The 41724-nt window shown below is 72.1% G+C and carries 37 protein-coding genes and 1 pseudogene (1 of these 38 only partly in view); 19 read left to right on the top strand and 19 right to left on the bottom strand.

All coding sequences use genetic code 11. The features are described from left to right. Both AB0K28_RS44820 and AB0K28_RS44815 read left to right on the top strand, forming a co-directional pair. Positions 1-4855, top strand: a 4855-nt coding sequence (locus tag AB0K28_RS44820) for an NUDIX hydrolase (RefSeq protein WP_364382843.1), incomplete at its 5' end; no start/stop codon positions are given. After that, on the top strand, positions 4852-5364 hold the full coding sequence (locus AB0K28_RS44815; RefSeq protein ID WP_364382840.1) for a hypothetical protein: 513 nt from the start codon (positions 4852-4854) through the stop codon (positions 5362-5364). The genes AB0K28_RS44820 and AB0K28_RS44815, both read left to right, overlap by 4 nt. 65 nt (positions 5365-5429) lie before the next feature. Here AB0K28_RS44815 and AB0K28_RS44810 read toward each other — a convergent pair whose 3' ends face one another. Continuing rightward, positions 5430-5774 (bottom strand): STAS domain-containing protein, encoded by a 345-nt coding sequence (locus AB0K28_RS44810; protein WP_345385240.1) that lies wholly within the window; start codon positions 5772-5774, stop codon positions 5430-5432. Between the two features lie 436 nt (positions 5775-6210). Between AB0K28_RS44810 and AB0K28_RS44805 the strand changes: the two genes are divergently transcribed. Next, complete coding sequence (locus tag AB0K28_RS44805) at positions 6211-7773, top strand: pectate lyase (RefSeq protein WP_364382837.1); 1563 nt, start codon at positions 6211-6213, stop codon at positions 7771-7773. A gap of 26 nt (positions 7774-7799) precedes the next feature. On the opposite strand, the gene AB0K28_RS44800 is transcribed toward AB0K28_RS44805, so the two are convergent. Next, positions 7800-8843, bottom strand: a complete 1044-nt coding sequence (locus tag AB0K28_RS44800; RefSeq protein WP_364382834.1) for an aldo/keto reductase — start codon at positions 8841-8843, stop codon at positions 7800-7802. Between the two features lie 138 nt (positions 8844-8981). On the opposite strand from AB0K28_RS44800, the gene AB0K28_RS44795 reads away from it, so the two are divergent. Further along, positions 8982-9545 carry a TetR family transcriptional regulator gene (locus tag AB0K28_RS44795; protein ID WP_364382831.1) on the top strand — a complete coding sequence of 188 codons (564 nt, stop codon included), beginning with the start codon at positions 8982-8984 and terminating at the stop codon, positions 9543-9545. On the opposite strand, the gene AB0K28_RS44790 is transcribed toward AB0K28_RS44795, so the two are convergent. Continuing rightward, positions 9463-10710, bottom strand: coding sequence for an acyltransferase (locus tag AB0K28_RS44790; RefSeq protein ID WP_364382828.1), 1248 nt, complete (start codon positions 10708-10710; stop codon positions 9463-9465). The genes AB0K28_RS44795 and AB0K28_RS44790 overlap by 83 nt on opposite strands. Positions 10711-10801: 91 nt before the next feature. On the opposite strand from AB0K28_RS44790, the gene AB0K28_RS44785 reads away from it, so the two are divergent. The 3 genes from AB0K28_RS44785 (at position 10802) to AB0K28_RS44775 (ending at position 12926) form a co-directional block, all read left to right on the top strand. Then, entirely contained in the window at positions 10802-11140 is a 339-nt protein-coding gene (locus AB0K28_RS44785) for a YciI family protein (RefSeq protein ID WP_345385246.1), read from the top strand. Next, positions 11137-12360, top strand: coding sequence for a DUF6596 domain-containing protein (locus tag AB0K28_RS44780; RefSeq protein ID WP_345385247.1), 1224 nt, complete (start codon positions 11137-11139; stop codon positions 12358-12360). Before AB0K28_RS44785 ends, AB0K28_RS44780 begins: the two co-directional genes overlap by 4 nt. Before the next feature lie 344 nt (positions 12361-12704). Next, positions 12705-12926 carry a hypothetical protein gene (locus tag AB0K28_RS44775; RefSeq protein ID WP_364382825.1) on the top strand — a complete coding sequence of 74 codons (222 nt, stop codon included), beginning with the start codon at positions 12705-12707 and terminating at the stop codon, positions 12924-12926. On the opposite strand, the gene AB0K28_RS44770 is transcribed toward AB0K28_RS44775, so the two are convergent. After that, positions 12923-13957 carry a LacI family DNA-binding transcriptional regulator gene (locus AB0K28_RS44770; RefSeq protein WP_364382822.1) on the bottom strand — a complete coding sequence of 345 codons (1035 nt, stop codon included), beginning with the start codon at positions 13955-13957 and terminating at the stop codon, positions 12923-12925. The two genes, AB0K28_RS44775 and AB0K28_RS44770, sit on opposite strands and share 4 nt — an antisense overlap. A gap of 179 nt (positions 13958-14136) precedes the next feature. Here AB0K28_RS44770 and AB0K28_RS44765 point away from each other — a divergent pair, with 179 nt between their 5' ends. After that, the gene (locus AB0K28_RS44765) at positions 14137-15348 is read left to right on the top strand and encodes a PP2C family protein-serine/threonine phosphatase (RefSeq protein WP_364382819.1); all 1212 of its coding nucleotides are present in this window, start codon (positions 14137-14139) and stop codon (positions 15346-15348) included. Between the two features lie 42 nt (positions 15349-15390). On the opposite strand, the gene AB0K28_RS44760 is transcribed toward AB0K28_RS44765, so the two are convergent. From AB0K28_RS44760 to AB0K28_RS44740, 5 genes and pseudogenes are all read right to left on the bottom strand, one after another. Then, positions 15391-15699, bottom strand: a complete 309-nt coding sequence (locus AB0K28_RS44760) for a MiAMP1 family antimicrobial peptide (RefSeq protein ID WP_345385250.1) — start codon at positions 15697-15699, stop codon at positions 15391-15393. 39 nt (positions 15700-15738) lie between these two features. Next, positions 15739-16035, bottom strand: coding sequence for a DUF3040 domain-containing protein (locus AB0K28_RS44755; RefSeq protein ID WP_364382816.1), 297 nt, complete (start codon positions 16033-16035; stop codon positions 15739-15741). A gap of 22 nt (positions 16036-16057) precedes the next feature. Further along, positions 16058-16648, bottom strand: a pseudogene (locus AB0K28_RS44750) (cbb3-type cytochrome c oxidase subunit I); the annotation flags it as partial. Positions 16649-16841: 193 nt separating this feature from the next. Further along, complete coding sequence (locus AB0K28_RS44745) at positions 16842-18647, bottom strand: HAMP domain-containing sensor histidine kinase (protein ID WP_364382813.1); 1806 nt, start codon at positions 18645-18647, stop codon at positions 16842-16844. Further along, complete coding sequence (locus tag AB0K28_RS44740) at positions 18637-19350, bottom strand: response regulator transcription factor (RefSeq protein WP_345385253.1); 714 nt, start codon at positions 19348-19350, stop codon at positions 18637-18639. The genes AB0K28_RS44745 and AB0K28_RS44740 overlap by 11 nt, the downstream gene beginning before the upstream one ends. Before the next feature lie 115 nt (positions 19351-19465). Between AB0K28_RS44740 and AB0K28_RS44735 the strand changes: the two genes are divergently transcribed. Further along, positions 19466-20059, top strand: a complete 594-nt coding sequence (locus tag AB0K28_RS44735; RefSeq protein WP_364382810.1) for a hypothetical protein — start codon at positions 19466-19468, stop codon at positions 20057-20059. Between the two features lie 76 nt (positions 20060-20135). Here AB0K28_RS44735 and AB0K28_RS44730 read toward each other — a convergent pair whose 3' ends face one another. Further along, complete coding sequence (locus tag AB0K28_RS44730; protein WP_364382807.1) at positions 20136-20630, bottom strand: nitroreductase family deazaflavin-dependent oxidoreductase; 495 nt, start codon at positions 20628-20630, stop codon at positions 20136-20138. Continuing rightward, complete coding sequence (locus AB0K28_RS44725; protein ID WP_364382804.1) at positions 20627-21055, bottom strand: hypothetical protein; 429 nt, start codon at positions 21053-21055, stop codon at positions 20627-20629. Before AB0K28_RS44725 ends, AB0K28_RS44730 begins: the two co-directional genes overlap by 4 nt. Positions 21056-21162: 107 nt before the next feature. Between AB0K28_RS44725 and AB0K28_RS44720 the strand changes: the two genes are divergently transcribed. Both AB0K28_RS44720 and AB0K28_RS44715 read left to right on the top strand, forming a co-directional pair. Then, the gene (locus AB0K28_RS44720; RefSeq protein WP_345385255.1) at positions 21163-21774 is read left to right on the top strand and encodes a helix-turn-helix domain-containing protein; all 612 of its coding nucleotides are present in this window, start codon (positions 21163-21165) and stop codon (positions 21772-21774) included. Positions 21775-21986: 212 nt separating this feature from the next. Further along, on the top strand, positions 21987-22313 hold the full coding sequence (locus tag AB0K28_RS44715) for a hypothetical protein (protein ID WP_364382800.1): 327 nt from the start codon (positions 21987-21989) through the stop codon (positions 22311-22313). Positions 22314-22322: 9 nt separating this feature from the next. On the opposite strand, the gene AB0K28_RS44710 is transcribed toward AB0K28_RS44715, so the two are convergent. From AB0K28_RS44710 to AB0K28_RS44700, 3 genes are all read right to left on the bottom strand, one after another. Continuing rightward, complete coding sequence (locus AB0K28_RS44710) at positions 22323-23177, bottom strand: universal stress protein (RefSeq protein WP_364382797.1); 855 nt, start codon at positions 23175-23177, stop codon at positions 22323-22325. Between the two features lie 81 nt (positions 23178-23258). Next, positions 23259-24692, bottom strand: a complete 1434-nt coding sequence (locus tag AB0K28_RS44705) for a cellulase family glycosylhydrolase (protein ID WP_364382794.1) — start codon at positions 24690-24692, stop codon at positions 23259-23261. A 235-nt stretch (positions 24693-24927) separates the two neighbouring features. Continuing rightward, entirely contained in the window at positions 24928-25932 is a 1005-nt protein-coding gene (locus AB0K28_RS44700; RefSeq protein WP_364382791.1) for a LacI family DNA-binding transcriptional regulator, read from the bottom strand. Positions 25933-26074: 142 nt separating this feature from the next. Between AB0K28_RS44700 and AB0K28_RS44695 the strand changes: the two genes are divergently transcribed. From AB0K28_RS44695 to AB0K28_RS44680, 4 genes are read left to right on the top strand one after another with little or no spacing between them, the layout of a single operon-like run. Further along, complete coding sequence (locus AB0K28_RS44695; protein WP_364382788.1) at positions 26075-27412, top strand: extracellular solute-binding protein; 1338 nt, start codon at positions 26075-26077, stop codon at positions 27410-27412. A gap of 14 nt (positions 27413-27426) precedes the next feature. Continuing rightward, positions 27427-28290, top strand: coding sequence for a sugar ABC transporter permease (locus tag AB0K28_RS44690; protein WP_364382785.1), 864 nt, complete (start codon positions 27427-27429; stop codon positions 28288-28290). Continuing rightward, entirely contained in the window at positions 28287-29123 is an 837-nt protein-coding gene (locus AB0K28_RS44685; RefSeq protein ID WP_364382782.1) for a carbohydrate ABC transporter permease, read from the top strand. Before AB0K28_RS44690 ends, AB0K28_RS44685 begins: the two co-directional genes overlap by 4 nt. A gap of 13 nt (positions 29124-29136) precedes the next feature. Then, entirely contained in the window at positions 29137-30303 is a 1167-nt protein-coding gene (locus AB0K28_RS44680) for an acetate kinase (RefSeq protein WP_364382779.1), read from the top strand. A gap of 39 nt (positions 30304-30342) precedes the next feature. Here AB0K28_RS44680 and pta read toward each other — a convergent pair whose 3' ends face one another. Next, positions 30343-32469: a phosphate acetyltransferase gene (gene pta / locus AB0K28_RS44675; RefSeq protein ID WP_364382776.1), complete on the bottom strand. Its 2127-nt coding sequence runs from the start codon at positions 32467-32469 to the stop codon at positions 30343-30345. Between the two features lie 94 nt (positions 32470-32563). Between pta and AB0K28_RS44670 the strand changes: the two genes are divergently transcribed. Then, a complete protein-coding gene (locus AB0K28_RS44670; RefSeq protein WP_364382773.1) occupies positions 32564-33397 on the top strand; it encodes an alpha/beta hydrolase in 834 nt (277 codons plus the stop codon). A gap of 10 nt (positions 33398-33407) precedes the next feature. On the opposite strand, the gene AB0K28_RS44665 is transcribed toward AB0K28_RS44670, so the two are convergent. Together AB0K28_RS44665 and AB0K28_RS44660 are read right to left on the bottom strand one after the other, a co-directional pair. Beyond that, positions 33408-34412 (bottom strand): LacI family DNA-binding transcriptional regulator, encoded by a 1005-nt coding sequence (locus AB0K28_RS44665; RefSeq protein ID WP_364382770.1) that lies wholly within the window; start codon positions 34410-34412, stop codon positions 33408-33410. Positions 34413-34548: 136 nt separating this feature from the next. Beyond that, the gene (locus tag AB0K28_RS44660) at positions 34549-34893 is read right to left on the bottom strand and encodes an STAS domain-containing protein (RefSeq protein ID WP_345385268.1); all 345 of its coding nucleotides are present in this window, start codon (positions 34891-34893) and stop codon (positions 34549-34551) included. Between the two features lie 248 nt (positions 34894-35141). Here AB0K28_RS44660 and AB0K28_RS44655 point away from each other — a divergent pair, with 248 nt between their 5' ends. The 3 genes from AB0K28_RS44655 (at position 35142) to AB0K28_RS44645 (ending at position 39862) form a co-directional block, all read left to right on the top strand. Then, positions 35142-35453, top strand: coding sequence for a helix-turn-helix domain-containing protein (locus AB0K28_RS44655; protein WP_364382767.1), 312 nt, complete (start codon positions 35142-35144; stop codon positions 35451-35453). A gap of 476 nt (positions 35454-35929) precedes the next feature. Beyond that, positions 35930-39256 carry a family 16 glycoside hydrolase gene (locus AB0K28_RS44650; protein WP_364382764.1) on the top strand — a complete coding sequence of 1109 codons (3327 nt, stop codon included), beginning with the start codon at positions 35930-35932 and terminating at the stop codon, positions 39254-39256. Between the two features lie 372 nt (positions 39257-39628). After that, the gene (locus tag AB0K28_RS44645) at positions 39629-39862 is read left to right on the top strand and encodes a DUF6289 family protein (RefSeq protein ID WP_364382761.1); all 234 of its coding nucleotides are present in this window, start codon (positions 39629-39631) and stop codon (positions 39860-39862) included. Positions 39863-40162: 300 nt separating this feature from the next. Here AB0K28_RS44645 and AB0K28_RS44640 read toward each other — a convergent pair whose 3' ends face one another. After that, positions 40163-41170 (bottom strand): histidine kinase, encoded by a 1008-nt coding sequence (locus AB0K28_RS44640; RefSeq protein ID WP_364382758.1) that lies wholly within the window; start codon positions 41168-41170, stop codon positions 40163-40165. Then, positions 41167-41724: the 3' portion of a CPBP family intramembrane glutamic endopeptidase gene (locus tag AB0K28_RS44635; RefSeq protein ID WP_364382755.1), read on the bottom strand. Its footprint extends 3 nt past the window's final position; the window shows 558 of its 561 coding nt (coding positions 4-561); the start codon falls outside the window, past its right edge; its stop codon occupies positions 41167-41169. Before AB0K28_RS44635 ends, AB0K28_RS44640 begins: the two co-directional genes overlap by 4 nt.

The raw sequence follows: 41724 nt of genomic DNA, 5'->3' as shown, positions 1-41724 counted from the left end.
CGCGGTCGCCAGCACGCGCGACACCGCCGCCACCCCCGGCGCCCTGCCCGCCAGTTCGGCGCTGCCCGCCACCGTCCCGGCCGTCGCCGCGGCCGTCCACCCCGTGGAACCGGCCGAACAGGTCACCGCCGAGCAGCGCGCGGCCGAGGCCCGCACCGACCAGGCCGACGCGACCCCTGCCCAGCGCCCCACCGGACGCGACATCACGCCGGACGGCATCGTCCGTGAGACCACAGCTGACACCACAGCCGACACCACAGCCGACTCCGCGCCGAACCCCCGGCGGAACACCGCCCCCGACACCCCGCACCCGGCGCCGAAGATCCAGCAGGACCCGAACGCCCCCACGACCACCGAGCAGACGGTCGCCGCCCCGCCCCGTACGGACACGACCGCGACACCCCCGCCACCCGCCCGCCAGGCCAACGGCGACCGCCCGGCCGACGTGGTCGTCCCGCCTGCCCGGCCGCACGACCTGCCGGGCCTCCCCGCTCAGGACCACGCGCCCGCGCCGAGGACCGAGAGCCCCCGCACGCAGACTCCGGACGCCCACCTGCCCGCGCAACCCGAGCGCGTCCCCGCCCAGAACGGGCACGCACCCCGGCAGGACACGGCCGCGCGGGTGCGGCCGGTGCCGGCCGGGCCTGAGCTGGGTGTGGCGGGGCCGTCCGAGCGGGTGACGAACCTGCTCAGCCAGGACGGCGCGTACGAGCCGATCAGCGTCCATGCCTGGTCGAGCGCCGATCAGGCGGTCGTGCGCCGGCTGGCGGACACGATGACCACGCCGACGAAGGACCTGCTGGCCGCGGCCCGCAAGCAGCATCTGGCGGAGGGGCTCGGCGACCCCCAGATGGTCCTGGTGCACTACGAGTTCCACATTCCAGGCAGGAAGGGACGGAGCTGGGACGTCCTCCCCGGCGACGACCTGCCGGCGTTCACGCGGGGCTCGGGCGAGGTGACCGGGCGCCGGATCCTGCGCGAGGTGCCGGCCGCGTCGCCTGAGGCGGTCGCCATCGTACGCGGGCTGAGCGTCGAGGAGCTGATGAGGTCCTGGGGCCGCGGCGGGGGCCAGCTGCTCCCGGCGCGGCTGGCGATGAACCTGGCCGCGGTGGACGCGTTCGGCCTGCAAGGGGTCCTCGACCTCGAGGCGTACGGCGGGGCCTCCAGGAGCCAGACGGGCGCCAGGGACTACGCCCGCCACGGCGAGGCGCTGCGCGACTTCCTGCGCACCCAGTACGAGCAGACCCAGGCCGAGCTGAGCCGGCACGGCATCGAGGAGCTCGTGCTCTATCGTGGCGTGGCCTTCGACGAGGTGCACCGCATGCCGACCTTGGCGGCGGCCTCGACCGGGGACGTGGTGCCGGTTCCGCCCGGCCTGCAGCTGCAGTCGTGGTCGGCGCTGCCGGGCGTGGCCAAGCGGTACACGGGCTTGGGCGACGGCGCCGTCATGGCGGCCGTGGTCCCGGCGTCCCGGGTGCTGGCGACCCCGTGGACGGGGCTGGGCCAGCTGCCGCTGCACGAGTTCGTGGTGATGGCGGGGCCGGGCGACGTCACGGTGCTGCGGCCGGCGCACGTCGTCCCGCCCGACCCGGCGCTCGCCGGCCTGCCGCGCGGCCTGGGTACGAGGCGGGCGGGCGACGCGTACACGGAGTGCGCCCAGGGGCACCGGCACTGGAGCACCGAGCGGGAGGCCGGGCTGCTGCCGTACCACCGCGGGCCAGGCGGCGAGGTGCACGTGCTCGTGCAGCTGCGCTCGCTGGATACGCACCACGGCGGGCTGTGGGGGCCGGTCGGCGGGGCGCGCGACAGCGGTGAGGCGCCCGTCGCCGCGGCGTTGCGCGAGGCGGGCGGGGAGGTGCGGCTGAACCTGGACGACGTCCGGGTGCGCTCGGTCCACCACGACGACCACGGCGGCTGGGCGTACGACACGGTGATCGCCGAGCTGCCCCACAGGGCCGAGGCGTGGCCGGCCTCCCCCGAGTCCATCGACGTACGGTGGGTGCCGTTGCGCGAGGTGGCGCAGCTGAACCTGCACCCGGACTTCGCCGCGTCCTGGCCGGAGGTCCGTACGGCGCTGGAACGCGTCGCCGCCGAGGACGCCCCGGACTCCACGGCCACCGCACCGGCGGCGAGCAGGCCGCAGCCGGGGCCCGTGCCCGCGCCGCCGCACGGCGCCTGGGCACCGGAGCTCAGCGACGGGTTCTCACCGATCGCCGCCCCGCGCCCGCGCAACTTCGCCGAGGCGGCGGCCATCGTCCACCGCTGGAACCCGGACGGCACGCGCGGCGTCCCCGACGACCCGCGCGGCACCGACAGGACCGGCTCCGACCCCACCCCCGGCGACCCGCTCGACGCCCCTTCGCGCGTCGAGCGGCTGCTCAACGGCCAGGCCGATGACGTCCCCGCCCCGCTGGATCCCGCCCTGGTCGCAAGCGGCCGAGAGCTCATGCGGCGCATGTACGTGGAGAACCAGGACGACGCGACGGCGGCGGCCGTAGGGGCGATGGGGAGGATTCTCAGAACGGACGAGCCGAACCGGGCCATCCAGGGCCTGGCTGAACAGTTCTTCGACAGTATCCTGGCCGTCGATCCGCTGGTCGCGCTCTACCGGGACGCCCAGCGGCAGGGCATGGCGCCCGAGACGGCCCGCGACGAGACCGAGCTGGCCGACGTGCTCGAGCGCGCCTACCCCGCCGACCGTCACCGCTGGCTCGGGCACGAGTACGACTACCTGATGCCGTCCGCGACGCCGGAGCAGGCACGCGCGGCCGGGCTCCTGGCCGACATGATGGGAACGCCCGAGAACGCAGCCGTCAACGGGGCGTTCATCGACCCCGTGCGCCAGAGATACAGCATGAGCAGTCTCGAGGAGCTGTATCCGATCGTGCGGGCCGCACAGGCCGAGGGCCTCCTGCCGCCGGCGACGCCCGGGCCCGGGGGCTTCCACGAAGCTCTCAGCCGGTTCCACCAGGACGACCCTGCGCGGTGGTATGGCCTGCAGGGCCAGGTGAGGTATGACCTGCCGCACTTGGACGGCCCGGCGAGCCGCATGCTCGGCACCCTGATCGGTCTCGTCCCGCACGCGCCCCATGGATCGCGAGCCGAAACGATGCCGCTGCGGGAGCTGGCCCGCCAGACCGACCAGGCGGGCTCGGTCGAGCATCTGCTCCGCCTGGCTCTGGACGCGCAGGAGCACGGCGCTGACGTGGCCGGTATGTCGGACGTCACCGGCCTGACCGAGATGCTGACAACGCATCGGCAGCGCGACCCCTACCTTTGGGACGGCCTGCGGCTCGTTACCGAACTCGGCCTGCCGCTCACGCGGGACGGCGAGGTACGCGCCGCGGCCAGGCTCGCGGAACTCGCGGGCCCGCACCCGACGACGCCGATCTGGCGCTTCGACCCGCTGCGCCGGCTGGCCGACGAGACCGGTTCCGGATACGACGTGGCGGACCTGGCGGCACGCGCGGTTGAGGCCGCGCGAAACGGGTTCGACCTGTTCGGACCGGTCGACCGCCATGACGTGGTCGACACGCTGAGCCGGCCGGAGCCGCTCGCGCCGCCCGACCCCCGTGCGGACGCGCCCGGCCTGCACGGCATGTCACCCGCGGACGTACGGGAGGCCAGGAACGCCGCGGCCGCCCAGCACGCTCGGGCCTATGAGGATTACCTCGGCGATCACGGGATGCGCGGCTACGTCGAGCCGGGCTCCGACCTGGATCGGGCGCTCACTCCGACGGTCCGGGAATACGTCGACTCGTTGCAGGCCCGGGTCGAGGCGTGGCGGCGCTGGCCGGATGCGCCGGAGGTGTCGTTCACCCAGGATTTTCCCGCTTACGTGCGGGCGTACGAGGCGGCGGTGCGGCGCGCGGGCAGCGACGAAGCTGCGATCCCCTTCATGTACGACGACGCCACCGCAGGGCTGGGTGCCCGCGGCGGCGGGCGCGGGTTCGGCTTGGAGATCGAGTTCGAGCTGCCCGGCTTCAGCAGCCGGGCCGTTCTGAAGAACATCGCCCGGGATCTGCACGCCGCCGGCCTGACCGTTGACGGCGATGTGCACCCATATCACGCGTCCTCCCGGGCCGGATACCACTCGGGTGAGAAGGGCGGGCGCGGTCTGTGGCGGCTGGAGCTGGACAGGTCGGTATCCGGCGAGTTGGTCTCACCGATCCTGTACGACGAGCCCGCGACGTGGATGAACATCCTCCTGGCCTGCGAGATCATCCGCGGCTGGGGCGGCAGCGCCACGGTCAACACCGGCGGGCACGTGCACGTGAGCACCCGTGATTACGATCACCACCTGGCGAACTACGTCAGCGTGGCCGAATACATCAAGCACCACGGCGACACGCTCTACCGGCTCGGGCACAACCCGGCGATGGAGAGCCACCGGGGACAGGCGTTCTGCCAGTTCGAGTCACTGCCTGCCCGCGGCTACACCTCGATCGGCGCGGTGCGCCAGAATCACCTCCACCGCTCGGCCGTGAACATGGGCGGGATGACCGAGGACACGAAGGGCCATATCGAGTTCCGCATGTGGGACGGCTCGCTCGACCCGGCCGTCATCCAGGCGCAGGTGAAGGTGTCGCTGGCCGTGGTGGAGGCCGCGTTCCGCACGGCGGCGCTGGACCTGCCGCCGAACGCGGGCGTGCGCGAAGAGCCCGGAACCCACGCCGGGCTGCGCTCCTTGGGCTCCGCACCCGACCTCACCGAGGCGGGCAGCCTGTCCTTCCGCATGCTGATGGACGAGATCTTCTGGCGGGCCGCCGACAAGGAGCAGCTCGCCGCCCTGTTCGCGGCGACGCGCTGGCCCGAGCGCTGGGAGCCGCCACCGCCCCCGGAGGTCCGGGTATGAACGTGATCGTCCGCAACGTCCCCGCCGCGCGGCAGCCGCCGGCCGCGCCGCGCCACGCCGACGGCAGGCCGTACCTCTACGAGATGATCCACGCCGCCGGCGCCCTGCGCGGTTACGCCGACGAGCCGGCCGAGCTGGTCGCGATGCTCATCCCCGGCTACGGCGAGCTGGGCGATGACAGCGGGCGGGCGGTGGCGCGGATCCGTCTCGCGCTGGACGTGCAGGTGCGGTTGCAGGCGGAGCTGGCGGCAGGACGGCTGGGCGAGTGCGGGCCGGAGGAACGCGCGGTGCTGCTGGGCGGCCGGCACGAGCCGCCGGCGCCCGCGGAGTGGAGGGCGCCGGTGCCGCTGGTGCTTGTGACGTCCTTCTACTTGCCGGAGGGGACGTTGCCGCGGCCGTCGGGGCCTGAGGAACTGCAGATCTGGCTCGACCCGGCCGACGACTGGACGCTGCTCACCAGCCTGCACGCGGCGGGCGTGATCACGGTGGGGGCGCGCTCGGCGGCCTGACCAAGGGCGGGGTCAGCGCTGAGCGTCGGCGATCAAGGCGGAACAGGCGCGGCCGGCCCGAGAGGTCAGGCGGTGTTCGGCGGGGTGCCGCCCACCATGGGCAGGGCCCGGTCGAGGCCGGTGATGCGCAGCAGCCGCGACATGAACGGCCGGGGCGACGCCAGGGCCAGGGTGATGCCCATGGGGCGGGCGCGCTGCTGCACGTCGACCAGGACGGCCAGCCCGGCGGCGTCGCAGAACGACACCTCGGACAGGTCGAGCACGAGCAGGCTGGTGCTGTAGTGCAGCGCGCTCAGCAGTTGCTCGCGCAGGTCCGCACTGGTGAACAGGTCGATCTCGCCGTAGAGGCGCAGGACGGTCGGCTGCCCGGGGCCCGCCACTCCGAGCGGGGCGGTGTCGATGACCTTCATGAGAACTCCCCCCTCGGCCGGCCGGGACGTGGGCGTCGCCCCTGGTCAGCGCCACCGTTGAGTCGGACTGGGGCGACGCCGGCGGGAGGCGCCGGCGCCCGAAAGTCCTCGGTCATCCCAATGTATCCCGCTGCTTTCCCAATGCCGTTCCAGCCAAGGAATCGAGGCGGATGGCATGCAGGAAATTTGACGAAAGGGCTGGCCGGAACGGGTGTGACGCCGCTCGTACCGGCTGGATGAAAGTTTCACGGCGCATTGACACGGGGAAAGCGCTTTCCTACGGTGGCGCTACTCACGGACACGGACGTGGTCACTCATGTGAGCGGTGCGCACTCGCTGGGGGGAATCCGGCGTGCGGGTCATCCCGTACGCGCCGGACCAGCAAGGACCCGGCTGCCGACAGCAGCCCGGCATCGACGACGAAGATGGGACGAGCATGAGACGAGCAGTCGTGTTACGCGTCGGCGCGGCACTCGCCGCGGCGGTCACGGCCGCGGCGGCCGGGGCGGCCGTGCCGATGTTGCAGGCGTCGGCCGCACCGGCCGCCGCACTCGCCGCGGCCGGCAACGCCACCGGCTTCGCCTCCGCCAACGGCGGGACCACCGGCGGCGCGGGCGGCCAGACCGTACGCGCCACCACGGGCACCGCGATCCACCAGGCCCTCTGCAGCCGGGCCAGCAGCAGCACCCCGATCACCATCCAGGTCGAGGGCACGATCAACCACGGCAACACCAGCAAGGTGTCCGGCAGCAGCTGCAACACCGCGGCCGGCGTGATCGAGCTCAAGCAGATCAGCAACGTCACGATCATCGGGGTCGGCAACGGCGCCGTCTTCGACCAGCTCGGCATCCACATCCGCGAGGCGAGCAACATCATCATCCAGAACGTCACGGTCAGGAACGTCAAGAAGTCGGGCTCGCCCACCTCCAACGGCGGCGACGCGATCGGCATGGAGAGCGACGTCCGCAACGTGTGGGTCGACCACGTCACGCTGGAGGCGTCGGGCGGCGAGTCGGAGGGCTTCGACGGCCTGTTCGACATGAAGAACAACACGCAGTACGTGACGCTGTCGTACAGCATCCTGCGCAACTCCGGCCGCGGCGGGCTGATCGGCTCCAGCGAGAGCGACCGCTCCAACGGGAACGTCACCTTCCACCACAACCTGTACAGCAACATCGACTCGCGTACGCCCCTGCTGCGCGGCGGCATCGCCCACATGTACAACAACCACTACAGGAGCCTGCACGAGTCCGGCATCAACTCGCGGGCCGGCGCCCGGGCGAAGGTGGACAACAACTACTTCGAGGACTCCAAGGACGTCCTCGGCACCTTCTACACCGACGAGGCCGGCTACTGGCAGGTCAGCGGCAACATCTTCGACAACGTGACCTGGGGCGCCCGCGACGACGAGCACAACCCGGCCGGCCCGAACCCGCAGTCCAACACCAGCGTGAGCGTCCCCTACTCCTACGCCCTCGACGGCGCGAGCTGCGTGCCCGACATCGTGAACAGGACGGCGGGCGCCAACAAGGGCCTGCAGGTGTCGAACGGCAACTGCACCCCGACCAATCCGCCGACGGACCCGACCGACCCGCCCACCGACCCCACGGACCCGCCCACGGACCCGCCCAGCGGCACGAACCTCAGCCTCGGCGCGGGCTCCGACGGCTCCAGCAAGGGCAGCGGCACGAGCTACGGCAACGTGCGTGACGGGAACATGAGCACGTACTGGTCTCCGTCTGGCTCGACCGGCGACATCTCGATCAAGTGGGGCTCGCCGACGACGGTCGGCCGGGTCGTGATCCGCGAGGCGTCCGGCGCGACGGGCGCGATCGGGTCGTGGCAGCTGCTCAACGCCGACAACGGGGCCGTGCTGAAGTCCGGCACCGGGGCGGGCACGATCAGCTTCACGCCGACGTCGCTGAAGAAGGTGACGTTCCGGATCACCGGCTCGAACGGCACCCCCAGGGTCGCCGAGTACGAGACCTACGCCTCCTGACCGGAAGCCGCCGCGCCGCCCCTTGGTCAGGCGGCGCGGCGGCGACGCCGGGGATCGGCGAGGACGGCGGCGCCGTAGCTCGCGTCGTGCGGGTTGACGTCGGTGCCGGGCGCCACGACCTGGTCGATCCGGTCGAGCACGTCGGACGTCAGCACGACGTCCGCGGCCTGGAGCTGGTCGTGCAGATGCGCCGCGGTACGCGGGCCGATGATCGCCGCGGTGACCGCCGGGTGCGTGGTGACGAACGCCAGGGCGAGCTGGATCAGCGTCAGGCCGGCCTCGTCGGCGATGCCGGCCAGCGAGGTGGCGGCGTCGAGCTTGGCCTGGTTGGCGGGTACGGACAGGTCGTAGTGGGCCAGGGTGTGACCGAACGGCATCGTCCGGGTGCGGTGGCTGGACGCCTGCGCCGCGTCCCGCCGCCACCGCCCGGTCAGCCAGCCTCCGGCCAGCGGGCTCCACGCGAGCACCCCCATCCGGTACGTCTCGCAGGTCGGCAGCACGTCGGCCTCGACGCCGCGGACGAGCAGTGAGTACGGCGGCTGCTCGCAGACGAACCGCTCACGGCCCCGCCGCTCGGCCGTCCACTGCGCCTCGACGACGGCCGAGGGCCTGAACGTCGACGATCCGGCGTAGCGGATCTTGCCGGCGCGGACGAGGTCGGTGAGCGCGCCGAGCGTCTCGTCGATGTCGGTGGCCGGGTCGGGCCGGTGCACCTGGTAGAGGTCGATGTGGTCGGTGCCGAGACGGCGCAGGCTCTCCTCGCAGGCCCGGATGATCCAGCGCCGGGACGCGCCGCGCTCGTTGCGTCCCGGGCCCATGGGGCTGGACACCTTGGTCGCCAGGACGACGTCGTCGCGCCGCCCGGCGATCGCCTTGCCGACGATGACCTCGGACTCGCCGTCGGAGTAGACGTCGGCGGTGTCGATGAGGTTGACGCCGGCGTCGAGTGCCGTCCGGATGACGCCGATCGAGGCGTCGTGGTCGGGGTTGCCCCAGCGGCCGAACATCATCGCGCCCAGGCACAACGTACTGACCTGGACTCCTGTGCTTCCGAGCGTGCGGTAGCGCATGGCGGGACCGCCCTTCTTGGTCGAGTGATGGCACCGCGGGGCGTCTGCTACCGTCGCGGATAAGCGGAGTCGGGTCCGCTTATCCGGAGACTAAGCGGACCCGGCTCCACATAGCAACTCGGAAGACAGGACGACTCCATGCCTGAGTCCGGCCGGCCGATGCGGGCCGACGCGCGGGCCAACGAGGACAAGCTGCTCGCCGCGGCGGCCTCGGCCTTCGCACGCGACGGCGCCGCCGCCACCCTGAAGCAGATCGCGAGGGACGCCGGCGTCGGGATCGCCACCCTCTACCGGCGCTTCCCCACCCGCGAACTGCTGGTCGACGCCACCTACCGCTATGAGACGGCCAGGCTGGCCGACCGCCCCGCCGCCCTGCTCGCCGAGCTGCCGGCCGACCGCGCCCTGCGGGCGTGGATGTCGGAGGTCCTCGACCACCTGGTCACCAAGCAGGGCATGGCCGACACGCTCAAGACGCTGCTGCGCGGCGACGCGGAGCTCGGCTCGCAGACCCGCGAGCAGCTCACGGCCGCGGTCGAGGAGTTGCGCCGCGCCGGTTCCGATCAGGGGGTGCTGCGGGAGGACGTACCGGCGGGCGACATCCTCATGGCGCTGGCCGGCGTCACCCTCGCGGCCGGCGACCCCCGCCAGCGGGAGCAGGCGGAGCGCCTGCTCGACCTGCTGATGGACGGTCTCGCCTCTTGACCAGGCGGCGGCCGACGAGCTGCATGGGGAGCTCGATGCAGCGGTGGCTGAGCCAGCTGAGCGGCAGCAGCAGCGCCAGGAAGAGCACGCCCGCGCCGAGCTGGGCCGCCGCCGGCGCGCCGCGCAGCTCCCCCACCACCCGCATGAGGATCAGCAGCAGCGGCAGGTGCACGAGGTAGAGGGAGTAGCTGATCGTGCCGAGCCAGGTGAGCGCGGCGGGCAGCGTACGGGACCGGCAGGCCATGGCGGCGGCGAACGTGAGCACGGCCAGCAGGATCGTCAGGCCCCACACCTTCGGCTGCACCCACCACCAGCCGGCGTTGCGCGCCCACAGCGGCAGCGCGGCCACCAGCAGGCCGGTGGCGGCGACCGGCCAGAGCGGGCCAGCGCCGCGTTCCCACCGGTGCACGGCCGTGCCGGCGAACATCACCGCCAGGATCGCCGCACCGAACCAGGGGACGCGGCTGCTCAGCAGCACCAGCGCGAGCGCCATCACCCCCAGCGCGCAGGCCGCCACCGTACGGCCCCACCCCGACACCACGCACGCGAGCCCGACCGCGAACAGCCCGAACGTCACCCAGGACAGCCACCCGCCCGACAGCGGCGGCGCGATCATGGCCAGCCCCGCGACCAGCCCGAGCACCGCGAACAGGCCGGGCAGCAGCCCCCACCTGTCCCGCACGCCCGCCATGAACAGCGCGGCGGCCAGCAGGTAGAACACCATCTCGTACGACAGCGTCCACATCGTGTTCAGCACGCCCGCGGTGCCCACGGCGTCCATGAGCATGGTGGCGTGCGCGGCCACGGAGGACAGGTCGCGCGGCACCTCGGCCCGTACGGGGATCCACCAGGCGAGCACGAGCACCAGCACGATCATCGCCAGATAGAGCGGATAGAGCCGGAAGAACCGCCCGATCCAGAAGGCCCGCACGTCACCGTGCCGCTCCAACGAGGCTGGGATGATGTAGCCGCTGACCAGGAAGAACACCAGCACGCCGTAGACGCCGAGATTGAACGCGGTGGGCCGCAGCCACGGCATGGCCCAGGTGCACAGGTGCTCCCCCACCACCGCGAGGGCGCCGAGCCCGCGCAGGGCGTCCAGCCAGGCGAGCCGGGCGGGGGCCGCTGACGCGGTGCGAGAGGTGACGGATAAAGCAGGGGACATGAGGATCAAAGTATCGGAACCGCCGCTCTGTCGTATGGGGCGTCGTCCCGATCGTCTTGTTGGTGAGTTCCGAACGACAGGAGGGTGGATCGTGAAGTATGTGCTGATGTTCGTGGAGACCGAGGAGTTCGCCAAGGAATTGGAGGCCATGGGCGAGCTGGAGCAGCGGGCCGCGTACGAGGCGGTGGGGCGGTGGTTCGCCGAGCACGCCGACAAGATCACCCACCACGCGCACCTGGCGCCCGCCCACACGGCGACCACCGTACGGGTGGACCGCCCCGAGCCCGTGATCACGGACGGGCCGTTCGTGGAGGGCAAGGAGGTCGTGAGCGGGTTCGCGGAGGTCGAGGTGGCGGACTTGGACGAGGCGCTGGCGCTGGCCCGCGCGTGGCCCGCCTGCCCGATCGTGGAGATCCGCCCCCTCACATGAACCCGCACCACTGTGAGCCGGGTGCCGAGGCGAGTCGGGAGGTGCTGGCCGCCGTCGTGCGTGAGCATGCCGGCCGGCTGGCCGCCTCGCTGGTGTCGCTGCTCGGCGACTTCTCCGCCGCCGAAGACCTGGTGCAGGACGCGGTGGAGACCGCGCTGCGCCGCTGGCCCGAGGAGGGCGTACCGGAACGGCCGGAGGCGTGGCTGTTCACGGTCGCCCGGCGACGCGGCCTGGACGTGCTGCGCCGCGAGTCGAACCTGCGGTCCAAGCTGGCCCGCCTCACCTGGCCCGGCCCCGCCCCGGGCGACGACCGGCTACGGCTGATCTTCACCTGCTGCCACCCTGCCCTGTCGCGGGCCGCGCAGATCGCGCTGACGCTGCGGGTGGTGTGCGGGCTGTCGATGGCGCAGATCGCGGCGGCGTTCCTGGTGCCGGAGCCCACGGTGGCGCAGCGCGTCACCCGTGCCAAGCGCAAGATCGGCGAGGCCGGCATCCCGTACCGGATGCCCACGGCAGAAGAGCTGCCCCAGCGCCTCGACGACGTGCTGGCGGTGATCTACCTGCTGTTCAACGAGGGCTACCTGACCAGCACCGCTGACCGGGCGCAGGCGGCCGACCTGGTGGCGGAGGCCGAGTGGCTGGCGGCGCTGCTGGTGGGCCTGATGCCGAAGGAGCCGGAGGCGGCCGGCCTGCTGGCACTGATCCGCCTGCACCGGGCGCGCGGCGCGGCCAGGTTCGACGACCGGGGCAACCTGGTCCTGCTCCCCGACCAGGACCGCTCGCTCTGGGACCACACCGCCATCGCCGAGGCCACCACCCTCCTGACGCGGGCGGCCCGCGCACACCGGCGGCCGGGCCCGTACCAGGTGCAGGCCGCGATCGTGGCCTGCCACGCCGAGGCCGCGACCTTCGCCGACACCGACTGGCCCCAGATCCTCGTCCTCTACGACCTGCTCCTGCACCTGTCCCCCTCCCCCGTCACCCGCCTGCACCGGGCAGTCGCCGTACGCCACGTCCACGGCCCGCGAGCAGCGCTTGAGGAGCTGAAGAACCTGGCCGGCCCCCTGGACCGCTACCCGCTCTTCCACGCGACACGGGCGGAACTCCTCCGCGCCACCGGCCACCGCACCGAGGCCAGGGACGCCGACGAGCGGGCCCTGCAGCTGACCACCAACCCCGCCCAGCAGGCCCTCCTGGAACAGCGGCTCACCTGGGACTGACGGCGTCGCGCACCCCGGTCATCAATGCTTTCCCGGAGAATCCTTGGGCTTGGAGCGTGCTCTTCCTCTGGGGAACCGGAAAAGCGCCCCGAGGGATGACCATGGAGGAATTTGAGGAGCATATAGCATCCTCCGAACGAGGACACGTTCTCGATTTGGCGTGGCCTGGTGGACCACGCGTCACAGTTCGAACCCGATCCGTTCTTCCTGGTGACCCATCGAGGCCCAGGGCAGCACGCAATGGGACATCCGCATCAAAGAAGAGGTCGACGGTTCCGAGGAGATAGTACGGCGGCTGAACGACCTGACCGGAGGCAGTGAGCATGGAGCCTACTCGAGATGAGATGCGGACTGCACTCATAGACCTGATCGAAGGACGTCGGTCCCGTGAGGAGGTCGCATCCTGGGCGGCGTGCACGATGCTGGCGTTGGAGGATGCACAGTTCAGCGACGAAATCGTTTGGGATTTCTTGATGGCCATGACCGGAGCAGATATCAGAACCGCTCCGGAAGCATATCTTTATGACGATGATGATTTTCGATCGTGGCTTGCTGAGCTTGTTTAGGGCCTTTCCTGCCTAGGTGTGCCGCTCGCACGGCGGCGTCGCAGGGTGGAGCCTTCGATCAGGTCGCAGGGCAAGAGCTCCTGAGGGGTGGTGCCGGTTTCTAGCACCTTGGTCAGGAGTTCGACGGCTTTGCGGCCCATTTCGCGGCGGGGGATGCGGAAGCCGGTGAAGTCGGTGTCCGTGTGGACGGGGCGGGTGGCTGAGCCGAGGGTGATCACGGATAGGTCGTCGGGGATGGCGAGGTCTCCTTCGGCCGCTGCTTGGAGGAACGATACGGCGTCGGCCTGTTCTTCGAAGAAAGCGGCGGTGGCCCCGGTGGCGCGTACGGCGCCCAAGAGGTCAGGGTGATCCGGGGGCAGGCGAGAGAATGTGACGCCCAGGTCGGTGGTCGCCTGGACGAAGCCGGTGAAGCGGTCGGCGGTCGATTCGGCGCCCTCGCCCGTGCCGACGTAGACCAATCTGCGGTGGCCGAGGTGGGCGGCCCTTTGCACCAGGGCGCGGGTGGCCGCCGGGTAGTCGGCGCCGACGTACGGCACCGGCCCGCCCGCGTCGTCGCGGCGGCCGACGGACACGAACGGGATCTGGTCGGCGATGAGCCTGGCCAGGTCATCGCTGTCGACCGTCCGCCCGAGCAGCACGCACCCGTCGGCGAGCCGGACCCGGCTGTCCTCATGGAAGATGCGCCGCCGGCCGGAGACCCGGGCGCTGGTGAAGAGCAGCAGGTCGCAGCCGGCCTCCTCGGCGCGCTCCTCGATGCCGACGAGGAACGGATGGTAGAAGTCGGCGCTGGTGGCGGGGAAGACCGCCTCGTAGGTGAAGACGCCGAGGATGCGGTTGCGTCCTTCGGCGAGCCGGCGGGCGGCGGGGTCGGCGATGTAGCCGGTCTTCCTGATCACCCGCAGCACCCGCTCGCGGGTCTCGGGCGAGATGCGCACCCCGTTGCCCGCGCGGTTGTTGAGCACCAGTGACACGGTGGTCTGGCTCACGCCCGCCATGCGGGCGATGTCCTGCTGGGTCAGGCGGCGGGCCACGGTCGTACTCCTCGGGTCATGCCGATGAGCGCCGAGTCTGGGACCTCACTGATCACCACGTCAAGAGGTGATATCCCAGTAATAATCCGTATTAGCGGATTTCCGGCAGGCGAGCCGATCCCTTGTGGGTGCTCATCCCGTGGGCGGGGAAGGACGGTGTACAGATCAAGGAGGCATGCATGGCGCAGGTGTCGCTCCCCCTGGCGGAGGTCCTCACGGCGGCGGAGAACGCCGCTCCCGTCGAGTCGATCGCCGTGGTGGCCGCGGACCTGCGTGAGCGGTTCATGGCGTCGAGCGTGTCGTTCCTCTTCCTCGACCTGGTGGGCCGGCAGGTGGTGCGCATCACCGAGACCACCACCGCGCGCCGCGGCCGCGGCGCCGAGCACATCCCTCTCGCGGGCAGCCCGTACGAGGAGGCGCTGCGCACCCAGCGGCCGACGCTGATCCCTGGAGACGACGCGTACCAGGTGATCGCGCCCGTCACCAACCGCGGCGACGCCATCGGCCTGCTGGAGCTGACCCTGCCCGAGGCAGGGCCCGAGGTCCTGGAGCAGGTCAGCCAGGCCGCCCACGCGCTGGCCTACATCGTCGTCACCGACCGCCGCTTCACCGACCTCTACCTCTGGGGCCAGCGCACCAGGGCGGTCAACCTGGCCGCGGAGATCCAGCAGCAGCTCCTGCCGTCCTCCCCCACCTGCGAGGCGGCGCAGTTCGTGCTGGCGGCCGTGCTGGTGCCGGCTGACAGCGTGGGCGGCGACAGCTACGACTACACGCTCGACCACGACACGCTGCACCTGTCGATCACCGACGCCATGGGCCACGAGGTGGACTCGGCGCTCATGGCCACGCTGGTCGTCAGCGCGTCCCGCAAGGCGCGCCGCGCCTCCCTCGGCCTGGCCGAGCAGGCCCGCCACACGCACGAGGCCCTGCTGGAGCACATGCCGGGCGCGCTGACCACCGGCCAGATGCTGCGGCTGTCGCTGGACGGCGGCCGGCTGCAGCTGGTCAACGCCGGCCATCCGTGGCCGCTGCTGCTGCGCGACGGCGAGGTGGAGGAGGTGACGCTGGAGATCGACCCGCCGTTCGGCTTCCCCTTTCCCGTCGAGCATCGCGTTCAGGACCTCGCGCTGCGTCCAGGCGACCGCCTGGTGCTGCACACCGACGGCATGCAGGAAGGCGCGGCGGAGAAGCTGGACCTGTCCGCGCTCATCCGCGCCACGGCCGGCGACCATCCGCGCGACGTGGTGCGGACGCTGGCCGCCACGGTGTCCGACCTCTGCGGCGGGCATCTGCAGGACGACGCGAGCGTCATGTGCCTCGACTGGCACGGCTCTGACGACCTGACCCGGCACACGCACGCCGGCGCCGACGTCCGTCCGGAACGCCGATGAGCCCGGCCGGAGCAGGCCGGGCTCATCGCGGGGAGCAGGACGTCAGCAGACGATGAAGATGCTCTTCCAGCCCACCGGGGTGCGCTGCTCGGCGTTCCTGTTGGAGGCGAGCGTGAAGTGGGCGACGCCCTGGGCGTTGGGCTGGTTGTACATGCGGCCGCTCTGGCCGTCGCCGTACCACTTGTACGAGCCGTGGTAGGGGATGTTGGACACGCCGCACCGGTCGATGACGACGCTCCTGCCGGTGAACCCGGGGCCCTCGTAGGCGACGTACTGGGAGGCGTAGGCGGCGCCCGCGCCGCCCACGACGAGGGCGGCGGTGAACGCGGAGGTGATGATGAACTTCCTCATGGAAACCCTTCCTTTCGATTACCGAAAGTAAGAGTAAGACTACTTTCCGTGTTCACCCAAGGGGTTTTCCACCTGTGACACGGGCGGCAGCTGCGGCCCGGCGGGCGGAGGCGCGGCATGCCCGACGAGGATCACCACGAACACCATGACCGTGGTCAGCACGGCGACCGCGGCCAGCAGGCCCGCGATCTCCCTGCGGCTGTCGCGCGCGCCGAAGTCCTTGCGGTGGGTGGCGGCGCTGAGCGCGTCGATGCGGCGGGCGTAGGCGGGGTCGCTCCTGCGCAGGTCGAGCTCGATCTCGGCGAGGATCCGGCGTTCCCGGTCCGACAGGTGCATCGCTCATCACCGCCCTGCGGGGTCAGTCGTCTTCGGCGGGGCCGCGCTCGCGGCCGGAGGTGTGGGGGTGGTGCAGGTCGAACGCCGGCCGCTCGGAACGGATGGGCGGCAGGCGGACGAAGTTGTGCCGGGGCGGCGGGCAGGAGGTGGCCCATTCGAGAGAGTTGCCGAAGCCCCACGGATCATCCACAGAGACTTTCATGCCCTTTCGGGCGGTATGCCAGACGTTGTAGAGGAAGGGCAATGTGGAGGCGCCGAGCAGGAACGCGCCGAGCGACGAGACCATGTGCAGGTCGGTGAAGCCGTCGGCGACGCTGTAGTCGGCGTACCGTCGCGGCATGCCCGCCACCCCCAGCCAGTGCTGGACGAGGAACGTGGCGTGGAAGCCGACGAACAGCGTCCAGAAGTGCCACTTGCCGAGCCGGTCGTCCAGCATGCGGCCGGTCATCTTGGGCCACCAGAAGTAGAAGCCGGCGAACATCGCGAACACGACGGTGCCGAAGACGACGTAGTGGAAGTGCGCGACCACGAAGTACGTGTCGGTGACGTGGAAGTCGAGCGGCGGCGAGCCGAGGATCACCCCGGCCAGCGCGAAGAACAGGAACGAGGCGATCAGATACAGGTAACCGATGACCTTGTGGTCGGTGGTCGACAGCCAGGCCGCGATCACCGCGCCCGTGCGCCGTACCTTGACCGGGGCCAGCGGCGAAGTCAGCGGCTCGCCGCCGGGCTTCACGCTCGTCACATCGCTCTCCGTCGTCGCGTCGGGGGGTTCGCCAGGACGGCAGGCCGTACGGAGGGCGCCCCTACCCCTGCTCTTCGCCGCAAACCCCGGCGGGCAGGCGAATCGTGAAGATCGAGCCCCGGCCCGGCGTGCTGGTGGCGGAGAGCGTGCCGCCGTGGGCCTCGACGAGCTTGCGGGCGATGGGCAGGCCGAGTCCGCTGCCGCCGGTGCGGCGGTTGCGCGACTTCTCGACCCGCCAGAAGCGCTCGAAGACCAGGGGCAGGTCCGCGGGGGCGATGCCGGTGCCGGTGTCGGCGACGTCGATGAGGAGGTGGTCGCCGTCGCGGCGGGCGTGCAGGGTGACGGCGCCGCCGTGCGGGGTGTGGCGGACGGCGTTGGACACCAGGTTGCCCGCGGCCTGGCGGAGCCGTACGGGGTCGGCGAAGGCGCGCAGGCCACCGTCCGCGCGGGTGCGCAGCGTGACGCCCGCCTGCTCCGCGCCCGCCCGGTGCGCGGTCGCGACCTGGGCCAGCAGGTCGGCCACCTCGACCGGCTCGCGGCGCAGCCGCAGCTCGCCCGCCTCGGCCATGGCGAGGTCCTGCAGGTCGTCGATGATGTGCTGGAGCAGCAGGGCCTCCTCCAGCAGCGAGGAGATCAACTCCCTGTCGGGGGCGACGACGCCGTCCTCCGTCGCCTCCAGCCAGCCCCTGATCGTGCTGAGCGGGGTGCGCAGCTCGTGGGCGACGTCGCTGACCATGGCCTTGCGCAGGTGTTCGAGCTGCTCGCGGCGCTCGGCCATGGCGTTGAACGCGGCCGCGAGGTGGGCGATCTCGTCCCGTCCCTTGACCTCGACGCGCGGCGCCCCGCCCTGCTCCGTGCGGCGGACGGCCTCGGTCAGCTCGCGCAGCGGCCGGCTCAGCCTGGTGCCGGCGACCACGGTGGCGGTCACCGTGAACAGCAGCACCAGCGCGGCCACGCCGGCGATGCGGGCCTGGTTGGCGGGCGACAGGTCGAACCCGGTGGACACGCCGCCGCCGCGGCTGCTGATGAACAGCAGGGCGGGCGGGGCGACGTACGGGCCGAGCTGCTCGCGGCGGGCGGCGGCGAGACAGGTGGAGACGGTGCCGCCGGTGCTCGCCGTCGTGCGCGGCGCGCCGGGCGCGACGGGGGCGGGCTCGCGGGTCCAGGTGAAGTCCGGGTTGACGCGCACGGCGGGCTCGCCCTTGCGTTTCAGGCAGGTGCCGGTGACTTTCTCCAGCGCCGCGAGCGCCCGGCGTTCGGTGGTCGTCGGCTGCTCCAGGACGGGGCTGGGGCACCGGGTCTCGGGGTACGGCTGCGCGCCGCCGGTGGTGAGCGCCGGGCGTCCGTTGGGGCTCTCGGTGACCTGGGCGTCCACGCCGAACGTCCGCCGCAGGCACAGGGCGCGCCGCTGGGCCGTCGCGCGCAGGTCGTCCCGCTCCTTGCGGGTCAGCCGGTACGGCCCCACGGCGCGCGGGTCGATGTGGCCCGGCGTCGCGTCCGCCGACAGCGGGTCGACGACCGCGGAAGGGCGGCTGGGCAGGGCGGCGGTGCGCGGCTCGGCGTCCGAGTCCAGGAGCGGGGTGCGCTGCTCGGTGGTGAGCGTGATGCGGCGGCCGGTGTCGGCGGCCAGCCGGCGCACGAGGTCGCCGGCGTCGTCCCAGTCGTGGTGTGTGGCGGCGTAGCCGAGCAGGGTGTCGTAGACGCGGGCGTCGTCGGCGAGCGCCCGGCCCTGCTCCTGCCGGATCGCCACGGTGGTGCTGCGCGCGGTCAGCCAGGCGGTCGCCGCGATCGAGCCGATCGAGACCAGGACGGACACGGCGAGCAGCCGTACCAGCAGGCTGCGGCGCAGCGGCACCTCACGACGCATCGCACGGGTCCATGGCGGGTTCCGCGGCCAGCTTGTAGCCGACGCCGTAGACGGTGAGCAGGCGTACGGGGCGGCGCCGGGCCGGCTCGATCTTCCTGCGCAGGTTCATCACGTGGACGTCCACGGTCCTGGAGGTGATGTAACGGTCGAAGCCGTGCAGGTGGCTGAGGATCTGCTCGCGGGTGAACACCTGGCCCGGGTGGGCGGCCAGCAGTTCCAGCACCTGGAACTCGCCGGGGGTGCAGTCGACGCGGGCGCCGTCCACGGTGACCTCGTGCCTGGCGGGGTCCACCACGAGCGCTCCGGCCCGCAGCACGGGGGTGCGGTCCTGCCCGGTGCGGGCCGCTCGCCGCAGCAGCGTGCGGACGCGGGCGACCAGCTCGCGCGGGCTGTAGGGCTTGGTCATGTAGTCGTCGGCGCCGAGGTCGAGGCCGAGCAGCAGGTCGTCCTCGGTGGCGCGGGCGGTCAGCATGAGGACCGGGACGTCCGACTCGGCGCGCAGGATGCGGCACACGTCCAGGCCGTCCACCTTGGGCATCATCACGTCGAGCACGAGCAGGTCGGGGGTGCGCGTACGGGCTTCGTCCAGCGCGGCGCGGCCGTCGTGCACGGTGGCGACGGCGTGGCCCTCCCGTTCGAGATAGCGGCGGATCAGCTCCGCCTGCTTCACGTCATCCTCGGCCACCAGGACGTATGCACCCATAGTGGGCGATCGTAGGCGGGCCGGCGGGCTGCCTCCCCACCGGATCCCGGTTCCTCATCCGAGCGCTAAAGGTTCCTGACAAGTTCCTGACATCCGGGAACCATCCTGCTGCGGCATGAGAACCTTCCGTGATCGCCGCGACGCGGCGGCGCTCGCCGTCGCCGCGCTCTCCTGCGGCCTCCTGACCGCCTGCGGCGCCGCCTCGGCCGCCACCGGCCCGGCGAACGCCCCCTCCCCCGCCCCGGCTCCCGCGACCGCCGAGGCGAGTGCCGCCCCCGCCCCTGCCGCCTCCCCGAAGGAGCGGCGGCCGCAGCTCCGCCTGGACAGCACCGCCGCCGAGATCCGCAAATATCGCCTCGCCTACGCCGCCTGCCTCAAGGAGCACGGCATGCCGAGCAAGGGCCCGTGGAACGACCGGGCGGAGCGGGCCGCGCGGCAGGCGTGCAAGAGCAAGGAGCCGCTGCTGCCGCCCGAACTCAGCCCCAGGACGAACCCGCACTACGCCAAGAGCGTCAGGAAGGAGGTCGCCTGCCTGAAGGCGCACGGCTTCGACGTGCACCTGACCCCTGCCCCTGGCTCCGACCCGAACGCGATCGGCTGGCGGTACGGCAGCGTCCCCGGCGACGACGTGGACATCGAGAAGATCCAGAACGACTGCCGCGTGAAGGCGTTCGGCGGCGGCCGTAACCTCGCCCCCGCCCCCATGTGACCTTCGGGCCCCCGCCCCTCAGGGGCGGGGGCAACCGGCCGCCGGCTCGAAGCGGCGACGGTGAACCCGGGGCCGCTCACGAGCGGGGGCGGATGCGGAAGACGGGGTGGCGCTCCTCGATGCGGCGGAAGGCCGCGATCGGCGCCCTCGGGCCCAGGCCGACGTGGGGCCGGGCGCCGGGGGCGACGGCGACGTACCGGCGCAGGATCTCGGCGCGTTGCCCGACCGGCACCTCGCGCAGGACGACCGGCTGCTCGCGGCCCCTGCGGCGCAGCACGGCCACGCCCCCGGCGGCCCGCACGTTGCGCACCCAGCTCGCCTCGGGCCCGAGCATCGAGACGAGGAACTCCCCGCCGCCGTGGCGGGCGACCGCGACGGGGACGGACGTGACGGCCCCGCTGCGCCGCCCCGCCACCTTCAGCACGGCGGCCTGGCGCGGCGACAACCACCCGGCCCCGTACGCGAGGGCGTCCAGCCTGTTCACGAGCCGCATGAACGCGTTGGGCCGACCGCCCCGGTACATCGCCCGCTTGAGCGCCCCGGCCGCCCGCGCCAGACGGGCACCCGTCATCGCGCCCTTCTCCACGAGGCGACCGCGGCGGCCCCCGGCACGCACGGCAGCACCAGCAGCCAGCCGAGCAGCGGCGCCAGGCCGACGTCGCCCGAGGTGTCCTTGATGGTCAGCGCGGCGACCGCGATGAGGATCGCGCTCACCAGCAGCCCGCCGGCCAGCCAGGGCGCCCACCGCTTGCCGGCGCGGACCGCCCAGACCGTGCCCAGCCAGCCCGCCAGCCCCAGGAGGCCGACGGCGCTGAGGATGATCAGGTACGCGCTGACGGCGGCGTCGATCTCGCCGGGCGCGTAGGAGGGGTAGCCGGCGCTGACGTGGCCGGCGAGCACGGCCCTGTCCGCGAACGGGAACAGGGCGGCGCCGGTGGTGAGCGCCGCGCCGGTGTACAGCAGCACCGGGACGGCCCGGTTGCCTGGCGTGGTCATGAGGTGACCCCTTTCAGAAAGTGACTGTCTGGAGAGAGTGACTGTAGGCAGAGGTCGTCGAGACAGTCAATTCCTTGAGACAGTGACTTGCTGATACGGTGGTCGCCATGAGCGGGCTTCGCGAGCGCTGGCGGCTCAAGGCCATGCGCGCCATCCAGGAACGTGCCCTCGACCTGTTCGACGAGCGTGGTTTCGCCGCCGTCACCATCGAGGAGGTCGCCGCTGCCGCCGAGGTCTCGCCGTCGTCGGTCTACCGGATCTTCGGCACGAAGGAGGGCATCGTGGTCACCGACATCGAGTTCGACGCGATGAGCCCCGAGGCGCTCGCCGGGATCTTCGACCCGGCCGACCCGGTCGGCAGCCTGGTGCAGGCCGTGCGCGCGTACGAGGCCCCACAGGGAGACGGACCGCCGGGCGACGGCCCGCAGGCCGGCAAGGGCCCGTGGCGGCGGGTGCGCTACTTCTTCGCCGAGCCGTCCGTCCGCATGGCCGTCTGCGCCACCCTCGACCGGGCCGGGCAGCGCCTCACCCCGGTCATCGCCGAGCGAGGCGGGGTCAACGAGACGCAGGCCAGGGTGATCGCCAACGCCCTCGCGTTCGGCTACTTCGCCGCGCTGGAGCAGTGGTACCTCGACGGCGGCGAGCGCCCCATCGCCGCGTACGTCGAGGACGGCCTGCGCCCCCTGCGCGGCGTACTCGACACTTCTTCACATCAGTGAGAAAAGCCGCGAACCATGTCGCTCCGGCGCGGCAACAGTAGACGGCCACGACCTTCCTGATCGCCTTCCAGCGGCGCGGCGACCACGACCGCGCCCGCCCCGACGCCGCCCCCTGGCTGTTCGGCATCGCCTCCAACGTCATCGGCCGCCACCGGCGCACCGAGACGAGCCTCTACCGGGCCTACGTCCGCACCGGCGTGCACCCCGCCGAGGTGTCGGGAGCGCTCGTCGAGGACAGCGTCGGAACCCTGGCCGTCAACCGGCCGCCGGCGCGCGCCCTGCTGAAGCTGAGGCTGATGCGCGGCATCGAGGCCCCGGCCGCCCGCCGGTGGGCCTTCGGCGGTTCCAGGCCGCTCTTCACCGCGCCGCGACTGCTCGCGGCGGCCGGCGTCGCGCCGGCCGTGGCAGCTCAGCGGCCGGCGTCGCGCCGGCCGTGGCAGCTCGGCGCCTGGCTGGCCGAGGCGGGCTCCCCCGTCCAGCCCTGCACGCTCGTCGACGACCCCGCGCCGCTCGACGAGGACGGCCCCTCGGCCGGCTGAACGCCGGGGTCAGGAGCGGACGACGGCGACCGGGCAGGACGCGTGGTGCAGCACGCTCCTGCTGACCGAGCCGAGCAGCGCCGAGCCGAGGGCGCCGCGGCCCTGTGAGCCGACGACCAGCAGGTCCGCCTGCCGGGACGCGGCGACGAGCGCGTCCACCGGATGCGCGCTGCGCACGTCCTCGACGACCGTCACCTGCGGGTGGGCGTCCTTGAGCCGCTTCAACCGGTCCCGCACGACCTGGTGCTGCGCGGTACGCACCTCATCCAGGTCGTACGTGGCCTCGGGGGCGAGGAGGTGCCCGGGCAGCTGCCAGGCGTGGACGGCTCTGAGCGTGGCGCCGCGCAGGGCGGCCTGCTCGAAGGCGTAGGCGAGGCCGGGCTCGCACTCCGGCGAGTCGTCCACCCCGGCGACGACCTCGCCGTGCTCCCGCTGATCCCGCGCGCGTACCACGACGACGGGGCAGCGGACGTGCCCGGCGAGGCCGTCGCTGACCGAGCCGAGCAGCGCGCCGGAGAACCCGCCGAGGCCGCGGCTGCCGACGACCAGGGCGGCCGCGTCCTCGGCCGCGTCCTCGGCTGCGTCGCGCAGGACAGCGGTTGGCCTGCCCTCCGCCGCCCGCGTGTCCACCTCGACGGACGGCCGGCGCTCGCGGGCCAGGGCCGCCGCCTCCTCCAGCACCCGCCGTCCCTCGCGCAGCACCGTCTCGGACAGCGCCTTGCCGGGGCGGGCGCCGACGAGGTACCACGAGGTGTCGGCCGCGTGCACGAGCCGCAGCGGTGAGCCCCTGCGGGAGGCGTCGTCCGCGGCCCATTCGACGGCCGCGCGGGAGGCGACCGAGCCGTCCACACCAACGATGATCATTCGTCCTCCTTCGGTCCCCTCCCATCGCACCTCAATAACGCCCGGGATGACAGGACCCAACGGCCCGCAGTCGAAGGCCGATCAGAAGTCGTCGGGGGTGCGGATGCGGTCGCGGATCCAGACGCCGGCTTCCTTGAGCCTGCTCGTCCCGGCGAACGGGCCGTTCGGGCAGGTGCCGGTGGTGAAGACCGCGCCCGTACGGAAGTCGTCGGAGAAGTTCCAGTTCACCCAGCTGATCTTCTTCTGGGCCAGCAGGTCGAGGTACTGCTGGGACCTGGAGAAGTTGTTCGCCCCGTCGCCGGAGGCGCTCTGCGTGCCGAACTCCGTCACGAAGACGGGCAGGCGGTCGGCGGCGCGGGACAGGGTGTTCAGGTAGTCGGTGCCGTGCGTGGCCGCGTAGAAGTGGAACGTGTACATGATGTTGGACGCGTTCACCGGGTTGCTGACGATCTCGCTCTCGTTCGCGCCTGCGGAGACGCCGAGCGACGACCACGCGCGGGTGCCGACCAGGATCGGGGCGTCCGGGTCCTGCTGTCTGATCACCGGGATGAGCTGGTGGGCGTAGTCACGGATGACGTTCCAGGTGACGGCGTCGCCGTTCGGCTCGTTCGCGATCTCGTAGAGCACGTTCTTCTTGCCGTTGTGGCGCTGGGCGATCTCCGTGAAGAACGTCTTCGCGCGGCCCAGGTTGTACATGGGGTCGCCGGGGTCGAGCATGTGCCAGTCGACGATCGCGTACATGCCGCGGGCCGTGGCCGCCTCGATCAGTGCATGCACCCGGTCGGTGAACAGGCGGGGGTTGGTCTCGTACCCGTCCTCCTGGATGTACATCGAGATGCGCAGCACGTCGGCCTTCCAGTCGCCGGCCAGCGCGTCGAGCGAGGCGTCGTTGAGGCACTGCGGGTACCACTGGATGCCGTGGCTGCTCATGCCGCGCAGCTGGATCTGCTTGCCGTGCTCGTTGCAGAGCTTGATGCCGCACACGTGCAGCTGGCCGTTGGCCTGGACCGGGGTGCCGCCGCCTCCCCCGCCCGTGGGCGCGCCGTACACCTCCAGCTCCCACAGCGAGTACCCCCAGGGGGTGCCGCGTTGCGTGCCGTAGACGCGGACGTAGCGGCCGGTGCCGCTGACCGTGAGGTCGTCGGTTCCGCCGTCGCCCGTCGTGGTGGCGTAGACGTCGCTCCAGCTGGATCCGTCGGGCGAGGTCTGGATCCGGTACGCGGTGGCGTGGGCGGTCTCCCAGACCAGGCGTACCCGGGAGACGGTGTGCGCCTGACCGAGATCGACCCGGATCCACTGGGGGTCCGCGCCCTCGGCGCTGGCCCACCGCGTGCCGGTGCTGCCGTCCACCGCCTTGCCCGGCTCCAGGCCGGTGGCCTCGACGGAGGAGGCCGTCGCGGTCTTGCCCTGCGACACCAGGGGATCGGCCGCCGTCGCCGCGCCCGACGGCGCTGAGAGCGGCAGCGTCAGCGCGGCCAGGACCGCGACGATGCCCGCACGTGCGCTTCTCCTCACGAACGACTCCGTTCAGGTTAGGAAAGTTTCTTAACTTGCGGCGCAGCATAAGTTGACACCCTCCCTCACACAAGGCCCAAATCCCAGAAAACCCCCTGAGCTGGGGGTTCGAGCGAGCGAGGGCAGGCGTTCCGAGGAGGAGGCGGGTTCGTGGGGGCGCCCAAGGACGCGGACGGACGCGGACGGGCGCGGACGGGCGCGGACGGGCGCGGACGGGCGCGGGGCGCGGGTTTCGTCAGGTCGTGCGGCCGAGGGTGCTTTCGCGGGGCATGAGGCGGTAGTCGGCTTTCACCTCGCGCGGTGGGCGGTCGGGGCCGTCCATGCGGAGCCGCAGAAGGTCCACTGCCACGCGGGCGAGCTGGGCTTTGTCGGGGGCGACCGTGGTCAGGGTGGGGGTGCTGAAGCGGCCGTCCTCGATGTCGTCGAGGCCGGCGACCGCGATGTCCTCGGGGACGCGCAGCCCCGAGGACAGGATCGTGCGCATGGCGCCGAGGGCCAGCAGGTCGTTGAAGCAGAAGACGGCGTCAGGCGGGGCAGGCGAGTCGAGCAGCCGGGCCATGGCGGCGGCGCCCTCGGCGCGGTGGTAGCGCTCGACCTCGGCGGTCAGCTCGGGCAGCCCGTGCGCGGCGAGCGCCTGGCGGTAGCCGGCCAGCCGCAGCGGCGAGGTGCCGCTGATCGAGTATTGCTGCACGCCCAAGGCGGCGACCCGGCGGCGGCCGAGCCCGATGAGGTGCTCGGTGACGTCGCGGGCCGCGCGTACGTTGTCGATGGCCACGTGGTCGGCGGGCCCGTCGTAGATGCGCTCGCCGAGCAGGACGAGCGAGGTGGCGTCGGTGCGGGCGGCCAGCTCGTCGGCGCCGATGGAGATGGGGCTGAGCAGCAGCCCGTCCACCCGGTGGTCCCTGACGCCGTCGAGGATCGCGCGCTCGCGTTCGAGGCTGCCGTCGGTCTGCTCGATGACGACCAGCCAGCGGTGCTCGGCGGCGGCCCTGATGACGAACCTGGACAGCTCGGCGAAGTAGGGCGCGTCGAGCTCGGGCAGCGCGAGCGCGATCACCCCCGTACGGCCCCGGCGCAGGTTGCGGGCCGACAGGTTGGGCTGGTAGCCGAGCTGCGCCAGCGCCTGCTCCACCTTGGCGCGGGTGGCCGCGGAGACGTGGGCGTAGCCGTTGACGACGTTGGAGACGGTCTTGACCGACACCCCGGCCAGTTGCGCCACATCACGCAGCCGCACGCCCATGGCCGTGCCCCTCTCCTTCGCCGGACACGATGGTAACGCCCCGGTCTCGGCCCCGTACCGGCGCTTTCTCCTGGTTTACAACGTTGGAACAGCGTTGTACAACCGCCGAAGAGTCGTCCGATTCGCGGCAAAGGAGTACGCCATGAGTCATCCACCGTCCCGCCGGACGTTCCTCGGCCTCGCCGGAGCGGCCGGACTGACCGCGCTCACCGCCTGCGGCGGCGGCACCCGGCTGGGCGCGGGCTCGGACGCCCCGGCCACCGCCGCGCCGACGTTCACCGGCGGCGACTACACCGGCCCCAAGGTCACCCTGGAGTACTGGAACGGCTTCACCGGCGGCGACGGCCCCCACATGCGGGCCATGCTCGACGCGTTCAACCAGCAGTTCGCCGGCCGCATCGAGGTGCGCAACGTCACCCGCCGCTGGGAGGACCTCTATCCCGCCATGCCCACCGCCATCAGCGCGGGCAAGGGCCCCGACGTGGCGGTGATCCACAACGACTGGATCGGCACGTTCGCCGTCAGGAAGGTGCTCATCCCGATCGACGACGTCGTGGGCGCGCTGGGGCTCACCGAGGGCGACTTCATCCCGGCCGTGTGGCAGGCGGGCCTGTACGGCGGCAAGCGCTACAGCGTCCCCCTCGACGTGCACTGCCTGGGCGACTACTACAACACCGCGCACCTGGAGAGGATCGGGCTCAAGGAGGCGCCGACCGAGCGGGCCGCGTACGAGGACGCGCTCACCGAGCTGAAGAAGGCCGGGACGAGCACCCCGTTCTGGATGCCCAGCAAGTGGCCGGCGCACCTGATGTTCATGAGCCTGCTGTGGCAGTTCGGCGGCGAGCTCTACGACGCGGACGGCACGAAGGCGCTGTGGGGCTCCGAGCCGGGCGTGCAGGCCCTGAGCTGGATGGTGGAGCAGATCGACAAGGGCTTCAGCCCCGCCAAGGTCGCCCTCGACAGCCAGTACGCCGCCTTCAAGAACGACAAGGTGAGCCTCACCTGGGACGGCATCTGGCAGATCAACGACCTCAAGACCAACGCGCCTTCGCTGAAGTGGGGCCTCGCTCCCATCCCGAACATCGGCGGCACCCCGGCCGTCTGGAGCGCCTCGCACAACTTCGTGCTCACCTCCCAGGCCGGCCGCGACCCGAACAAGGTGCAGGCCGCCAAGGTCTTCATCGACACGCTGAGCCGCCAGTCCACCGAGTGGGCCAAGGCCGGCATGATCCCCGCCCGCAACTCCGCCAGGCAGGCCCCCGAGGTCGCCGGGCTGCCGCAGGTGGGGCTGGCGCGCGACCTCACCGCCTTCCACTTCCTGCCCGCCCTGGCGGGCGTCGGCGACGTGCAGAGCAAGGCACTGGAGCTGGCCGTGGCCAAGGCCGTGCTGAAGCAGAGCGGCCCGGCCGAGGCGCTGAAGGAGGGCGTGGCGACGGCCGACCAGCTGCTGGCCGACAACAAGCGGAAGTACGCCCAGTGAGCCACGCCCGGCGGATGCGGTGGTGGACGCCGTACGCGTTCCTGGCGCCGTACCTGGTGCTGTTCGCGGTGTTCATGGTGCTGCCCATCGGGTTCGGCCTGTGGACGTCGCTGCACGAGTGGGACATCAACCTGCCGGCCAAGCCGTTCGTCGGCCTGGCGCACTACGCCGAGCTGTTCGACCCGGCGAGCGTGGACGGCGGCCGGTTCTGGACGGCGATGCGGGCCACCGGCATCTTCACGGGGGCCTCGGTACCGCTCCTCATCGTGCTGCCGCTGCTGGTGGCGCTGCTGATGAACGGCCGCTTCAAGGGCCGCACGGTCTACCGGGCCGTCTACTTCGCCCCGTACGTGCTCGGCGTCGCCGTGGTCGGCCTGCTCTGGCGTTTCCTGCTGGACGGCAACATCGGCCTGGTCAACCGTTACCTGGGCCTCGAGGTGCAGTGGACCACGGACGTGCCGCCGGCGTGGATCGCGCTGGTCGGCGTGACCGTGTGGTGGACGCTGGGACTCAACGCGGTCATCTTCCTGGCCGGGCTGCAGGACATCCCGCGCGAGCTGCACGAGGCCGCCATGGTGGACGGGGCCGGCCCCTGGCGGCGGCTGCTCGCGGTGACGCTGCCGGGGCTGCGGCCCGTCATGGTGTTCGTGGTGAACGCGACGATCCTGGCCTCGGCGAACATGTTCGGGCAGGCGTACCTCATCACCTCGGGCGCGCCCGCCGACCAGACGAAGACCGCCATCTACCTCATCGCCGAAACCGGCCTGCGCCAGTTCGACATGGGAACGGCCTCAGCGATGAGCTTCATCCTCGCGGCCTTCCTCATGGTGGCCAGCGGGCTGGTGTTCGGCGCGTTCAGGAACAGGCGGGCGCGATGAACAGGGACCTGCGCAAGCTCAGGCGGACGCTGCTGCACCTGGTGCTGGCGGTGATCGCCGCGCTCTACCTCAGCCCGCTGCTCTACATGCTGGTCACCTCGTTCAAGACGCGGGAGGCCGCGCAGTCCACCACGCCGCAGTGGATCCCCGACCCGTTCACGCTCGACGCCTACCGCGAGGTGCTGACCAGCACCGACAGCCCCGTGCTGACCTGGTTCCTGAACAGCCTGCTCGCCGCCACCGGGCACGCCGCGCTGGTGCTGGTGACGGCGGCTCCTGCGGCGTACGCGCTGGCGCGGCTGCGCTTCCGCCTGCGCACGCCGATCTTCTCCGTGGTGGTGGCCACGCTGTTCGTGCCGCCCGTGGTGCTGCTGATCCCCAACTTCCTCATCGTGAACGAGCTGGCCTGGGTGGACAGCCTGCCCGCCGTCATCGTGCCGGGCGCGGCCGGCGCGTTCGGGGTGTTCTTCCTGCGGCAGTTCTTCCTCACGCTGCCGGGCGAGCTGGAGGAGGCGGCCGAGCTGGACGGCTGCAACCGGTGGCAGATCTTCACCTCGATCGCGCTGCCGCTGTCGCGGCCCGCCCTGGCCACGCTGTTCCTGCTGTCGTTCCTGACCAACTGGAACGACTTCCTGTGGCCGATCTACGTGCTGCTCAGCCCCGAGTCGCTGACGCTGCCCGCCGGGCTGGGCAACTTCCAGGGCGCCAACAGCATCAGGTACGACCTGCTGATGACCGGCGCGGTGATCGCCAGCGTGCCTGTGCTGGTGCTGTACTTCGTGGCGCAGCGGTGGGTGATCGAGGGCATCTCGCGGTCGGGGCTGAAGGGGTGAGAGGCTCGTGGGCATGTCCGAACCCGTTCTCGTCCTCAACACCGGCTCATCGTCCATCAAGTACGAGCTGATCGACCCGCGCACCCGTGCCCGCTCGGCGCGGGGGCTGGTCGAGCGCATCGGGCAGGAGCGGGGGCGGCTGACGCACCGCGCCGGCGACGGGCCTCCCTACGTGCGTGAGCAGCCCTTTCCCGACCACGGCGAAGGGCTGGCGGCGGTGCTGGCCGCGTTCTCCTCGGCCGGGCCTGAGCTGGATCCCGTCGCGGTCGGGCATCGGGTGGTGCACGGCGGCACCCGGTTCGGCGATGCCGTGCTGGTCGACGACGAGGTGATCGCGGCCATCGAGGAGCTGGCGCCGCTCGCGCCGCTGCACAACCCGGTCAACCTGACCGGGATCCGGCTCGCCCAGAAGGTGTTCCCCGAGGTGCCGCAGGTGGCGGTGTTCGACACGGCGTTCCACCGGACGTTGCCGCCTGAGGCGTACACGTACGCGGTGCCGCGGGAGTGGGGCGTGCGGCGCTTCGGCTTCCACGGCACTTCCTGCGCGTACGTCTCCCGCCGCGCCGCCGCCCTGCTCGGCCGCGACGATCCGAACCTCATCGTGCTGCACCTCGGCAACGGCGCCGGCGCCACGGCCGTCGAGGGCGGGCGCAGCGTCGACACCTCCATGGGCCTGACCCCGCTGGAGGGCCTGGTGATGGGCACCCGCTCGGGCGACGTGGACCCCGCCCTGGCCGGTTATCTCGCCCGCGCGGAGGGGCTGGACGCCGAGCAGGTGGAGCACGCCCTCAGCCACCGCGGCGGCCTGCTCGCCCTCGCCGGGTCCAGCGACATGCGCGAGGTACGCGCCAGGTCCGGCGACGACGACGCCCGCCTGGCCCTCGCCGTCTACACCCGCCGCATCCGCAAGTACGTCGGCGCCTACTACGCGCTCCTCGGCCGGGTGGACGCCGTCGTCTTCACCGGCGGCGTCGGCGAGAACGACCCCGCTACCCGCGCCGAATCCCTGACCGGCCTCGCCCGCCTCGGCATCACCCTGGACCCGGCCCGCAACGAGGCCGCCTCCCACGAGGAACGCGCCGTCTCACCCGACGGAGCCGAGGTCGCGGTACTGGTCATCCCGACGGACGAGGAAGGCGAGATCGCCCACCAGACCCTGGCCCTGGTGACCGCCTCATGATGCGAAGGCCCAGGAGCCGAGGTCGGCGTGACCGGCGACTCATGAGCGGGCCGCTGCCTTCTGTGGTGCCTGGTTCTGGGGAGTGGGGTCGTCCTCGGCCTGGGCTGCCGTGACCGCGACCGTCGTGACGATGTCGGCGACCGTGGCGCCGCGCGACAGGTCGTTGACCGGCTTGCGCAGCCCCTGCAGCACCGGGCCCACCGCGACCGCGCCCGCGCTGCGCTGCACCGCCTTGTAGAGGTTGTTGCCGGTGTTGAGGTCGGGCACGACGAAGACGGTGGCGCGACCGGCGACCGTGCTGCCGGGCATCTTGGCCAGCGCCACCGCGGGGTCCACGGCGGCGTCGTACTGGATCGGGCCCTCCACCTCCAGGTCGGGGCGCCGCTCGCGGACCAGCTCGGTGGCGGCGCGCACCTTGTCCACGTCGGCGCCGGCGCCGGAGACGCCGGTCGAGTACGACAGCATGGCGATCCGCGGATCGACCCCGAACATCGCCGCCGTGCCCGCCGAGGAGATCGCGATGTCGGCGAGCTGCTCGGCGGTCGGGTCGGGGTTGACCGCGCAGTCGCCGTAGACCAGCACCCGGTCGGCCAGGCACATGAAGAACACGCTCGACACCAGCCCGAGGCGGAGGATCTCGAACGCCGGCCTGATGGTGTGGGCGGTGGTGTGCGCGGCGCCCGACACCATGCCGTCGGCCATGCCGGTGTGCACCATCAGCGTGCCGAAGTAGGACACGTCGGTGACGGTGTCGCGGGCCAGCTCGACGGTCATGCCGCGGTGGGCGCGCACGGCGGCGTACTCGCGGGCGAAGCGCTCGCGCAGCTCCGCGTCGAACGGGCTGAGCACGCGGGCCGCGTCGAGGTCGAGCCCGAGCTGGGCGGCCTGCGTACGGATGCGTTCGGCGTCACCGAGCAGGGTCAGGTCGGCCACGCCGCGCCGCAGCAGGATGTCGGCGGCGCGCAGGATGCGCGGCTCCTCCCCTTCCGGCAGCACGATGTGCCGGCGGCGGGCGCGGGCCCGGTCGAGCAGCTCGTACTCGAACATGAGCGGCGTGACGACGTCGGTCTTGGCGATGTCGAGCCGCTCCAGCAGCAGCCGGCCGTCCACGTGCGCGGCGAACAGCCGCAGCGCGGTGTCGATCTTCCCGGTGGCCTCGGGGGTGAAGCGGCCCTCCACCGCCGACAGCCGGGTCGCGGTGTCGAAGGTGTCGTGGTCGGTGGCGATCACCGGCAGCGGGACCGCCATGTCGTGCAGCAGCCGGTCGACCGGCGCGGGCAGGTCGGTGCCGCCGGTGAGCACCACCGCCGACAGCGCGGGGAAGCTGGGCGCGGTGTGCGCGGCGACGAGGCCGGGCAGCAGCGCGGCGGCCCGGTCGGACGGGATGATCACGGCGACGCCCTCGGTGCAGCGCAGCAGGATGTTGGGCAGCGACATGGCGCCCACCATGAGCGCGCTGGCCTCGCGGCCCAGGCCGTCGCGCTCGCCGAGGAAGAACCGGCCGTCGCAGGCGTCCATCAGGTCGGCCACGGTCGGCGCGCGCAGCGACGGCTCCTCGGGCAGCAGGAACACCGGCGTGGGGTGGTCCGGCACGAGCCCCTCCGCCGCCGTCGGCGGGGCGGGCGAAGGCGCTCCCGCCGGTGCGAGCGCGCCCGGCTCGGCGCGGGTGACCACGACGGCCAGCTCGCGCGCGTGGTGGTGGGCGAGCTCCCTGGACGACAGCTCGACGGCGGCCGAGACCTGCGCGGCCGTACGGCCTCTGCCGCTCACCACGTTGATCACCGGCGTGCCGAGGTCGGCGGCCAGCCGGGCGTTGAACCCGAACTCCGTCGGCGCCCCCACGTCGGTGTAGTCGGTGCCGATCACCACGATCGCGTCGCACTGCCCGGCGAGCGCGCGGTAGCGGGCCACGATGTCGCCGGCCGCGCGGTCGGCGTCGGCGTGCACCTCGTCGTAGGTGACGCCGGCGCACGCCTCGTACGGGATCGCGAGCTGGAACCTGCTGCGCACGGTCGCGATCAGACCGTCCTCGCGGCCCGCCCGCACCACCGGCCTGAACACCCCCACGGCGCCCACCTGCCGCGACAGCAGCTCGACCAGGCCCAGGGCGACGGTCCCCTTGTTGCTCTCCGCCTCGCCCGCCGCGACGTACACCGAACGTGTCATGGTCCCGAGGTTAGCGGCGGCGCGTCCGAGGTAGCTGGCAAGGACTCCCCCACTGCGTACGACACTGCAGAGGACGAGGTCAGGGGGACGGACGATGAACGGCACGACCATCCGGACCACGGTCCTGGCGGCGCTGGCCGCGACCGTGCTCCAGCCTGCGGAGGCGCGGGCGAGCTCTCCCGCGCCTTGCCCGTCCCAGGCCGGACCCAAGCCGACCGTCGTCCTCGTGCACGGCGCGTGGGCCGACACCTCAAGCTGGAGCGGCGAGGTGGACGCGCTGCGCAAGGCCGGACATGTCGCCCGCGCGATCGCCAACCCGCTGCGCGGCCTGGACGGCGACGCCGCCACCGTCGCGGACTTCCTGAAGACCGTGCGCGGCCCCATCGTGCTGGTGGGCCACTCCTACGGCGGCTCGGTCATCACGAACGCCGCCGCGTCGGCGCCGAACGTCAAGGCCCTCGTGTACGTGGACGCCGCCATGCCCGACGTCGGCGAGACGACCGCGCAGCTCAGCGGGGCGGGCTCCGCGCTCGGCGCCGCTCCGGAGTCGCTCTACGACATGGCGGCCTACCCGGGCGCGCCCCAGGGAGCCCAGGACCTGTATCTGAAGCAGGACGTGTTCGTCCGCTCGTTCGCCTCCGACCTGCCCAAGGACGTCGCGACGCGGCTGTGGGCCACCCAGCGGGCCGCCTCGACGAACGCCTTCCAGACCCCGTCGAAGGCGGCGGCGTGGAAGAAGATCCCGTCCTGGTACTTCGTGAGCGCCGGCGACAAGATCATCACCCCGCAGTCGCAGCAGGCCATGGCCGAGCGGGCCAAGTCGAAGGTGACCACGTTCTCCGGCGGCTCGCACCTGACCCTCATCTCCCACCCGGAGGCGGTCGCCACGGTGATCGGCGCGGCGGCCTGCTCGGTCAAGGGCGGCTGAACGAGAGGGGTCAGGCGGCCCGGCTGGAGTCGCGAACGATCAGTTCGGTGGCGAGTTCGAGGTGGCGGGAGTCGATGCGCTCGCCGGCCGCCAGCCGCAGGGCCGTGCGCAGCGCGACGGCGCCCATCTCGCGCAGCGGCTGGCGTACGGTGGTCAGCGCCGGGGCGTGCATGGCGGCGATCTGCGTGTCGTCGAAGCCGACCACGCTCAGGTCTTCGGGGATGCGCAGCCCCCTGCCCCTGGCGACCTGGATGGCGCCGAGCGCGCTCTCGTCGCTGGCGGCGAACACGGCGGTCGGCGGCTCGGGCAGGTCGAGCAGCGCGGCGCCCTCGCGCAGCCCGTCGGCGTAGCAGAAGCCGGCCGTGCGCACGTAGTCGGGCGGCACGGGCACGCCCGCTGCCTCCATGGCGGCACGGTAGCCGTGCATGCGGGCCTGGTTGGACGCGGCGCCCGCGGGCCCGCCGAGGTAGGCGATGCGGCGGTGGCCGAGGGAGAGCAGGTGCTGGGTGGCGGACATGCCCCCGGCGAAGTTGGTCGGGCCGACGCTGGTGACGGGGCTGGCGGGCACGTTCATGGGGTCGATCACGATGACCGGCAGTCCGGCGCGCAGCAGCACGTCGAGCTGGGCGGGACTGGGCTCGGCGACGAGGGTGATGACGGCGTGCCGGCCGGCATCGACCAGGCCGCGGGCCCAGGACAGGCCGTCGGCCATGTGGTCGGTGCTGGTCACGACGAGCGCCGCGCCGGACGCGGCCGCCTCCTGCATGGCCCCCATGACGATCTCGGCGGAGTACGCGCACAACGCGCCTTCGAGCTGCAGCTCCACCGTGGCGCCCCGCCGGGCGCGGGCCTGGCGCGGCACGTAGCCGTGCTCGGCCAGCAGCCGCCGCACCATGGCGCGGGTGGCCGGGGCGACGTCACCGCGGTCGTTGAGCACCTTCGACACCGTCGCCACGGACACACCTGCCGCGGCGGCGACGGTGGCCAGGGTGGCCGGTCTGGTCGTGCTCGTCATCGTCGTCTCCTCTTCCGCGGTGCCCGTGTGCGCGGGTCCCTCGATACCGCGGCCTTCACCGTAACGGTGTAAGCGTCACCGGCGCATCCGCGTTAGGCGGACGACCATGGAGCGGCCGGAAGAAGGGCGACGATGATCAGTTGGCCGCCCCAGAGGCCCAGGGTTGCGCGGTCAGCCGGCCGGCCTGCGCGGCGGATACGGCGTCGGCGGCGCCGGCGTGGATGTCGAGCACGTCCCACAGGCCGGTGATCTGCAGCAACCGGGCCGGGATGCCGCGCACGCCCGCGAGGTGGAAGGTGGAGCCCGTCTCGGCGCAGGCGGCGTGCAGGCGCTCGATGACGCGCAGGCCGTTGCTGTCCATGAACGTCAGCAGGGTCAGGTCGAGCACCACCGGTCTGCCCGAGAGCATCCGGCGGCGCACATAGGTCTCTAGCCGGGCGGCGTTGGTGATGTCCACCTCGCCACTCGCGCTGATCAGCACGCCGTCATCCAATGTGTGCCATCCCAAGGTCAGGGGCGATGCGGCGGACTTCAGACCGCCGCCAGACAGGCAAGCGATGTGTACGTGCATGACTTCCTCAGGGACATCGACGGGGGCTGGTTCGCTTCCTCTTCTCTGAAGTATATTGCCCGAAATACAATACCGGAAGCATCATTCGTGTGATCATGAGTGGAGGCTCTCGGTCGCACCGCGCCAGGAGCGGCTCACACCGGCAGAAGGGAAGCTTCTTGAACACGTCCAACCGCCAGTGGACCTTCCTGACCCATCACGCCCGCGTGCTGCTGGAGATCGCCCGCGATCCCCAGGCCCGGGTACGCGACATCGCGACCGGGATCGGCATCACCGAGCGCACCGTGCAGGGCATCGTCTCCGACCTGCACCAGTCCGGATACGTCACCATCGAGCGCGTGGGCCGGCGCAACCAGTACAAGCTCAACCTCGATGCGCACTTCCGCTACCCGACGGAGGCCGGCCTGCCGGTGCGCGTGCTCATCGACATGTTCACCCAGCACGACCTGCCGGACCCGGGCGCGAACTGACGCCGATTCCTGCTCGGCCTCGGTCCGGTCGAGACGGCCGGCTCCTTCCGGCGCGACTTCGACCTGCTGCCGGTGATGACCTTCGTCCACATAATGAGCGAGGCCAGTGAGGCGCGGGTCACGCGGGTCTGCGAGCGGCTCCGCGTGGGCTACGGGTGCATGAGGAGGCGCTCGACCGCACGCAGCGGCGGCTGACCGTCTGCTCACCGAGGTCGAGGTGGCCTCCAGGGCGAGGGCGGGCAGCTCGACGACCCCAGCGCCTAGCCGTTCGAACGAGCCGTGTGCCGACTTCTATCGATTTTCGGCGGAAGAGTATGGGCAAGTCGAAAATCTCGCCTTATATTACGGCGCAGAACGGCGTTATCCCCCCGTACTTACCAGCTCACGAGACCCGGCATCCGCCGACGGCCGGCCCGGCGGTGCCGCACCCCCACCAGCGCCGCACCAGGGCGCGCCCTCTCGAGATGGGATGAGTCATGCGGAGGTTACCCCTCTTATCCGCTGTCCTGATCATCGCGCTCTCCTTCCTGGCCGTCCCCGCGGGTGCGCGGGCCGACCTGCCACCGCAGGTGCCCGGCGTCACCCTGCGCACCTACGACGTCCAGATCGAGCTGTCGAAGCTGTGCACGCTCAAGCCCGGCCAGACGCCCAATGTGGACAAGCTGATGCCGACCGTCGACTGGACGTCCGACGCCGACTTCGGGCTCACCGACATGTTCGTCACCGAGGTCACCGGCAACCTGTCGGCCCCGGCCGCGGGCACGTACGAGTTCCGGCTGACCAGCGACGACGGCTCCCGGCTGCGCATCGGCGACACCGTCGTGATCGTCAACGACGGCCGGCACGCGCCCACGCCGGTGGACGGCACGATCACGCTCACCGCCGGGCACCACCCGCTGCGCATCGACCACTTCGAGCACCTGTACGGCCAGCAGCTCAGGCTGGAGTGGAAGCCGCCGGGCGCGCAGGCGTTCACGCTGGTGCCGGCCGAGGCGCTGAGCACGGACGCCGACGTCGTCCGGGTCACCTCGCCCGGCCGCAAGGAGTGCGAGAGCGGCGCCGACTCGCCCGGCGACGGGCTGCCGCTGCAGGGCGTGCACCCCGACCACACGCTCACCGACCTGCGCCCCGCCGGGTTCGAGCCGCAGGTGACCGCGATGGCGTGGCTGCCCGATGACCGGCTGGCGATCACCACCTGGGGCGGCTCGGAGACCAGGCTCGGCGAGGTGTACCTGCTGAGCGGCGTGACCGGCGCGACGTCGCCGGCGCGGGTGACGTACAAGAAGATCGCCGAAGGGCTGCAGGAGCCCATGGGCCTCGCGTACGCGGACGGCAAGCTGTACGTGTCGGAGAAGTCCCGCCTGGTGGAGCTGAACGACACGAACGGGGACGACGTCGCCGACGACCTCAGGACGGTGGCGACCTGGCCGTTCGGCGGGAACTTCCACGAGTTCGCCTTCGGCCTGCTCTACCGGGGTGGCCACTTCTACCTCAACCTGTCGGTGGCCATCGACTACGGCGGCGCCACCACCGTCCCGCAGCCGGCCCCCGGCCGTGGCGTCACCGTCAAGATCGACAAGAGGACGGGGAAACTCGACTATCTCGCGGGCGGCCTGCGCACCCCGAACGGCATCGGGTGGGGGCCGGGCGATGACCTGTTCGTGCTGGACAACCAGGGCGGCTGGCTGCCCGCCTCGAAGCTGGTGCACGTCGAGAAGGGCCGCTTCTTCAACCATTACACGACGCCGGAGGGGCCGTTCGACGCGGGCGTGGTGAGCCCGCCGGTGCTGTGGCTGCCGCACAACGAGATCGCCAACTCCCCCAGCACGCCGCTGCTGATGAAGCACGGCAGGTACGCGGGGCAGCTGCTGTTCGGCGACGTCACGTACGGCGGGATCCAGCGGGCGTACCTGGAGAAGGTGAACGGGGCCTACCAGGGCGCGGTGTTCCGGTTCACGCAGGGGCTTGAGGCGGGGGTCAACCGGATCAGTCTCGGGCCTGACGGCGCCGTCTACGCCGGCGGTCTGGGCGCGGGCGGCAACTGGGGGCAGCCGGGCAAGCTCACGTACGGGCTGCAGAAACTGACGCCGGGCGCGGAGAAGGCGTTCGACCTCCTCAAGATGAAGGCGATCGAGGGCGGCTTCGAGCTGGAGTACACCCAGCCGCTGCCGGCCGGCTCCCTTGAGGGCCGGTACCAGCTCACCCAGTGGCGTTACGTCCCCGCCGTCACCTACGGCGGGCCCAAGGTGGACGAGGAGCCGCTGACCGTCACCTCGGCCACGGTGAAGGGCAAGAAGGTCACGCTGAAGGTCGCGGGGCTGAAGCCGGGCCGGGTGGTGCACCTGCGCTCGCCGCGCCCGTTCGCCTCGGCGTCAGGGGAGCCTTTGTGGAGCACCGAAGCCTGGTACACGCTCAACTCGCTGCCCGGCGGCGCCTCCTCCGAGACGGTGTACGAGGCGGAGAGCGCGGCCCAGAGCGGCGGCGCGAAGCTGAACACCGACCACCCCTCCTCCTCGGGAGCTGGGTTCGTGGACGGCTACTGGACCCAGGGCGCCACGACGCGCTTCGCGGTGCAGGTGGGCGCGGCGGGCACCTACCACGTGGGGCTGCGCTACTCCAACGGCCCCGACCCCGCGCCCGGAACCAAGTCGCTCAGCGTGTACGTCAACGGGACCAAGGTCAGGCAGGTGCCGCTGCCGACCACGGGCACGTGGGACCTGTGGGCGACCCGGGTGGAGCCGCTGGCGCTCAAGGCGGGCGCCAACACCATCGCCTACCGGTACGACTCCGGCGACCTCGGCAACGTCAACCTCGACGCGATCACCGTGGCCGCCCGGCCGGTGCTGGAGGCGGAGCGGGCCACGCTGCGCGGCGGCGCCACCGTCGGCACCGCCCGCCAGGGCTTCACCGGCACCGGCTACGTCGACGGGTACACCGCACCCGGCGCGAGGACGTCGTTCTCCGTGCGGGCCGAGACGGCGGGCACGTACAACGTCGGGCTGCGCTATGCGGCCGAGGCGGGCACATCGGTGAGCGTGCACGTCAACGGCAGGAAGATCCGTCAGGTACGGCTGGCGGCCACCGGCGGGCGGGACGCCTGGGAGGTGCAGACCGACGCGCTGCCCCTCCGGCGCGGCGCGAACACCGTCACCTACCGCTACGACGCCGGCGACGGCGGCGGTTTCGGTCTTGACCACGTCACGGTCGCGAAGGCCGAGCGGATCACGCTGTTCGACGGGTCGAGCCTGGCGGCGTGGGAGCGCCGGTCAGGTGGCGCTGCGACGTGGCCGGTCGCCGGCGGGTCGATGGAATCGTACGGGGGCGACATCCGCACCCGGCGCGCGTTCGGCGACTTCACGCTGCACGTCGAATGGTACGAGCCGGATTATCCGCCCGAGGTGACCGGGCAGCAACGCGGCAACAGCGGCGTCTACCTCCAGGAGCGGTACGAGGTGCAGGTGCTGGAGTCGTACGGCGACACCACGCCGGCCGCCGACGGAGCCGGCTCGATCTACTCCAAGCGGGCGCCCGACCGCAACATGGCGACCGCGCCCGGGACGTGGCAGACGTACGACATCACGTTCCGCGCGGCCCGGTTCACCGGCGCGGGCGTCAAGGTGGACGACGCGCGGGTGACGGTCGTCTGGAACGGCACGGTGGTGCACGACGACGTCGCCGTGGACGGCGGCACCGGCGACAGCATCCCGGAGAACGCGGCCACCGCCGGCATCCGCCTCCAGGACCACGGCGACCCGGGCGAGAACCCCCGCTTCCGCAACATCTGGCTCCAACCCATCACCTGACCGAACAAGCCGCCCGGCCCGGACGGACCGGGCGGCTTCAGCAGGGCGGGGGTCTTCTGCGGCCCTCTGCCCTACTAACCCCCCGACCCAAACCGGGCAGGGGCGGGCGGGCCTGATCGGGCGGGGTTGGTCGGCCGGGTTGGTCGGCCGGGTTGGTCGGCCGGGTTGGTCGGCCGGGTTGGTCGGGCGGGCCTGGTCGGGCGGGCCTGGTCGGGCGGGCCCGGTCGGGCCTGGTCGGGCGGGGTTGGGCGGGGTTGGGCGGGGTTGGGCGCGGTGGGGCCTGTCAGGGCTTGCCGGGACGGGGGCTCTTGATCGAGCGGCTGTGGGAGCCGACCATCGAAGCAGCGTCCCCCCACCCCCTCCGGAGGCACCATGATCCGCCGTCTGCTGCCCGCCACCGTGCTCGCCGTGGCCGCCGTCACCGTCGTCACCGCGAGTCCCGCCGAAGCCCGCGCCTGCAAGATCAACCACGCGTGCGCCACCATCTACTACAGCGACTCCACCCGCACCACCGTGGTCGGGGAGAAGTACGAGGACTGCAACGGAGCGGTGGACATGTGGGGCGTCCGCAGCGGCTACATCGACTTCTACGAGAGCCCCTGCTGACCCGACGACCAGGGCCGTCACCCCACGGCGGCCCCCGTCACCGGAGCGGCCAGTACGACCCGCCCGGCGCGGTGGCGGCCGGCGGCCGCGAGCACCGCCGCAGGCGCCCAGGTCGGCGGTTTCACCAGCTACATCAACGGCGCCAACGGGTTCCCGTCCCGTACCTGGACCGATCTGAACGACGACAACACCGACGGCCTCATCCAGTTCAGGGTGCGGTATCAGAGGGGCACCATCGCGTGATTGTGCGATGAAGCGCCACGCGGTGCGGGTCCGCACTACCGCACCGCCGCATTCGCGTCACTCGCCGGCCGGGTCGCTCCGGTCGCGCAGGGCGCCCGCCGGGATGAGGGTGCGGATGAGGAAGGTGCCGTCCTGGTGGCGTTCCTGGTGGCGTTCCTGGTGGAACTCGCCGCCCAGCGCCTCCACCCGCGCCCGCACCTCCGCCAGGTCGCGGCCGGTGGCGGCATGGAAGACCGCGCCGTCGGTGCGCACCTGCACGGTGATCCCGCTCGCGGCGTGCCGCACCTCGACCACGGTACGGCTGCCCGGCGCGTGCCGCAGTGCGTCGGTCAGGGCCGCCTGGACGACCCGGTACGCGACGATCTCGGCGGCCCTGGACGCCGGCTCCGCCTGCCCCGCCTCCGCGAACTCCACCGGCTGCCCCGCCAGCCGCATCTCCTCGACCAGCGCGTGCAGGTCACCGGCGCAGGGCGTCTCCATGGCGGCGGGCCTGGCGGCGTCCAGGGGGTCGCCGGGGACGGGGGTGAGGAGGTGGAGCAGGTGGCGGAGGTCGGCGATGGCGCGCCTGCCGGTGTCGGTGACGGTGGTCAGGGTGGCGTCGAGGCGGTCGGGGGCGCCGGTCAGGTAGCGGGCCGCCTCCGCCTGCACGATCATCGCCGCCACGTTATGGGTCACGACGTCGTGCAGGTCGCGGACGATGCGGGCCCGCTCGGCGGCGGGAACGGCCTCAGGCTTCCCTTCACCGCCGGCTGCAGCCCCTTGGGCAGGGCGGAGTGTGTCGGAGCCGGCGCATCGAGCGTTCGCGGTGTGCTCGTCGGTGTCAGGGCGGTGCTGGGCGGGGATGGTGGGGCGGTCGGCGGTGGGCTTGTCGTTGGTGGGCCTGTCGTTGGTGGGCCTGTCGTTGGCGGGCCTGTCGTTGGCGGGCCTGTCGTTGGTAGGGCGGGCGGCGGTGGGGCGGTCGGGGCGGAGCCAGCCCCTGAGCCCCCATGCGCCGGCCAGCATCAGGCAGAGCACCACGATCTCCTTCTCGCGCCACGGTGAGCGACTGCGCCGGACCTCGCTCACGGGGTCCGCACAAGGGTCGCGTCGGTACGCCGGCGGCGTGGGACCAGGTTGCCGCGCTGGCGCGCCACGTACAGGAACACGCCGGTCAGCAGCAGCCCGAACACCACCGCGTACGGGCTGCCCTCGGGACCGAAGCCGCCACCGGTGAGCAGGGCCGCGCCGGACGTCACACCCTGCAGCAGCCCCTCGGAGGCGCCGTTGCCGGAGACCTCGGTGCTGAGGATGCCGGCGGCGAAGTTCCAGCCGAAGTGCAGCCCGATGGGCGGCCACAGGGTGCGGGTGGCGGCGTACGCGGCGGCCAGCATGCCGCCCGCCCCGATGGCGACGCCGATCAGCAGCCCCCGGCCGAGCGCGCCCCGGGCTCCCTCCAGCGCGACCTCGGCCGGCTCCCGCTTCTCGGTCCAGCGCACCACCCGGCCGTACACGTACACGGCGAGCACCGCCGTGCCCAGCCCGAAGACCAGCGTGAAGAACGCGTTCCCCGACACCGCTCCGACGAGCGCGTTGCCCGCGAAGGCCACGGCCGCCACGGCCACGAGCTGCTTGACCAGTCG

Source organism: Nonomuraea sp. NPDC049504, from assembly GCF_040676845.1.
GTDB classification, from domain to species: Bacteria; Actinomycetota; Actinomycetes; order Streptosporangiales; family Streptosporangiaceae; genus Nonomuraea; species Nonomuraea salmonea.
Note: the sequence above shows the minus strand (reverse complement) of the source record. Positions and strands in the feature narration are given on the sequence as shown.

Coding starts and splice junctions, on each gene's coding strand:
- AB0K28_RS44815 (WP_364382840.1), top strand. CDS start 4,852: ATGAACGTGATCGTCCGCAACGTCCCCGCCGCGCGGCAGCCGCCGGCC.
- AB0K28_RS44810 (WP_345385240.1), bottom strand. CDS start 5,774: ATGAAGGTCATCGACACCGCCCCGCTCGGAGTGGCGGGCCCCGGGCAG.
- AB0K28_RS44805 (WP_364382837.1), top strand. CDS start 6,211: ATGAGACGAGCAGTCGTGTTACGCGTCGGCGCGGCACTCGCCGCGGCG.
- AB0K28_RS44800 (WP_364382834.1), bottom strand. CDS start 8,843: ATGCGCTACCGCACGCTCGGAAGCACAGGAGTCCAGGTCAGTACGTTG.
- AB0K28_RS44795 (WP_364382831.1), top strand. CDS start 8,982: ATGCCTGAGTCCGGCCGGCCGATGCGGGCCGACGCGCGGGCCAACGAG.
- AB0K28_RS44790 (WP_364382828.1), bottom strand. CDS start 10,710: ATGTCCCCTGCTTTATCCGTCACCTCTCGCACCGCGTCAGCGGCCCCC.
- AB0K28_RS44780 (WP_345385247.1), top strand. CDS start 11,137: ATGAACCCGCACCACTGTGAGCCGGGTGCCGAGGCGAGTCGGGAGGTG.
- AB0K28_RS44775 (WP_364382825.1), top strand. CDS start 12,705: ATGCGGACTGCACTCATAGACCTGATCGAAGGACGTCGGTCCCGTGAG.
- AB0K28_RS44765 (WP_364382819.1), top strand. CDS start 14,137: ATGGCGCAGGTGTCGCTCCCCCTGGCGGAGGTCCTCACGGCGGCGGAG.
- AB0K28_RS44760 (WP_345385250.1), bottom strand. CDS start 15,699: ATGAGGAAGTTCATCATCACCTCCGCGTTCACCGCCGCCCTCGTCGTG.
- AB0K28_RS44755 (WP_364382816.1), bottom strand. CDS start 16,035: ATGCACCTGTCGGACCGGGAACGCCGGATCCTCGCCGAGATCGAGCTC.
- AB0K28_RS44745 (WP_364382813.1), bottom strand. CDS start 18,647: ATGCGTCGTGAGGTGCCGCTGCGCCGCAGCCTGCTGGTACGGCTGCTC.
- AB0K28_RS44740 (WP_345385253.1), bottom strand. CDS start 19,350: ATGGGTGCATACGTCCTGGTGGCCGAGGATGACGTGAAGCAGGCGGAG.
- AB0K28_RS44735 (WP_364382810.1), top strand. CDS start 19,466: ATGAGAACCTTCCGTGATCGCCGCGACGCGGCGGCGCTCGCCGTCGCC.
- AB0K28_RS44730 (WP_364382807.1), bottom strand. CDS start 20,630: ATGACGGGTGCCCGTCTGGCGCGGGCGGCCGGGGCGCTCAAGCGGGCG.
- AB0K28_RS44725 (WP_364382804.1), bottom strand. CDS start 21,055: ATGACCACGCCAGGCAACCGGGCCGTCCCGGTGCTGCTGTACACCGGC.
- AB0K28_RS44720 (WP_345385255.1), top strand. CDS start 21,163: ATGAGCGGGCTTCGCGAGCGCTGGCGGCTCAAGGCCATGCGCGCCATC.
- AB0K28_RS44710 (WP_364382797.1), bottom strand. CDS start 23,177: ATGATCATCGTTGGTGTGGACGGCTCGGTCGCCTCCCGCGCGGCCGTC.
- AB0K28_RS44700 (WP_364382791.1), bottom strand. CDS start 25,932: ATGGGCGTGCGGCTGCGTGATGTGGCGCAACTGGCCGGGGTGTCGGTC.
- AB0K28_RS44695 (WP_364382788.1), top strand. CDS start 26,075: ATGAGTCATCCACCGTCCCGCCGGACGTTCCTCGGCCTCGCCGGAGCG.
- AB0K28_RS44690 (WP_364382785.1), top strand. CDS start 27,427: ATGCGGTGGTGGACGCCGTACGCGTTCCTGGCGCCGTACCTGGTGCTG.
- AB0K28_RS44685 (WP_364382782.1), top strand. CDS start 28,287: ATGAACAGGGACCTGCGCAAGCTCAGGCGGACGCTGCTGCACCTGGTG.
- AB0K28_RS44680 (WP_364382779.1), top strand. CDS start 29,137: ATGTCCGAACCCGTTCTCGTCCTCAACACCGGCTCATCGTCCATCAAG.
- pta (WP_364382776.1), bottom strand. CDS start 32,469: ATGACACGTTCGGTGTACGTCGCGGCGGGCGAGGCGGAGAGCAACAAG.
- AB0K28_RS44670 (WP_364382773.1), top strand. CDS start 32,564: ATGAACGGCACGACCATCCGGACCACGGTCCTGGCGGCGCTGGCCGCG.
- AB0K28_RS44665 (WP_364382770.1), bottom strand. CDS start 34,412: ATGACGAGCACGACCAGACCGGCCACCCTGGCCACCGTCGCCGCCGCG.
- AB0K28_RS44650 (WP_364382764.1), top strand. CDS start 35,930: ATGCGGAGGTTACCCCTCTTATCCGCTGTCCTGATCATCGCGCTCTCC.
- AB0K28_RS44645 (WP_364382761.1), top strand. CDS start 39,629: ATGATCCGCCGTCTGCTGCCCGCCACCGTGCTCGCCGTGGCCGCCGTC.